Raw genomic sequence first — 55,059 nt, 5'->3', positions numbered from 1 at the left:
GATCCGTCGAGCAGCAGACCGAAGGGCCCGAGGGCGTCGTGGAGCCTGTTCCGGAGGCGGTCGGGTTCCTCGCAGTCGTCCCAGTCCCAGTGCGTCGGGTACAGGTTCCGGCTCATCAGCAGGCTGTCGCGCTGGATCCGCTGCTCCGAGGTGAAGCCGCCCTCCTGCTTCCCCTTGCCGTCGAACTCGCCGACCACGCGCTCGGCCCACAAGAAGTCGACCCGCGCCTCGAGAGCGCCCGCTTCGTTGAAGAGCTCCCGCTGCAGCTCCGGGCGCGGGATCTCGGGCCACTTGAGCATCAGCGCTCGGCTGCGCGACTCGCCGACGGATTCCGACAGCGGCGACGCCTCCTCCAGCGCCGCAAGCAGATTCGCGATCCCCTGACGCCGGCCCAGCCTCGCTATCGCCGCCTCCAGATCCGCCCGCACGACCCCCATCCGCAACGCCGCGTCCAGCGCACAGACCGCCGCCACGAAGTCGCCGGCCAGAGCGAGATCGAGCGCAGTGCGCGCGATCGACGTCACCGTCACCCCGTCGACCACCACGACGTCCTCCGCGTCCAATCGCCGGACGTGCAGTCTGCGGCGCCCCCGCTTCGTTCCGCCGCGCACGCCGTCACACGTGAAGTCGACTGTCTTCCAATCGGAGTTCAGTGTCGCCATCCCGTGCACCGCGGCCGCTGCCGCGTGACTGAGTACCGTCGCGTCGCTCGATCTCTGCGCGGCGGCGATCGCGCTGAGCCGCAACTCCTCCCACGGCGGCAATCGCCCACCGAGGTGGTAGGCGCCGCGCCACACGCGGGTCATTCTGTTCTTCTGCTGCCAGACGCGGATCTGCCGATCGGTCGCACCCAGCGCCAACAGCTCGTCGCGATGCCGGAATTCGACCGGCTCATCGTCAGCCATGTTCACCCCCGTCGGCGCCCCCACGCCGTCCACCTGCATTCTGGCTCATCGACGGGAAACCCCGATGCGGTTCGTCGACTCCCGGATCTGCCGCTATCGGTTCACCTTCTTCATAACGTTGCAACGTTATGAAGAAGCAAGACCGATCTGTGGACCGCGGTCCGCCCCGGGCACGGTCCGCACCGGAGCGGAAGGACACCGTCGGGCTGCCGAGGCGGACCTCGGACCTAGAAGTCCTGGAAGATGTTCTTCCGGCGCGCGAGGATGCGGTACAGCGACTGCTGGATGGTCTCGCGCACGTTGTCGGTGAGCTCGAAGACGACCATGGGATCGTCCGCATCGGCCTCGGTGAAGTGGTCCGTCGCGATCGGCTCGCCGAACTCGATGTGCCACTTCGACGGCAGCGGGACCATGCCCAGCGGTCCGAGCCACGGGAACAGCGGCGTGATCGGCGCGTACGGCAGGCCCAGCAGACGCGCGACGGGCTTGACGTCCGCCAGCATCGGGTAGATCTCCTCGGCGCCCACGATGGACACGGGGATGATCGGTACCTGCGCGCGGATCGCGGCGGTCACGAAACCGCCCCGGCCGAAGCGCTGCAGCTTGTACCGGTCGCGGTAGAGCTTGCCGATGCCCTTGAACCCCTCGGGCCACACCGCCACGAGCTCGCCGCGGGCGAGCAGTGCCTCCGCGTCGGCATTGCAGGCGACGGTGGCGCCCATCTTGCGCGCGACCTCGCCGATGAACGGGTACTCGAACGCCAGGTCCGCCGCCAGCAGCCGCAGATGGCGCTGGTCCGGATGGTTGTCGTGCACTGCGACGGCCGACATCAGCCCGTCCAGCGGGATCACGCCGGAGTGGTTCGCCACCAGCAGCGCACCGCCCTCGCGGGGCAGGTTCTCGGTGCCCGTGGAGTCCACCCGGAACCACTTGTCGTACATCGGGCGCAACGCCGGCAGGAACACGGCGTCGGTGAGGTGCGGATCGAAACCGAAGGGGTCGATGTCGTAGTCGCCGGTGAGGCGCTCACGGACGAAGGCGGCACCGTCGACCACCGATTCCGCGGCGCGCTCGCGCCACCCCGGGCCGGGCTCGGCGGGCTGCGCCGCGGCCAGGTAGTCGGGGTTGAGGGCGTGCACCGTGGCCTCACGGGCCGGGGCCGACGGGGCGGGGGTGCCGGTGAGGGCGGACGGGTGCCGCTGCTGCGCGCGCTCGCGTCCCTCGCTGCGGGCGGTGTCGATGGACACGGGCAACTGCAGCACCTTCGCGTGCTGTGAGCCTGATGGGTTGGTCATTGATCTACCGTCCAGCCGTGCCGTCCTGAAGAGCCGATTCCCGCGAACCGTCGAGCCAGGGCCGTGACCCGCTGCTCGACGCCCACGATCGACTCCACACCGATTGTAGGTTCTGCCGGGCCGTGGCGGGCGACGTCTTCCATCACCTGGCGCGTGGTGAACCGCGGCGCGAAGCCGAGGTCCTGCCGCATGCGCGTCGTGTCGAAGGCGTTGCCGAAGCTGAGGTAGGCGAGCTGCACCTTGTCGGTCGTGTACCGACCCCGGCCGCGGATAGCGGCGACGGCCGGCCCGAAGGCGGGTTTGACCACCGGGAGCGGCATCCGCCCCGACAGGCGAATGGCCTGCGACATGGAGATGGCACCGTCGCCGGCGATGTTGAACGTGCCCGCCCTCCCCGCGACCACGGCGTGCTCCAGCGCGCCCAGCGCGTCGTCCTGGTGCAGCAGCTGCAGCCGGGCGTCGCGCCCGATGATCGAGGGCACCACGGGCCGCTCGAACAGCGAACCGAGCAGGGTCTCGATGTTGGGGCCGAGGATGGGGGCGAGCCGCATCACCGTCAGGTCGATGTCGGTACGACGGCGGGCCATGCTGCGGGCGTAGGCCTCCGCGTCGAGCAGGTCACGCGGGTGGCCACTCGCGGCGGCGCCGCCGACCAGATCCTCGGTGACCAGCGCGGGGTTGCGCGATCCGGAGCCGTACACCTGGGTCGAGGAGCGCATGACGACCCGCTTAACCGTCTCCGACTTCTGGCAGGCCGCGAACACCCGCATCGAGCCGAACACGATCGCGTCCTTCGTGGACGCCGAGGGGAAGTGGTTGTCGGTGACCGAGGTGGAGCAGTGGACCACCGTGTCCACCTCGTTGGTCGCCATGATCTTGCCGAAGACGTGGCTGCGGTAGTCGACGCGGATGAACTCTGCGGGCTCCATCCGCCGGTGCAGCGCCTTGGTCGGCGGCACCGCGTCGACCCCGATCACGCGCTCGATGTCCGGCCGCTGGGCGAGCCGGCGCACGAGGTAGCCGCCCACGAAGGTGGACGCGCCCGTCACCATGACGACGCGCGGCGCACTGACGGCCGACTCACTCATTACTGAAGAGTAACCGGAAACACGAAAGCCCGCCCATGTCCTGGGCGGGCTCTCATGAAAGTGTGACCAGAAGGCCTACTTGCCGAGTTTCCTACGCTGCACCCGGGTGCGGCGGAGCAGCTTGCGGTGCTTCTTCTTCGACATGCGCTTGCGGCGCTTCTTGATCACTGAACCCATGGGTTCCTCACGTCTCTCTATCGAATTGCCATGATCGTGCGCGGTGGCCGGGTACGGAAAGAGCCCCCGCGTCCACGCAGCAGGCTTCTACTTTACCCGGCGCAGTGGCCCAGGCGAAATCCGCCCGGGCCACGATCACCGCTGACGCCCTTCGGCGGGGCCTAGCCCGCGTCGAAGAACGAGGTCTGCAGGTAGTCGTGCACAGCCTTCTCATGCACACGGAAGGACCGACCCACCCGCACCGCGGGGAGCTCCCCGTTGTGCACCAGGCGGTAGACCGTCATCTTCGACACCCGCATGAGGGTGGCGACCTCGGCCACCGTCAGGAACGACGAGCCGGCTGCCTGGGGAGCCTGAGCTCCGGCACCGATCTCGGCGGGCTTGCTGTTCTTGTTTGCAGACGCCATGAATTCCCTAACCTCCGGCACATGTCGCGCCGCCGGCTTCCCCTCCGGCGGACCTGACACGCACGTGCTTCGAGCAGCTTAGCGGTACCAATGGGAATAATGCGACGGGAGTGAGCTAACCGAAGGTTCTAGGTGCTGCGCCCGAGCTCGGCCGATCGCTCAGCACAGGCCCGCGTCGCCGCATAAAACGCAGGTCGGAGACCATTTTTCTCCAGTTCGCGGATCGCTGCCGCCGTGGTACCGCCGGGGGAAGTCACCGCCGCCCGGAGCTCGGTCGGCGACGGAGAAGTCTCAACCATTAGTGCACCTGCGCCCGCGATGGTGTGCGTGGCGAGGGTCGTGGCCTGGTCCCGGGTGAGCCCCAGATCCACGCCGGCGTCGATCATCGCCTCGGCGACGAGGAAGGCGTACGCGGGCCCGGAGCCCGACAGCGCCGTCACCGCGTCGAGCTTCGACTCCGGTACCACCAGCACCTCGCCGACGGCCTCCATCACCGACCGGACGAGCGCCACGTGCCCCTCCGTGGCATCCCGGCCGCCGGAGACGCCGCTCATCGACTTGCCGACGAGCATCGCCGTGTTCGGCATGACCCGCACGACGGGGGTCCCCGCCGGCAGCACCGCTTCGTAGGCCGCGGTGGGCACTCCGGCGGCCACGGAGGCCACGACGGCGCCGTCCCGCAGCCCGGCCGCGATGTCCGGCAGGATCGCCGACACCACGTCGGGCTTGACGGCGATCACGACGAGCCCGGCACCGTCGACCGCCTCTCCGATTCCCGCGACGGCACGGACGCCGTACCGCTCGGACAGCTCGCCGGCGCGGCCCGCGTGGGGCTCGACGACGGTCAGCGATCCGGGCTCGTAGCCCGCGGCGACGAGGCCGCCCAGCAGCGCCTCCCCGATCCGCCCGCCGCCGATCAGCGCGATGTTCTCACTCATGAAAAGTCCTCCTCCAAGGGTCGTGGGGTCGTTCAGGGGTTCGAGACCGGCATCATCGCCAGCTGCCGGGAGGTCGCGACGACCTGCCCGGACTCGTCGACCAGCACGTGATCCTCCTCGAACCAGCGCTGCCCGACGACGGGCGCGGACGCCCGGAAGCGCAGCCAACCCGGGGCCGGCTCGCGGCGCACCGACGCCGTCAGCGTGAGCGTGGGCGCCCACCCGATGCCGCCGAGGTTGGCCACCACGGGCAGCGAGATGTCGGTGGCGAGCAGGGCGAACAGGCCCGACAGCGGCTCCTCGCGCAACCGCACCCAGCCGCGGGTCTCGGCGGGGCCGGTGCGCCCCTCCGCCACGGGCAGCGTCGCCGCGTCGTAGTGGACCTCCGCGACCCGGCCCACCTTGAAGATCTTGGCCGCGGGATGGTCGGCGTCCCAGGCGAGGGCGTCGTCGGACGGGGTCGCCGGCATGTCGTCGAGCGGGTTGGGCTCGCGGTAGCGCTCGTCGCCGCTGTCGCGCTGCGCCAGTGTCACCGCCGCCTGGACGTACACGCGGTCGCCCTGCACCGCCTCGACGTTCACGACCGAGGTGGTGCGACCCCGCTTGCTCACCCGGGTCCGCAGTTCGACGGTGCCCGGGTCGGGCGCTCCGAGGTACTCGGCCGAGACGACCACGGGCACGACGGAGGGGTCGGCACCGTCGCCCCCGTCGCGGTAGGCGGCCTGCGCGGCCGAGGCCGTCACCGCCAGCAGCGCGCCCCCGTGGACCTTCTTGCCGACCGACCAGGTGGGGTCGATCTCGGCGGTGTAACCGCCCGGGGCCGCCGTGACCGACACGAGGTCCGCGAACAATGCCATCCTGCGCTCCTTACCGGGACGCCCCGGAGGTTCCGGGGAGTCAGGCGGCCGGGGCGACGCGCAGGTGCTCCCGCGCGAATTCCAGCGCCTCCGTGAGCATCGCACGTCGCTCGCCGGTCGTTTTCGCCGAGCCGGTCGCGATCTCGAGGATCACGTGCCCGTCGAAGCCGGACGCGGCGAGCCGACGGCACACCTCGGCGGCCGGCTGGGTGCCGTGACCGGGCACGAGGTGCTCGTCGACGGCGGCGCCGAGTCCGTCGGTGAGGTGCAGGTGGCGCAGGCCCTCGCCCATGCGGTCCATGAGCGCGAGCGCGTCGACGCCCGCGGTCGCGGTGTGCGAGAGGTCCAGGGTGTAGTTGGTGTAGCCCACGTCCGTCGGGTCGATCGACGGTGCGAAGGCCGAGACCGCGGTGCCCGGGTTGCCGCGCCGCTTGAGCCGCTCGACGGACTCGCCGCGGCGGAGCACGTCGAACCGCAGCGGAAACATGTTCTCCACGGCGACCGCCACATTGCTGCCGTCCTCGAGCTCGCTCACCAGGTCGACGAAGTTCTCCGCGTAGCGCCGCTGCCACCGGAACGGCGGATGCACGACGACGGTGTCCGCCCCGAGATCCTCCGCGGCCGTGACCGCCCGGCCGAGCTTGACCAGGGGATCGGATCCCCACACCCGCTGGCTGATGAGCAGGCAGGGCGCGTGAACGGACAGCACCGGCATGTCGTAGCGCATCGACAGCCCCGCCACGTTGGCGATGTCCTGACTCGCCGTCTCGTGCCAGACCATGAGCTCGACACCGTCGTAGCCGACCTCGGCGGCGTACCGGAACGCGTCCTCGAGCTTCTCGGGGTGGACCGAGGCGGTCGACAGGCCGACCGCGATCCCGCTCACGTGGCCGAGATCACTCAGCTCGCGCCGAGCGACATGAGCAGCGGCCCGAACGTGATCACCAGGCCCACGAGGAGGGCCAGGCCCAACGTCAGGTAGTCGGTGGTCCTGCGCAGGAAGTGCGTGAAGGTCACGATGCCGATGATCACGATGAAGGCCAGCACGACCGTCAGCGCGATGGTCGCCATACCGCCGCCCCAGTTCCACAGCTTGAAGAAGCCGAAGAACAGGCCGGCGCCGGCGGCGATGCCGAGCACGACCTCCGCCGCGAGCACGAGCCAGCCGCGTCCCGCCCCGGTCGCCTTCTCGGCATCGTCCTCGTCGTCGTCCTCGTGATCCGCGGAGTCCGCGAGGAAGTCGGGGGTGCTCTCGGCGTCGAGCGCGGCGCGGGCCTCGTCGATCTGCGCGACGCTCATCCGTCCGGTGTCCGGGACCGACGGTGCCGCCTCAGCCTCCGCGGGCTCCGGGACGTCGGTCGCGGGGGCCACGTCGACGGTGTCGTCCGTCTCGATCTCCGCGAAGCGGGCCTGCCGCTCGCGGACCTGCGCGGTGTTGAAATCGGCGGTCGCCATGATCGGCGCCTCGGCCTGATCCCAGCGCGACCACGCGAAGTTCTCCTCGACGTGCCCCTCGTCGGTGTGGTGCACGACGTCGACGCCCTCGGCGCCGTCCGCGAGGTCCTGCGCCGCGGGCTCCGCTGGCGCCTCCTCCTCGCGGGCCCGTCCGACGGCCGCGGCCAGGAACGACGAGGTGATCGGCTCCTCCTCGCTCGGCGCGGCCTGGGCCGCGGGCTGGACGGGCTCGGTGGGCTGGACGGGCTCGGCGACCACCTCTGCCGGGGCCGCGGCGGCCCCTTCGACGGCCTGCGCGTCAGCGGCGTACGAGTCGACGGCCTGCGGCGCACCGTCGGACTGCACGGCCTGCGCCGCCTCGGCGACCTGCGGAGCCGGCTGGTCGTCGCGGACGACGGGGATCTCCCCGGTCAGCTCGGCGACGGTGACCGAGTTCTCGCCGCCGCGGTGGCGCCGACGGCGACCGCCCGACGCCGGTGGGGTGCCGCCATCCCTGGCGAGCAGCTCCGCCAACGAAATCCTTCGCTCCTCGCTCATGCACGTCACCGTCCTGTGGTTCGTCGGCCCCGTGGGCCGCGCGTACGCCGGTGTTGTCACAACCGCCACACACGCCAATGTGGTCTCTCGCAGATTCTACTTCTTCACCGCACCGCGACCGTGACGGCGCGCGCGGCGATCTACCATCTTACGCACAGCATTTACTGGACTTTACCGCTGTGTTCCGGCGTGAAACCCGCCTGCGTATCGAGATATCGGAGGATCACGCCCTCGCGCAACGCCCACGGGCAGATGTCCAGCGCCTCGACCTTCAGCGCCCGCATCGCCGCCTCGGCCACCAGCGCGCCGGCCACGATCTGCCCCGCGCGATCGGAACTGAGCCCCTCGAGCTCCTTCCGGTCGGCCGCCGTCATCCGGCTGATGAATCCGATGAGCTGGCGCAGGCTGCTCGCGGTGAGGGTGCGCTTGATCCGCGGTCCGGCGGAGGAGGGCGCGGCCCCCGTCAGGCGGGCGAGCGTGCGCATCGTCTTCGACGTGCCCGCGACCATGTCCGGCACCCCCGCCGCGAGCAGGCGCTCCGCGCCGGGGGCGATCTCGGCGTCGAGCCAGTCGCGCAGCATGCTCACCCGGCGGCGGCCCGGCGGGTCCTCGGGCAGCCACTCGCGGGTGACCCGGCCCGCGCCCAGCGGCAGCGACAGCGCGACATCGGGCTCCTCGTCGACACCGTTGCTCATCTCCAGCGAACCGCCGCCGATGTCGATGTTGAGCACCCGGCCGACGCTCCAGCCGTACCAGCGGCGCACCGCCAACGCGGTCAGGCGCGACTCGTCGGCGCCGGAGAGCACCTCGACGTCGACGCCCGTCTCCGCCTTGACGTGGGAGAGGACGCTGTCGGTGTTGCTGGCGTCGCGCACCGCGGAGGTGGCGAAGGCCATCACCTGCGCGCAGCCCGAACTCGTGGCGATGTTGGTGAACTCGGCGACGGACGAGACCAGTGCGTCCTCGCCGACCTGGCTCAGGCGGCCGCTCGGCTCGATCTTCTCGGCCAGCCGCAGCGTGGCCTTGGTCGAGCTCATCGGAGTCGGATGCGCGCCCCAGTGCGCATCGACCACCAGCAGGTGCACCGTATTGGACCCGATGTCGAGTACTCCCAATCTCACGACGCCAATCTAGACCCGACTACCGTGGGCACCGTGACCGACCTTCCCATGCCCGGCGTGCGGCGGCCCGTTCCGGAAGTACCGCTGGACTTCCCGCGCGAGTGGCTGGAGTTCACCGATCCCGCCGATCCGCAGCACCTGATCGCTGCGGACCTGACGTGGCTGCTCTCCCACTGGACGTGCGTGTTCGGCACCAGCTCGTGCCACGGGATCGAGCCGGGCCGCGAGAACGACGGCTGCTGCAGCCACGGCGCCTTCCTCTCCGACAAGGACGACAAGAAGCGGCTGAAGAAGGCCGTCGCGAAGCTCACGGACACCGATTGGCAGTTCCGGTCGAAGGGCCTGGGCAAGAAGGGATACCTCGAGGACGACGACCTCGACGACGAGCCCGCGATCCGCACGCGCCGGTACGACGGGGCCTGCATCTTCCTCAACCGGCCCGGGTTCGCGGGCGGGGAGGGCTGCGCCCTGCACGCGATGGCGCTGCGCACCGGGGTTGAGCCGCTCACCGTCAAACCCGATGTCTGCTGGCAACTTCCGGTGCGGCGCACCCAGGAGTGGGTCGAGCGGCCGGACGGCGAGCAGATCCTGCGCACCACGATCGGCGAATACGACCGGCGGGGTTGGGGCGCAGGCGGACTCGACCTGCAGTGGTACTGCTCCGGCTCGCCCGAGGCGCACGTCGGAGCCCAGCAGGTCTGGCAGAGCTACGCACCGGAGCTGACCGAGCTGCTCGGCGAGCGCGCCTACGAGACCCTGGCCCGCGAGTGCGCGGCGCGCAAGGATTCCCTCGTCGCCGTGCACCCCGCCACCGCGGCGGCCACGGAACGGCAGAGCTACGACATGAAGTACGTGGAGCTCTAAGCGAGCTCGTCGTCGGCGCTACGCCATCCTTGCCATGGCCAGGCGTGCCTGCACCCCTCCCTGAATCGGTCCACCGACGGCAATTGCACCAGACCCGGAGTGGATGAGGCTCAGGCTGATCCGCTGGCCAGCGGTAAGCGGAACGAGGCCCGAGATGACGCTGACGTTCTCCCACGTCATGGCTATGTCGGTCGCTTCCAGGATTTGCATGCCCTCGGCGTACACCTTGCACATCAGGCCCTCTCCACCGCGCGCTCCCTCCCACGGCATCTGTGCGGTGACGAGATAGACCCCTGTGACCCGAACAGTCAGCCCCGCGCGACTGGCCTGAACGGCACCATCGGGCGCGTTGAGATCCGTCTCAACGGCCCAGGTGGGCATCCACGCGGTGAGTCCCTCGAGTTGGTGGACCCCGCACGTCACCGACGCGGTCGGCCGAAGGTCTCCGTGCGGGCTCGTCGTACCCGGCGCCGTCGGCGCATCGAGCGGCTCAGCAGCGGCCGGCGGACCGCCGTCCTCGAGCTCGGCGATCCTGGCGGTCAGAACCGCTGCGTAGGCCTCGATTCCGGCAAGCATCACTCGATCGCCCGCGAACCGGGTCCGGGCGTCGCTCAGCCAGGCGAGCATCTCCCCGTGGGTGTGCTGCCCACCGAAGCCGACTGCGGCGAGCCCGTCCGCATGCGACTGCCAGCGCATACCGCGCGCAGTCAGGAAGCGGTCCACCGCGGCAAGCGCGATCAGCTCGGACCTCGGCGCCGAACCCCCGGAGCCGTACAGCGCACGCGGCAACGGCTCATCGCCGAAGACATCGATGAAAGCGCGGTCGACGTCGACTTCGACAGCACACTCAGCGACGATCGCATCCCATACAGGGCGCGCGATGAGCGCGAAGACCAGGGGAATGCCGTCGAACGTGGTCCCGGAACCCGAAGTGGGCTCGGCCCCTTCGTAGAGCCCCAGCCAATCAGACATGTTTCGAACCAGGTTGCCGATGACCTGATGAATCGAAGGATCCCAGCCGTCGGGCGGCCAGCCGTCGTCCGTCCAGTACCTCCCGGACTTCGTCGCCTGCGCTATTCCGGCCGCAATGATCTCGGTGTTCCGGCTGTCGTCGGGAGTGATGCCACCGTAATAGTCGTAGCCGCCGATCATCGGCAGCGCCGCCGGTCGGTACACGCCACCCGGCGCGCGACTGAGGATCACCATCGCGGCCTCGGTGTAGGTCAGGCTCACACCCGTAACTGCGCAGTTCACGTCGTAGCACCCCACAGACGGGATGCTACAAGGGAACGGGATCGACAATGCCGCCCCTCCGTCAGCGGGGCGCTAAGCGAGCTCGTCCAGCCCGTGCAGGTTCTTGGCCGTCGGGCTGGTCTCGACGGTTCCGGGGTCCGGGTAGGTGCCCAGCACCCGGTCGGAGGTGCCCGACGTGGTGACCGAGAACCAATAGTGCTCGTTCTTGAAATGGTGCAATCGGTGGCTGCGCCAGACCGCCTTGTACGCCCGGCCGCGCGGCTTGTAGTCGGTGTGCACGAGGTAGTGGGTCCACTCGTAGCCGAGCAGGAAGACCGCTTCTACCAGCATGAAGGTCAGCGTCGCGGGCACCGGGGCGCCGATCAGCGCGCCCACGCCGAGCGGTGCGGCGATGCCGAGGCCGACGATCACCCACGGCAGCACGCGGGTCGGGATGAACACCAGGTCCACGTCGCGGGGCGCCGCGTGGTGCCGCCGGTGGTCGCGCGCGAGCAGCGTGTCCAGCGTGATCGGCCCGACGGTGCGCGGTCGCCAATGCAGGACGAAGACGTGGATCACCCACTCCAGGAACGGGAACAGCGCGGCGAACACCAGCGGGGCCCACAGGTCGACGAGGCCTCCCCCACCGACGAGCACGCGGGCGACGAGGGTGCCGAGGAGGAACGCCAGGATCATCCACGGCGTCGGGTGGCGCAGGAACTCGCGGCCCGCGGCGGCGAGGGTGACACCGCGCCGGGCCGTGCGATCGGTCGATGTCATGACTGCTCCATCCGGTCGAGTAACCCGCCCAGGACGCCGGTGGCGCCGCCGAGAACCGCCGTCGCCGCGGCGCGGGCGGCCGTCGCGTCACCGTCGAGCACTGCCGTGGTGAGTGCGCGGTAGCGGTCCGCGGGTTCGGCGGCCGCGACGGCGTCGGCGACGATGCCGAGCATCGGCTCGTAGACCCGCCGCATGCCGTTGAAGATGAGCGTCATCGCGATCGAATCGGCACCTCGGACGAGGTGCTCCCAGTAGGCGAGGGCCGCGGCCTGCTGCGCCGGTCCGGTCGGGGCGGCCTCGACCGCGGCCAGTGCCGCGGTGAGCGGCTCGGCCAGGGCGTCCGCGGCGCGCGCCGCCGCCTTCTCGGCGATCCACGGCCCGAGGTACTCCCGCACCTCGAGCACGCTGCGCACCACGGACGGGTCGACGACGGCACCGTCGGGCACGGCGACGAGCAGGTGCGGCAGCAGGTCGAGCCCGCCCGTGCGGGTCACGTCGTTGACGATCGCCCCGTCGCCCTGCCGGACCTCGACGTGCCCCGACGTCGCGAGGCGCGCGATCGCCTCCCGGACGACGGGGCGCGAGACGCCGAGAGCCTCCGCCAGCTTGCGCTCGCTGGGCAGCCGCGAGCCGACCGGCGCCGCGCCGCTGACCAGCTGGTTCAGCAGCTGATCGTGCACCTCGTCGGCAACGGACCGCCGGGTCACCGCACTCAGTTCCATGCCGGAACCATAGATCGATCCGGTCCGGTGGTCAAGTGGTCTTACCAGTCAAGCGAGGAACCGTCGCAGAACGCGACGGCGGTCCCGAACTACGGCTCGAGCTTGTAGCCCAGGCCGCGGACGGTGACCAGGTGCTTGGGATTGGCCGGGTCCGCCTCGATCTTGCTGCGCAGGCGCTTGACGTGCACGTCGAGGGTCTTGGTGTCACCCACGTAGTCGGCGCCCCAGACCCGGTCGATGAGCTGCCCGCGGGTGAGCACGCGGCCGCTGTTGCGCAGCAGGTACTCGAGCAGGTCGAACTCCTTGAGCGGCAGGGTCACCGCCTCTCCCCCGACGGTGACGACGTGCCGCTCGACGTCCATCCGTACCGGCCCGCCCTCGAGGACGCCGTCGTCCAGTCCGTCGGCGGCCGCGGTATCGGCCCCGCGCCGCAGCACGGCGCGGATCCGCGCGATGAGCTCGCGGGCGGAGTAGGGCTTGGTGACGTAGTCGTCGGCGCCCAGCTCGAGCCCCACGACCTTGTCGATCTCACTGTCGCGTGCCGTCACCATGATGACCGGCACGGACGAGCGTGCGCGCAACTGCTTGCACACATCGGTGCCGCTCATGCCGGGCAGCATCAGGTCGAGCAGCACGATGTCCGCGCCGGCGGCGTCGAAGTGCCGCAGGGCCTCGGCCCCGTCGCCCACGACCGTGGTCTCGAACCCCTCCTTGCGGAGCAGGAACGCGAGCGGGTCGGCGAGCGACTCCTCGTCCTCGACGATCAGTACGTGTGTCACCGCAGTACATCCTCACTGTGGTCATCGCGCTCCGCAGGTTGCGGTTCCGGGTCGCCCAGCGCCGGCAGTACCAGCGTGAAGGTCGATCCCATGCCCGGTCTGCTCCAGAGCCTAATGGTGCCGCCGTGGTTCGCGGCGACGTGTTTGACAATGGCGAGACCGAGCCCGGTCCCGCCCGTCATCCGGGACCGCGCCTTATCGACGCGGAAGAAGCGCTCGAACACTCGCTCCTGGTCTTCGGGGGCGATGCCGATGCCCCTGTCGGTCACGGCGATCTCCACCGTGGCGGTGCCGCCGGGACCGGTCGCGGGACGCAGGCGCCGGCTGATCGAGACCTGCGTGTTCTGCGGCGAGTAGGCGATCGCGTTGGAGATGAGGTTCGACAGGGCGGTGAGCAACAGCGTGTCGTCGCCGCGGATCTCCAGGCCGGAGGGCTCGTCGACGATCAGCGAGATGTTGCTGGCCTCCGCGGCTACCTGAGCGCGGGCGACGGCCTCGCCGACCACATCGTCGACCTCGACGCCGCCGAGGTCGGGCAGCTTCTCCGCGCCCTGCAGCCGGGAGAGGGCGATCAGCTCGTTGACCATGTTGCCCATGCGGGTCGACTCGACCAGAACGCGGGAGCCGAAGTGCTGCACCGCCTCCGGATCGTCGACGGACTCCAGAAGGGCCTCCGCCAGCAGCCCGATCGCACCGACCGGCGTCTTGAGCTCGTGCGAGACGTTCGCCACGAAGTCGCGGCGGGTGGCCTCCATGCGCTGGTTCTCGGTGTCGTCGTCGGCGTAGAGCACCGCGTACTGCTCGTCGGGCTGGGCGCCGCGGATCAGATCCACGTGGCAGCGCACGGCGATGCTCGCGCGATCGGACCGGCGCGAGATCGTCAGTTCGACGGTGCGGGGCGCCCCGGTCTCGAGCACGCGGGACGCGGCCGCCCACATTCGATCGTCGAGGAGCTGCTCGCGCACGAGGGAGAACTCCTCGGCGCGGGCATTGCACAGGATCACGTCGCGGAACCTGTCCACCACCACCAGCGCGGTGGGCGAGTCCCGGATCACGGCGCGGTGCAACTCGGCCACCGTCATCCGGGTGGGGCCGGTCTCCGCGGGGGCCGCGGCCCGCCGCCGGACCCTGCGCGCGAGCCATCCGATGAGTGCGCCCGCCAAGGCGGACACCACGCACAGGACCACAGTCACGCGGTCAGTGTACCCAGGATTCCGGCTGATCTTTCACATCGGGAACGACTGGTGAACAACCGGTTACCGGTCGGCGGCCACCTCGACAACATCGGCGTACTCGGGGTGCTTCACGACGTACTTCGCCACGTAGGAACACACGGCGCGGGCCTTCTTCCCGGAGTCCCGGACGTCGTCGAGCGCCGCCTTGGTGAGGACCGCCGCGTAGCCGTTCCCGGCGTGCGTCTCGTGCACCACGGTGTGGGTGAGCAGTCGGACGTCGACCTCGTCCACGTAGTCGAGGTAGCCCGCCTGCTCGCCGTCCACGGTCAGTACGTAGCGCTCGCGTTCCGGGGAATGAGTCACAGTCACGTCGGCCATGTGACCCACGTTATCCCGTTGTCCGTAGACCCGCCTGAGGAGAACCTAAGGGGCGGTACCGAAAATCCGGCTACTTGCCGCCCTGGTTGGCGACCGCAGCGGCACCCGCGGCGGCGGCCTCGGGGTCGAGGTAGGTGCCGCCCGGGTTGGCGACGGTGCCGTCCTCGGTGAACGTGTAGGTCAGCGGGATGCCGGTGGGGATGTTCAACGCCGCGATGTCGGCGTCGGAGATGCCGTCGAGATGCTTGACCAGCGCGCGGAGCGAGTTGCCGTGCGCCGCCACGAGCACCGTCTTCCCCTGTGCCACCTGAGGCTCGATGACGGCCTGGTAGTAGGGGATGAAGCGCTTGACCACGTCGAGCAGGCACTCGGTGAGCGGCACCTGCGGCAGGTGCGCGTACCGCGGGTCGGCGGTCTGGCTGTACTTGTTCGCCGGGTCGATCGCGGGCGGCGGGGTGTCGTAGCTGCGGCGCCACAGCATGAACTGCTCGTCGCCGTACTTCTCCTTGGTCTCCGCCTTGTTCAGGCCCTGCAGCGCGCCGTAGTGGCGCTCGTTGAGGCGCCAGTCGCGGACCACGGGGATCCAGTGCCGGTCGGCCGCGTCCAGCGCGATGTTCGCGGTGGTGATCGCGCGGCGCAGTAGCGAGGTGTACAGGATGTCCGGCAGCAGGCCGGCCTCCTTGAGCAGCTCGCCGCCGCGCTTCGCCTCGCCGCGCCCCTTCTCCGTGAGGGCCACATCGACCCAGCCGGTGAACTGGTTGGACGCGTTCCACTCGCTCTCGCCGTGACGGAGCAGGATCAGGGTGCCGTATGTCATGCGGGGAAGTTTAACGCCCGGACGATCGGCGCACGCAGGTCCGCGACGCTCTCCCGCGGCGTGCTCGAGGCCGCCAACGACCGGGCGCCGTACAGCCGGTCGAACAGCAGGCCCTCGAGCAGGCTCACGAGGTCGGCCGCGGCCCGCTCGGGTTCGACGGTGCCCAGCGCCTCGAACAGACCCGCGGCCAGCGGCACGGAGAAGAGACAGGTGGCGAGGCCCGCCGCTAGCCCCTCCGCCGCGGCGTCGGGGGCCAGCGCGTACCGGGCGAGGGCGTCGCGCCGGCGGTCCGTGAGGAGCAGGTGCAGCTGGTGCGCCATCAGATCCGCCGCGGCATCGGGGTCGACGGTGCCCGGCAGGTCGGCGTCGAACGCGGCCCGCGACCGCGCCCTCAGGTGCCCGATCGCGGCGGTGAGCAGGTCCGTGCGAGTGCGGTAGTAGTACGACGTCGAGCCCTTCGGCAGCCCCAGCCGCTTGTCGACGGCGCCGTGCGTGACGGCCCGGTTGCCGCCCTCCGCCGCGAGATCCAGCACCGCCCCACAGATCGCGGTCCGCCGCTCGTCCACGCTTGCCCTCCGTCCACTCGTTCCTCTATAACCATAGAGGACTCTACATCTATAGAGGAGACTGCATGGATGACCTGATCGGCACCGTCGACGACACCGCGCGATGGGTCGCGCACCATCGGGCCATCGAAACCGCGCGCCCCGACGCGCTGTTCCACGACCCGTTCGCCGCGCGGCTCGCGGGCGCCGAGGGCGCGGCGATCGCGGAGGGCGCGGAGCCCGCCGCGGGCGGCGGCGACGGTTGGTACCTCACCGCGCGGACCGTCCTGATCGACGAGGCCGTCGCCGCGGCGATCGCGGACGGCTGCGACACCGTCGTCAATCTTGGGGCTGGCCTCGACGCCCGCCCCTACCGGCTCGACCTGCCGGCCGACCTGGAGTGGATCGAGGTGGACCTGCCCGCGATCCTGGATCACAAGGCGGCGATCCTGGCTGCGGAGGCGCCCCGCTGCCTGCTCCGCCGGGTGCCGCTGGACCTGGCCGGCGACGGCCTCGCGGACCTGCTGGCCGGCCTCACGGACCGGCGGATCCTGGTGCTGTCCGAGGGCCTGGTCATGTACCTCTCCCCCGACGCGGCCGACGGGCTCGCGGACGGCCTAGCCGCGGCCGGCGTCGACCGCTGGTGCCTCGACCTCAGCGCCTCCGGGGTGGGATCTGTGATGACAGAACGGAATCGGGGCATCCTGCGGCACGCGCCGTGGCGCTTCCTGCCCGCGGACGGGGTCGCTCATTTCGAGGAGCGCGGCTGGCGTGCGGAGCGGATCGATCCGCTGTTCCCCGCCGCTGTGGCCCTCGGCCGCCTCGACTCCCCGGAGGCGCGCCGTCTGGCCGCGGGGCCGCAGCCCGATCCCCGCGATCCGGGCGATGTCCCTTGGAGTGGCGTCGTGACGCTCACTCCCGCCGACGAGCCGGACTAGCCCGAGCTGTGCTTCTCCGCGCGCATCCGCTCGACCATGTGCGGGTAGTGCAGCTCGAACGCCGGTCGCTCCGAACGGATCCGGGGAAGCTCGGTGAAGTTGTGCCGCGGCGGCGGGCAGCTGGTGGCCCACTCGAGGCTGTTGCCGAAGCCCCACGGATCGTCGACCGTGACGACCTCGCCGTAGCGGTAGCTGGTGAAGACGTTCCACACGAAGGGCAGCGTCGAGGCGCCCAGGATGAACGCGCCGACCGTCGAGATCTGGTTCAGCGTGGTGAATCCGTCCGTGTCGAGGTAGTCCGCGTAGCGACGCGGCATGCCCTCGGCGCCCAGCCAGTGCTGCACCAGGAAGGTGGTGTGGAAGCCGATGAAGGTGAGCCAGAAGTGCCAACGGGCGAGGCGCTCGTTCAGTAGGCGCCCGGTGGCCTTGGGGAACCAGAAGTAGATGCCCGCGAACGCCGCGAAGACGATGGTGCCGAACAGCGTGTAGTGGAAGTGCGCGACCACGAAGTAGGTGTCGGAGACGTGGAAGTCGAGCGGCGGCGAGGCGAGGAGAACGCCGGTGAGGCCACCGAACAGGAAGGTCACGATGAAGCCGATCGAGAACAGCATCGGCGACTCGAAGGTCATGGTCCCCTTCCACATCGTGCCGATCCAGTTGAAGAACTTCACGCCCGTGGGCACCGCGATGAGGAAGGTCATGAAGCTGAAGAAGGGCAGCAGCACCGCGCCGGTGGCGTACATGTGGTGCGCCCACACCGCCATCGAGATCGCCGCGATCGCGAGCGTCGCCATCACCAGACCGCTGTAGCCGAAGATCGGCTTGCGGCTGAACACCGGGAAGATCTCGGACACGATCCCGAAGAAGGGCAGGGCCAGTACGTACACCTCGGGGTGCCCGAAGAACCAGAACAGGTGCTGCCACAGGACCGCTCCGCCGTTGGCGGGATCGAAGAGGTGGGCGCCGAACTGCCGGTCCACCTCCAGGCCGATCAGCGCGGAGGCCAGCAACGGGAAGATCATCAGCGCGAGCACGCTCACCACGAACATGTTCCACGTGAAGATCGGCATGCGGAACATCGTCATCCCGGGTGCGCGGAGGCAGAGCACGGTGGTGACCATGTTCACCGACGCGAGAATCGTCCCGAGCCCACCGACGGTGAGCCCCATCAGCCACAGGTCGCCGCCGGCACCCGGGCTGTGCACGGCATCGGACAGCGGGGTGTACGCGGTCCAGCCGAAGTCTGCCGCGCCGCCGGGGACCATGAAGCCGGCCGAGGCGGTGAGACCGCCGAACAGGTACAGCCAGTACCCGATGGCGTTGAGCCGGGGGAACGCGACATCGGGCGCGCCGATCTGCAGGGGCACGAGGTAGTTGGCGAAACCGAACGCGATCGGGGTCGCGTACAGCAGCAGCATCACCGTGCCGTGCATGGTGAACAGCTGATTGAACTGCTCGGTGGAGAGGAACTGCAGGCCGGGTTCCGCGAGCTCGCCCCGCATGATCAGGGCCATCAGGCCGCCGACGAAGAAGAACAGCATCGACGTGACGATGTACATGACGCCGATCGTCTTGTGGTCCGTGGTGACCACGAGGTCCCGGATCCAGCCTCCGGTGGGCCTGCCGCGCGCGGGTTCGGGGCGCACGGCGCGCAGCCGCCGCTGGGGTGCCACATCCGTGGCGATCGTCTCGGTTCCACCGTCCATGGATCGATCGTCGGCCGCGAGGTGGCACCCGCGGCAGCGGCGGACGTCCCGACCGGTGTCCCGGCGACTCAGGACCAGGTGCGACCGAAGCCGCGGGCGGTGACCCGTTCGGCGAGGACCTCCACGACCTCGTACTTGCCGTCGTCGATGAAGGGCCGCAGGGACAGTGCGTCCGTCACCGACAGGGCGGACGAGTCCGTCCGCACCCGCGCCGGCCCGCGGACGATGACGCTCCAGGCCTGGTCGCCACCGACCTCGTCGACCTCGAAGGCCACCTCCTGCGCCACGACGGCCGACGCGAGCTTGCTCCCCGGGCCCGTCCGGAACAGGACATTGCCGGCCTCGCTGAGGACGTAGTTCACGGGGAAGATCTCGGCATCGCCCCCGAGCGCGATCACGATGCGCCCGACGTCCTTCCGGCGCAACAGCTCGGTCGCCTGCTCACGATCGAGGACGGTGGTTCCAGCGGTGAAACGTTCCATGACACGCTCCTGGGGTCGGGTGCGGGAGGGTGCCCGCCGCCCCACTCTCATCTCTCCCGGCAGCACCTACCAGGGACCTTCGTCGGGTCACAGGTCCCGGCCCGCCGGAACGGAGGTCCCCCTACTGGGAATCCCGCCAGCGCAGCAGGGCCTCGATGACCGTGTAGTCGAAGGCGGGCGCGGAGAGTTCCGCGGTGAACTCCGTGGCGCCCTCGGCCACGAGCTGCTCGGCGAAGGCGATCGCCTCGTCCGGGCTCGAGCCGCGCGGGATGGCGACGTTGTGCGTGATGGACCTCGGATCGCGGTCGATCTTCGCGCACGCCTCGGCGAGCACCGTGGACTTGTGCCGGTACGTCTCCAGGTCCACGAAGTAGTGCCACACCGAGGCGTACTGCGCCACCAGCGGCAGGGTCTTCTTCTCGCCGCCACCGCCGATGAGGATCGGGATGTCGCGCGTGGGAGCGGGATTGAGCTTGGCCCAGCGCTCGGTGATCCGCGGCAGCGCCGTGCCGAGGTCGTCGAGGCGCGAGCCGGCGGTGCCGAACGGATAGCCGTACTCGTCGTAGTCGCGCTGGAACCAGCCGGAGCCGATGCCCAGGATCAGGCGCCCCTTCGAGATGTGGTCGACGGTGCGCGCCATATCGGCGAGGAGGTCGGGGTTGCGGTAGCTGTTGCAGGTGACCAGCGCGCCGATCTCGATCCGCGAGGTCTGTTCCGCCCAGGCGGCGAGCATCGTCCAGCACTCGAGGTGCGTGCCGTCGGGATCGCCCGAGAGCGGGAAGAAGTGGTCCCAGTTGTAGACGATGTCGACACCCAGGTCCTCGAGCTTGGCGACGGCGTCGCGCAGCTGCTGGTACTCGGTGAAGTGCTGGGGCTGAAGCTGTACTCCGATGCGCATGACGTCGACGCTACTCAGCGCTCCCCGGACCCGCTCGCCGAACCAGGAAGAACCACGACGACCAGCACGAACGCCGCGACGACGGCGACCGATACCGCGACCACCAACCCCGTCCAGCCGAGCGCCGCGAACGCCGCTCCGCTCGATGCGCCAAGCACCGACGAGCCGGCGTAGTAGCAGAACAGATACCCCGACGACGCCTCCGCGCGGTGCTCGGTCGCGAGCCGCCCGACCCACCCGCTCGCGACGCTGTGCGCCGCGAAGAAGCCCGCGGTGAAGATGACCATCCCGGCGAGCACCGCGGGCGTCGAATCCGGCAGCGTGACTGCCAGGCCCGCTCCCATCGTCGCGATGGAGGCCAGCAGCACGCGGCGGCGCCCGACCCGGTCCGCGAGCCGGCCCGCCGCACCGGAGGAGACGGTGCCGGCGAGGTAGATCAGGAAGACCAGCCCCACGACGCCGGGCGCGAGCACGAACGGCGCTGCCAGCAAACGGAATCCGAGGAAGTTGTAGACACTGACGAAGCCGCCCATGAGCAGGAAGGCGAGGACGAACAGCGTCGTGAGCTCCGGTCGGCGAAGGTGGCCGAGCATGCCGCGCACCGTCGTTCCCACCGACACCGACTTCGGCACATGGAACCGCGACGCGGGCAGCGTGCGGATCATCACCACCGTGAGCAACGCCGCCGCCACGGCGAAGACCTCCATCGCGCCGCGCCAGGCCACGACATCGAGCCCCACCGCCGTGACGACGCGACCGAGCAGTCCGCCGATCGTCGTGCCCGCGACGTACCGCCCCATCGCCCCGCCGAGATCGCGCCCGTCCACCTCCTCGGCCAGGTAGGCCATCGCGACGGCGGGGACGCCCGCGAGCGCGATCCCCTGCAGCGCACGCAGGCCCAGCAGGACCGGCAGGGTCGGCGCGAGCGGGATGACCAGGCCCAGCAGCACTGCGGCGACGGCCGACACCGTCATCACCCGGGTCCGGCCGAAGCGCTCGGACAGCGCGCTGACGGGGATGATCGCGAGCGCCAGGAGGCCGGTGGTCGCGGAGACCGCGAGCGCGGAGACCGCCGGTGCGGCACCGAAGACCCGGGTCAGTTCGGGGAGCACGGCCTGCGTCGAGTACATCGAGCCGAAGGTGGTCAGGCCCGCCACGAACAGCGCCAGGGTGGTCCGACGGTACGCGGGCGTCCCGGCCCGCAGCGGCGCGGTCCCGATGCTGTCGACGGTGGCGGTCATGGCGCCCACCCTGCCCCCGTAGCGTCGATGTGTGAAATGCATGGATCTGTTGATCCTGATAGAAATAACGCATGACCGCAGTCGGCAGGCCCGTTCCGAGCACGTCGGACGACCTCGCTCGGTTCATCACACTGGCCGAGACCGAGCACATGACCGACGCCGCGGCGGCGCTGCGGATCACCCAGCCGACGCTCTCGCGCACGCTCGCACGACTGGAGGCGGGCATCGGGGCACCGCTCTTCGACCGGCGGCACGGGCGGCTCGCGCTCAACGCGAGCGGCGAGATCTACCTCGACCACGCGCGGCGCGCGCACGCCGAGCTGGAGGCCGCCCGCGCGCAGATCGCGGACCTGCGCAGCCCGTCGCAGGGCACGATCCGGCTGTCCTTCCTGCACTCCTTCGGCGTCGCGCTGGTGCCGCGGCTCGTCTCCGGCTTCCGACAGCAGGAGCCGCGGGTGAGCTTCGAGCTGTCGCAGTTCGCCGCCGGGACCGTCACCGAGCGGGTGCTCGCCGACGAGGCCGACCTCGCGATCGTCTCTCCGCGGCCCGCCACGAGCGCCGTCGCCTTCGGGCTGCTCGCGGTGCAACGCCTGGCGCTGGCCGTGCCGGCGGGGCACCCGCTGGCCGAGCGCCCGTCCGTGCACCTCTCCGAGGCCGCCGACGCGGACTTCATCACGATGCACCCCGAGTTCGGCCTGCGGCGGATCCTCGAGGAGCGCTGCGCCGCTGCGGGTTTCCGGCCGCAGATCGCCTTCGAGTCCTCCGAGTCCTTCACCGTGGCCGGCCTGGTCGCCGCCGGACTCGGGGTGGCCCTGCTCCCCGTCGACGAGGACCCGCTGTGGCCGCCGGGACTCGTCCTGGTGCCCATGTCCGGCCCCGCGCCGACCCGCGAAGTGGGTCTCATCTGGCGGCCCGAGGTCGCGCTCCCCCGCGCCGTCCGGGCCTTCCGGGACTACGCCCTCGATCAGATGGCGTGAACGGTCACCGTCGGACCGCGACGGCGAAGATCCGGCGGAACGGAAGCACCGTGCCGAAATCCCTTCGCGGGTAAGCGATGTTCAGCTCCGCCTTGTACCGCGCGATGAAGGCCTCGCGCTCGGCACCGGCGAGCCGTTCGAGCACCGGGCGCGCGCCGGTGCCGGAGATCCACTCGAAGACGGCGTCGGGTCCCTGGAGCACGTGCAGGTAGGTGCTCTCCCAGACGTCGACGTCCCACCCCGGACGCTGGAGCACCGCGAGGTATTCGGCGGGGTCGCGAACGTCGACGCGGCGGAAGTCGGTGATTCCGAACTCCGCGGCCACGGTCGCGAGCAGCGTGTGGGAGGGTGCGTCCTGGTTGCCCGGAACCTGGAAGGCGAACGCGTGTGCGGCACCGTCCGCGGCGGCGGGCAGGAGGTCGATGTGGCGATCGATCCACTGGTACATGGCGTTCGAGACGATCACGTCGGGCCGCGCGCCGTCGGGGCGCCACGCGGCGGCGTCCCCGACCGCGAAGGTCGCGCGGGGGTCTGCGACGTCGGCGCGGGCGCGGTCGATCATGTCCGGGCTGGAGTCGATGCCGTGGATGGCCGCCTCCGGCCAGCGGGCACGCAGCGGCGGCAGATCGTTGCCCGGCCCGCACCCGAGGTCGACGACGGTGCGCGCGTCACCGGGGACGCGGGCGATCAGGTCGAGGAACGGGCGCGTGCGCTCGTCGCCGTAACGGAGGTACTGGGATGGATCCCACCGATGGGAAGTCATACAATCATCCAATCAATTGAGTGGAGGGGTGGACTGTGACTGGTACCGCGACGAACGATCCGCACGTGTTGAGCATCGACCACGTGGACCTGGTGCGCACCGGCCGCAACCTCCTCGACGACGTCTCCCTCACCGTACGCCGGGGCGAGCACTGGGTCCTGCTGGGAGCGAACGGCGCAGGTAAGTCGACGCTGCTCGGCCTGTGCGGGGCGGTCACCCACCCGACCCGCGGCACCGTCGACGTCCTCGGCAAACGCCTGGGCCGGGTGGACATGCGCGAGCTGCGCACGCACATCGGGCACGTCAACCCGCGCCACCGGTTGGACGAGCCGCTGACGGTGCGCGACGTGGTCATCACCGGCGTGACGAACACGCCGGTGTTCCCACCGCGCTGGGCTCCGACCGACGCGCAGCGCACCCGCGCCGAGGAACTCGTCGAGACCCTCGGGATGTCGCGCCACATCGAGTCGCGCTGGCCGACACTCTCCCAGGGCGAGCGCGGTCGCGCCCTCATCGCACGAGCACTCATGGGCGACCCGGCGCTGCTGCTGTTGGACGAACCGGCCACCGGGCTCGACCTCGCCGCGCGCGAGCGCCTCCTGACCACGGTCGACGGTGCGCGGCGCGCCCACCCCGAACTCGCCTCGATCCTGGTGACCCACCACCTCGAGGAGATCCCCGTGACCACCACGCACGCCGTGCTGATCCGCGACGGCCGCATCACCGCGGCGGGAGCGGTGGACGACGTGCTGACCACGGAGGCCATCAGCCACGCCTTCGACCACCCGATCGGCATCACCCGCCAGGACGGGCGCTGGACCGCACGGTCCTCACCGGCCGCCGGGCGCCATGACGAGGGCCACGAGGAGTAGGACTCCCACGCCCGTGACCACCGCGGCAAGGGGCACCAGCAACGTGGGCGCGGGTAGCGGCTCGCCGGTACGCATGGCGCGTTCCGCCCGCCCCCAGCGGATCCACACCCCCAGCGGAATCGTCGCCCCCGCACAGATCAGGAGGACCGACGCGGCGACCCTGACCGCCGTGTGCAGCGCCACCGGCAGGGCCTGCAGCGCGACGCCGCCCGCGATCAGGGCGAGCGAGGTACGGATCCAGGCCAGGTAGGTCCGTTCGTTCGCCAGGGTGAACCGTTCATCGGGTTCGGTTCCGTCGCGGTACACCCAGTCCGGCCTCCGCTGCGGGCGCGCGCTCATGCCCGATTCCCGTCGACGGCGGGTGCGGGCCGGCTGACCGTGCGGAACCCGATGTTGCCCGCCGACGAGTCGCGGGTGTTGCAGGTGCGCGCGGAGTTCCGGTAGCGGCGGCAGTACGAGTCGTGACACAGGTAGGACCCGCCCCGCAGCACCCGCACATCCTCGTCACCGTCGTCGGGACCGGTCGGGTCCACGACGAGGCCCGAGGCGAGATCACGGGCGTAGGTGTCCGCCGAGAACACGTCGGCGCACCACTCCCAGACATTGCCCACCGCCTGCCACACCCCGTAGCCGTTCGGCCGATAGCTCCGCACCGGAACCGTCCCCGGCCCACCGTCGTCGGCGGGGCCGTCGGGGAACTCGCCGCGGAAGACGTTGAGCTGTAGAACGTCGTCGGACAGTTCGTCGCCCCACGGGAAGCGCCTGCCCGGGAGGCCGCCACGCGCGGCGGCCTCCCACTGCGCCTCCGTCGGCAAGCATCTGTCCGCCCATTCGCAATAGGCCTGCGCGTCGTTCCACGAGACCTGGACCACGGGGTGCTCGGCCAGACCGTCGACGGTGCTCCGCGGCCCCCTCGGGTGGCACCAGTCGGCGCCCGCGACCGCGCGCCACCATCCGAGACCGGGGGGCGCGCCCAGCACGTCCGCATCATCGGCTTCGACCATGAGGTGGAAGACGGCCGACGACCCCGCGCGCTCTGCATCGGTCCGGTAGCCGGTGGCGGTCACGAAGGCCGCGAAGGCGGCATTGGTGACCGCGGTGGCATCGATCCGGAAGTCGCTGAGCCACACCGGGTGCACCGGCGTCTCGCCGTCCCGGCCGCAGGAATCACGCGCACCGTCGCCCATCGCGAAGGCCTGGGCCGGGATCCGCGCCTGATCCACCACCTCGCTCATCCTTTCGCGTCTGTGCTCGTCTGCCCACGGTCGCGGTACAGGGCGATCACCTCGTCCCACGGCTTGACCCCGTTCACGCTCGCCCAGTCGCTCCATCTGCTCGCCAGCGCCTCCACCAGATCGGGCCGCTGGTCCGAAAGGTCGTGCAGCTCAGTGCGATCGTCCTGCAAGTCGTAGAGCTCCCACGGACCGGGGTACTCCCGCACCAACTTCCACCGGCCGTCCCGGACGGCGGCATTGCCGATGTGTTCCCAGTACTGTGATCGCGGCTGTCGGCCGGCGCCGCGGAGCGCGCCCAACAGGCTGGTCCCCGCCGGCTCCGGCACCGTCACGCCCCGGCGTTGCGCCGCCATCGGGACACCCGTCGCGTCGAGCAGGGTGGGCAGGACGTCCACCAGCTGCGCGGGATCGGAAACGACGGTGCCCGTCGCGAGTCCGCCGTCGGGCCAGTGCGCGAGGAACGGGGTCGCTATCCCGCCCTCGTGCACCCAGCGCTTGTAGAACCGGAACGGTGTGTTCGACAGGTTCGCCCACGGCTGCCCGTAGCTCGCGTAGGTGTCCTCGGCGCCGGGGGTGATGCTCGGGCGGTTGCCGATCCGAACCTCGCGGCCGTCGCGGGTGGTACTCGGAAAGATCTCGGGCCGGGCCCGGATCCCCGCCAGGTACTCCGGGTCGTCGCCGATCTCCTCGGCGGATGCCCCGTTGTCGGAGAGGAAGACGAACAGGGTGTCGTCCCACACCTCGTGCCGTCGCAGCGCCTCCTCGATCCGGCCGACCCCCGCGTCCATCCGTTCGACCATGGCGGCGTAGGTCTGCATCCGGCGGACCTCCCAGTCCCGGTGGTCGGTGTCCTCCCAGGCCGGTTGGGCGGGATCGCGGTCGCTCAGTGCGGTCCCCACCGGGAGCACCCCCTCCGCCGTCATCCGGTCCAGCCGGCGGCGACGCAGCTCGTCCCAGCCGACATCGTAAACACCGTCGTAGGAGGCGATCTCGTCCTCCGCGGCGTGGAGCGGCCAGTGCGGGGCGGTGAACGCCACGTACAGGAAGAACGGCGAACCCGCCTCCCGATCGATGAACGCGACGGCGTCGTCGGCGATGGAGTCGGTGTAGAAGAACCCGGGGTCGATCCTCGCATCGGCGTTCTCCTCCCCGACGGTCAGCGTGCTGGGCGCGTAGTAGCTGCCGCAGCCGGAGATGGTGCCGTAGAAGTGCTGGAACCCGCGGCGCGTGGGCCAGGAATCGTCGGCCTCCCACACCTGCGAGGACAGGTGCCACTTGCCGGAGAGTCCGGTGCGGTAGCCGCCGTCCGCGAAGACCTCCGCCGCGGTCAGGCAACTGTCGTTGAGACTGCCCAGGTAACCGCGCGGGGCGTCGTTGCTCGTCAGCACCCCGATGCCGGTCCGGTGCGGATGCAGGCCGGTCAGGAGCGAGGCGCGCGAGGGACTGCACCGCGCCGTGTTGTAGAAGTTGTTCAGGCGCACGCCGTTCCGGCCGATCCGGTCGAGTCGCGGGGTGCGGATCTCGCCGCCGTAACAGCCCAGGTCGGAGTAGCCGAGGTCGTCGGCGACCACCAGCACCACGTTCGTCATGGCTTCCCCTCCGCCGCGATCCCCTCGCTGACCTCGTCGATGGATCTGCGCGCGGGGTCGTAGCGTCGATTCGCCCAGGCGACTGCGCTGAGCAGGAGGCCGATCGCTCCGCAGATCACCACCACCGCCCGGAATCCGAGCAGTTCCAGCCCGACCGGGACCAGCAGCACGGCCAGGCCGTTGCACAGCCTGTTGATGCCGTGCGCGATCCCGGTGACGGAGCCGCGCACCGCGGTGGGCAGCAGCTCGGCGGGCAGCACGCTGTTGACGCTCGCCACCATCCAGTTGAAGACGCCGTACAGCAGGTACATCGGCACCAGCAGCCAGGTCCCGAACCCGATCGTGATCATCAGGAGGTAGATCACGAAGAGAGCGACCTGGCCGATCGTGTACGCGCGGATGCGACCCAGCCGGTCGATCAGACTGAACGAGAGCACCGATCCGATGAGGGCGCCGACCCAGATGACCGACCCCGACAGCACGGACTGCACCGGCGTCAGATGCCCCAGTTGATCGAAGACATACGGCCCGAGAATGCTGGATCCTCCGCCCACCAGCGAAGCGGGCCCCACGAGCACGATCACCAGAATCGCGACGCGCTTGTACCGGCCGGTGAGGGAGGCCCGCAGCAGCTCGGACGAGCGAGCGGTCTCCGCGACCGAGCGCTGCACGGTGCGTGCGGCGTTCCCGAGCTGCTCCGCGGTCATCGTGACACCGAAGTACCGCAGGGCCCGGGCGGCCTCGTCGGTACGGCCCTTGAGCAGCAGCCACCGGGGCGATTCGGGCAGCGACCACCGCGCCGCGAGGACGATGAGCGCGGGGACGGCCCCACTGACGAGTATCCATCTCCAGGCGTTCTCGCCGGCCACCGTGAGCAGGAGCGCATCGACGAAGATCGCGGCGAGCGCCCCGAGCGACCAGGTGATCTGCGGAAGCGCCCCGCCCCAGCCCCCTCGCGAGCGACTCGGTGAGATCTCGCCGAGGAAGGCGAATCCCGCCGCGATCTCGGCGCCGATGGCGACTCCGAGCAGGATCCGCATGACCGTCAGCTGACCCACGTCCGACACGAACGCCGACAACACCGAGATCACGAGGAAACTCACGAGCGTCCAATTGAACACGGATCGGCGGCCCACCTTGTCGCTGATGTGGCCGAACAGAATCGCCCCGAACATCGATCCGAAATACGTGGAAGCGCCCAGGAATCCGATCTGGCCGGCGCTGAGGTCCCACTCGTGGTGCAGCTGCACGAGGGCGCCGCTGAGCAGGATCAGGTCGTACCCGTCGACGAACATGCCGGCCGCCACGACGAACAGCGCGCGCCTGCGGGCGCGACTGGTGCCGCCCACGTCGAAGCCCTCCAGCATCCCCGCTCCCACGGCCAGGGGGTCCGAGTCTGTCATCAGCACTCCACTCGTTCGGGCAAGCGTCGTAGTATCGGCGATCGGAATTATGATGGGTTGCCCGACTTAATCTACCTCGGTGTGTCTCAGGCCACAATCCCCGTTTCCGAGCAGGCCGCGCGACGATAGGATCGAAAGATGCCCCCGGAGCGCCGCGATCGATTCGAGCTCCGCCGCAACAACTTGAGCGCGGTGCTGCGATCGGTGGCCGATGCCGGACCATTGACGCGCGCAGACCTCGTGACGCGCACCGGCCTCAACCGCGGCACGGTGATCGGCCTGGTCGCCGACCTCGTCTCCCGCGGCCTGGTCGACGAGGTGGGCAGCCGCCAGGGCGACGGCGCGGGCCGCCCCACCGCCCTGCTCGACATCGATCAGGCGCACACCGCGGCGATCACCGCCGAGGTGGGGCCCACCGGCGTGACGCTGGAGGCGAGCACGCTGCGCGGCTCCCCGATCACCGGCGCATCCGCACCGATCACGCAGCGACGAGACCTCGTACCGGCGCGGGTCGTGCGACGGGTGGCGGACGCCACCCGGGTGATGATCGGCGATCTCGAAGCCTCCGGATACGGCTGCGCCGGGATCGTTCTCACCATCCCCGGCGCACTGAACAGCAGCCGCGGTCTCGTCCATTCCGCACCGTCACTCGGATGGGAGAACGTTCACCTGGGCGGGCTGGTCCAGTCGGCGGTCGGCGTGGAATCGGCACCGCTGATGATCGAGCGGCTCGGCCACCTCGCCGCCGAGGCCGAACGCGGGCACGGCCGCGAGAACCTCGTGGTGCTGTTCGCCGACGAGGGCCTGGGCGGCGGCGCGACGGTGTCGGGATCATCGGTCCTGGGCGCGCAGGGGCTCGGCGGCGAGTTCGCGCACATCGTGGTCGATCCGCGCGGCCCGCGGTGTTCGTGCGGCGCACGGGGTTGCCTCGCCGCGTTCGTCAGCATCCGCGCCCTCGCCGAGCGGCACAGCGAGGCACTCGCACCGCCGCCGGATTCGACCCCCCGGCTCCTCGCCGACCTCGTGCACGCCGCCGCGGTCCGCGGCCACCGCGGCATCATCGAGGACCTGCGGAAGCAGTCGGTACACCTGGGCCTCGCGGTGACGACGCTGGTGAACATCTTCGACCCCGATGCCGTGATCCTCGGTGGCTGGCTCGGGGTGCTCGGAGAGTGGCTCACCCCGGGAGTGCAGGCGGTCCTCGACGAACGTCTCGCCGGGCCCCGCCGGAGCGTACCGGTGCATCCGTCGACGGAGCCGTACGGCGCCACCCGGCGCGGCGGCGCGCGGGTCCTGCTGGATCGGCTGGTACACGATCCGACGGTGCTCCCGGCGCGCCGGACGATGTCGTAGTCGGGAGCCCGCCCGCGATCGCCTCCAGCGCACTTGACTTAGAGCGCGCTCGAAGGCTTAGCGTTGCTCACGTGGTCGCACATACAGAAGAACTCGCCGCCATCGTCGGCTCGCGCGGACCGCTGCCCAACACCGCGGCGATCCTCGCCGGGCCGGCGCAGGAGGGGCCGCTCACCGTCGCCGAACTGGCCGAGCTCGTGGGCGTCTCCGGGCACACGCTGCGGTACTACGAACGGATCGGCCTGGTCACCGTCGACCGGGACGGCGCCGGGCACCGCCGGTACGGCCCGGAGGCCATCGCGCGGGTGATCTTCCTGACGCGACTGCGCCTGTCCGGGATGCCGATCGCGGACATCACCGAGTACGTGCACCTCGTCGACGGTGGCGACGCCACCGTCCCGGCCCGGCTCGCGCTGCTCACGGCTCACCGCGCCCGCACCGCGGCGCAGATCGAGGAGCTCAACTACTCGCTCGCGGTGATCGACTACAAGATCGCGACCTACGGCGGCGGCTTGGGAACCTGCGTCCCCGAGGCCGCCGACACCGTCGAACCCCAAGACTCACAGGAGAATTGACATGCTTCCCACTCGCACACTCGGAGACCTGCAGGTCTCGGCCCTCGGCCTCGGCTGCATGGGCATGAGCCACGCCTACGGCTCGGCCGATCCCGACGAGGCCCGCGCGACGCTCGAAGCCGCCCTCGCCGCCGGCGTCACGCTCTACGACACCGCCGACATGTACGGCAACGGCGCCAACGAGGAGTTCCTCGCCCCCTTCGTGCAGGCGCACCGCGACGAGATCGTCCTCGCCACCAAGTTCGGCTTCGTCAACGACGAGAACGCCAGGCCCGTCGGGCTCGACGGCCGTCCCGAGCGCGTGGCCGGGTGCGTCGACGCTTCGCTGCGCCGCCTCGGCATCGACGTGATCGACCTCTACTACCTGCACCGCGTCGATCCGCAGGTGCCCGTGGAGGAGACCGTCGGCGCGATGGCGGAGCAGGTCGCGGCCGGAAAGGTCCGCACGCTGGGCCTGTCCGAGGCGAGCGCCGAGGACATCCGCAGGGCCGCCGCCGTGCACCCCATCGCCGCGCTGCAGTCCGAGTACTCGATCTTCACCCGCGACGTCGAGGACGGCCCGCTGCAGGCCGCCCGCGAGGTGGGCGCCGGCCTGGTGCCGTTCAGCCCGCTCGGCCGGGGCCTGCTCACGGCGGACCGCAAGGCCGTCGCCGCGGCACTGGGCGGCGACGACTTCCGCCGGTCGATCCCCCGCTGGCAGGGCGAGAACCTCGAGGCGAACCTGCGGCTCGTGGACCGGATCGACGCGATCGCCGCCGACCTCACCGCGTCGGGCGCCGGGGCGGACGGGGCGCCGGTGACCGCGGGCCAGGTGGCGCTGGCCTGGGTGCTCGCACAGGGCGACGACATCGTCCCGATCCCCGGCACCGCGCGCCGCAAGCACCTGGCGGACAACCTGGGCTCCGCGGCGGTGCCGCTGAGCGACGGCCAGGTCGCGGAGCTCACCGCGCTCTCCGCCGCGGGCGAGCGCTACCCCGAGCGGACGCTGCACCGCCGCTGAACCGACCGGGCCCGCCCGCACCGCGGTCAGGAGTGTCCGGCGCGCTCCCGGTGCTCCGGCACCGTCCAGCGCACCACCGCGGCGAGCGCCGCGGCGACCACCAACACGCCGCCGGCGGTGAGGAAGGCGGCGTCGTAGCCGTCGCCGAGCATCGGCGCGACGACGAGCGGGCCCAGGATCTGGCCGATCCCGTATCCGGCGGTGAGCACCGCGGCCGACCGGGGAATGCCGATCCGCGCGCCCGCATCCATCGACAGCATCACCGCGCCGATGAAGGTGCCGCCGAACAGCACCGCCGAGATCGCCGCGGCCGCCGGGCCGCGCACGAGGGCGGGCAGCACCGCCGAGACCACCTGCAGCAGCAGGGCGATCACCAGCAACGACTCGGCGGAGCGGGATCGGCGCAGCCGCGCCCAGATCAGGGGCGAGACCGCCGCGGCGAGCCCCACGATCACCCACGCCGCGGGCCCCTCCCAGGGCCGCCCGCCGACGGCCACGGCGGCGACCAGGAAGGTGCCGAGCACGATGTAGCCGAGCCCCTCGAGGAAGTAGCTGATTCCGAGGGCCCACCCGGCCGTGCTGGGCCGGGGCGCGGGCGCACCGTCGGGCCGGGCGACGGGGCCGGGCGCGCCGGGCGGGAGCCGCCACGCGAACAACCCGAACAGGGCCGTCGCCAGCGCGGCCACCCACCACAGTGCGCGCCAGCCGACCACCTCCCCGAGCCCGACGACGAGCACCCCCGATACCGCGATCCCCACGCCCACACCGCAGAAGGCGACGCCCGCCGCCGCGGTCCCGGCGACCGCGCCGGCGCAGTAGACGAACACGACCGCGCTGGCGAGCCCGGCGATCAGCCGCACGGCCGACCACAGCGGCACGCTCACGGCCAGCACCATCGCCACCTCGCTGACGACGAGGGCGAGCAGCGAGGCGCGCAGCAGTCCCCGGCTGCGGGCCAGCCGGGGCCAGATCGCCAGCGCCAGCGCGCCGAGGAAGTAGCCGAGGTAGTTGAACGTGGCGACGACCGCGGTGGAGCCGGGCGAAACGCCGGTCTGCTCCTGCATGAGCGGCAGGATCGGCGTGTAGACGAACCGCCCGAGGCCCATCGCCGCCGCGAGCCCGGCGAGGGCGCCGAAGCCGAGCTGCCGCGTGGTCACTACGCCATTCTAACGAGCGGGGGACTCCTGCTTCGCGGGCAGGAGCGGAGCGAGCGCGAAGGCCGCCGCGGTCGCCACGCCCGGGAGCGGCAGGAGGACCATGCCGATGCCCACCGAGGTCCTAGAGGGGCTGGTTCGCCGGCTTGTTGGCGAGCACGTGGACGTAGTAGTCCTTCAGTCGCAGCCGCGACGCGGCGGCCTCGTCGACGACGACGGTGACGTGCGGGTGGAGCTGGAGCACCGACGCGGGGTTGATCGCCGCGACGGGGCCCTCGACGGTGGCGGCGATCGCCTCGGCCTTGCCCTCGCCCGTGGCGAGCAGCAGCAGGTGCCCCGCCTCGGAGATGGTTCCCAGCCCCTGCGTGAGCACGTGGATGGGCACCTCGTCGATGGAGGCGAAGAACCGCGCGTTGTCCTCGCGGGTTTGCGTCGTGAGGGTCTTGATACGGGTGCGCGAGGCGAGTGACGAGACCGGCTCGTTGAAGCCGATGTGCCCATCGGTGCCGATACCGAGCAGCTGCACGTCGACGCCGCCCGCGGCCCTGATCGCGTCCTCGTAGCGCTTCGCCTCGGCGGCGAGGTCGGCGGCCGTGCCGTCCGGGCCCTCGACCCCGGCGTCCGGGATGTCGATGTGCGAGGTGAACTCCGTGCGGATCACCTCGCGGTAACTCTGGGGGTGCCCCTTCGGCAGTCCGACGTACTCATCGAGGTTGAACGAGACGCAGTCGGCGAAGCTCAGCCCCTCGGCGCGGTGTCGGCGGATGAGCTCGCGATAGGTGGCGAGCGGGGTGGAACCGGTGGCCAGCCCGAGCACCGCGGGGCCGCGGCGCACGCGCTCGGCCACGATATCGGCGGCGGTGACCGCGACATCGGCGGGAGTCGGGCGGATCACGATTTCCATGCGCCCAGTGTAGGAGCCCTGGGCGGCGAATACCCGCAGATCAGCAGAACTGGTAATAACCAACTTCGGGCGTAGGTCACGACGCCCCCGTCGGAGTGACGCTCGACGCACCCGCTTGCCTGAGTTGTAGTATGCAACTACCGTCTGGCGGCATGACAGACATGCTCCGAAAGGGCCGCGCCGGGGCTCCGTCGGACGGCGCCCTCATCGCCGTCCTCTGCCTCGGCGGACTCCTCGCCTCCCTCATGCAATCGCTGGTGGTGCCGCTCATCGGCAGGCTGCCGCACCTACTGAACACCTCCGCCGACGACGCGTCGTGGGTCATCACCTCCACACTGTTGGCCTCGTCCGTCGCGATGCCGATCGCCGGCCGCCTCGGCGACATGTACGGCAAGCGCCTCATCCTGCTCACCAGCCTGCTGAGCCTCATCGCGGGCTCGCTGATCTGCGCCCTCGCGCACACGCTGCCGCTCACCGTGGTGGGCCGCTCGTTCCAGGGTTTCGCGATGGGTCTGGTCCCCGTGGGCATCTCGCTCATGCGCGACGAGCTGCACGCCCGCAAGATCCCCGGGGCCGTCGCGCTCATGTCGGCGATGCTCGGCGTGGGCGGCGCGATCGGTATTCCGTTCGGCGCCTACATCTGCGAGCACTTCGACTACCACACGCTGTTCTGGTTCTCGCTCGCGCTGGGCGTCGTCACGCTCGGCCTGGTGTACGTCGTGGTCCCGGAATCGCCGAACCGGAGCCCCGGCAGGTTCGACGTGGTCGGCGCCGTCGGCCTCAGCACCGGCCTGGTCTGCGTACTGCTCTCGATCACCAAGGGGCAGAGTTGGGGCTGGACCTCGGCCGCCACGGTCGGCTGTGCGGTCTGCGGCCTCGTCGTCCTCGGCGCGTGGGGATGGTGGGAGCTTCGTGCCGACGAATCCCTCGTGGACCTGCGAATCGCGGCGCGGCGCCCGATCCTATTGACCAACCTCGCGTCGATCATGGTGGGGTTCGCGATGTTCGCGCTCATGCTGACGATGCCGCAGCTGCTCCAGATCCCCGGCGCCGCAGGTTACGGACTGGGACTGACGATGCTCAGCGCCGGCCTGTGGATGGTGCCGGGCGGCCTGGTGATGATGGCGCTCTCCCCCGTATCCGCTGTGCTCACCCAGCGGATCGGGGCGCGGCGCACGCTCGCGATCGGCGCCGCGATGTCGGCCGTCGGCTACATCGCACTACTCGGCTTGACCGACTCGACCTGGAAGCTCTCGATCGGCTCGATGATCGTGTTCGGCGGTGTGGGCGTGGCCTATTCGGCGATGCCCGCACTGATCATGAACAACGTCCCGGAGACCGAGTCGGCCGCCGCGAACGGCCTGAACTCGCTCATGCGCTCGATGGGCACCGCGGTCGCCTCCGCCGTGATGGCCACGGTACTGACCCGCACCACCATCACGCTCGGCGCGGGAACCCCGCGCGCCGTCGAACTGCCCGCCGAGTCGGCGTTCACCAGTACGTTCGTAATCGCCGGCGCCGTGGCCGCCGTCGCCGCGGTGGTCGCGCTGGCGATCCCGCGAGCGGGGGCTACGCCCGCTTCGGCCGACGCTTCCGCTCCGGCAACGGATTCGGCTCGAACTCCGGAAACCCTGGAAGCATGTGCTCGAAGGGCTTGAGGTTCCAGAGCGGCTCGCCGCGCGCCATCCGCCAGTCGAACTCGCGGCGGATCGCGGTGGAGAAGCCCAGTTCGAGCAGGGTGTTGAAGTCACCGTCGGCGGCCTCGAGCACCTGACCGAGGACGCGGTCGAGCTCGTCCTCGGTGACCTCGGCGAACCGGCCGGTCAGGTAGATGTCGCCCGCCTTGTCCAGCGTGTAGGAGACCCCGTACAGACGCCGGTTCCGTTGCAGCAGATAGCGGTACACGCCCTCGAAGTTCTCGTCGACGTGCCGGCACACGAAGGCCTCGACCCGCGCACCGTGCTTCCCGAGCGTGAGCAGCGTGGTGGTCTTGAGCTTCTTGACACCGGGCAGCTCGATCACGAAGTGCGCCACGTCGCTGCCGGAGGCCTCGCGACGCGCGAAGTCGAGTTCGCGTTCGTCGAGGGCCGCCTCGACCTGCTCCGGCGTCATCGTCATACCCGCACTCCCGCTCTGCGCCGCCGACGGCGCACCGTCTGCGCCGCCGCGCGCCGCGCATCGATCGCCTTGCCGTAGCTCTCCAGCAGTCCGTCGGCCGTACGCGCCCAGGAGAACTGGCGGGCGTGGGCGGCGGCACCGTCGGAAAGCCGATGTCGCAGTTCGGGGTCCGCGGTGAGCTCGTCGAGGACGGCGCTCCAGACCTGCGGCTCGTGGCCGTCGACGAGGCGACCCGAGACACCGTCGGCGACCGCGACCGGGAGCCCGCCCACCCGCGCGGCCACGACGGGCGTGCCGCACGCCTGCGCCTCGACGGCGACCAGCCCGAAGGACTCGGAATAGCTGGGGACGACGACCACGTCGGACGCGCGGTAGACCTCGGCCAGCCCCGCGGGCGGGCGCGGCGGCCCGAAGGTCACGGAGTCCTCGATGGCGAGCTCGCGGGCGAGGGCGATCAGCGCGTCGGGCCGCTCGAGGCCCGTGCCCGACGGTCCGCCCACCACCAGGACCCGGATCCGGCGCTCCGGGTGCGCGTGGATGAGCGGGGCGGCGGCGCGCAGCAGCAGATCGGGCGCCTTGTGCGGCTGGATGCGGCCGACGAAGGTGAGCACGATCTCGTCGTCGGCGATGCCGAGCTCGCGGCGGGCCGCGGTGCCGTCACCGGGCGTGTAGGTGTTCAGGTCGGCGCCCGGGTACACCACGTCGATGCGACTCTGCGGCACGTCGTGGATCGCGGCGAGCTGGCCCGCCTCGACCTCGGTGTTGACGATCAGCCGGTCCGCCTCGTCGGACACCTGCTGCTCACCGATGATGCGGGCCTGCGGCTCGGCGGTGTCACCGATCGCGAGGGCGTTGTTCTTCACCGCCGCCAGCGTGTGGGCGGTGTGCACCAGCGGGACGCCCCAGCGGTCGCGGGCCAACCAGCCGACCTGGCCGGAGAGCCAGTAGTGCGAGTGGATGAGGTCGAAGTAGCCGGGCTCCTCGCGGGCCTCGGCGCGCTGCACGCCCGCGGCGAAGGCGCACAGCTGCGCGGGCAGGTCCGTCTTGTCCAGGCCCTCGAAGGGCCCGGCGACGATGTTGCGCACCCGGATGCCGGGCGCCGCCTCGACGATCGGTCGGTCGGTCGACGCCGTGGCACGCGTGAAGATCTCCACCTCGATGCCGCGTTTCGCGAGCTCGAGAGAGGTCTGCCAGATGTAGACGTTCATCCCGCCGGCGTCGCCCGTGCCGGGCTGGGCCAGCGGCGACGTGTGCACCGACAGCACCGCGATCCGGCGCGGCACGGGGGCCGCGGACTCACCAGTAGGCACGCCGTCCAGCTTAACCCCGTGCGATCACGGCGCCAGTGCGAGGAGTTCGCGGGCACTGCGGGCCGGGTCCACGACGAACGGGGCGTGCCCGCCACCGTCCCACCAGGACAGGGTTGCGCTCGGCAGGACGCGAGCGTGGTGCTCGGCCGTGGACGGTGCCACCACCTCGTCGTCGCGGCCGTGCTGGATCAGGACGGGGAAGGTCCAGGACGCCAGGTCCGCGTCGTGGTCGACGGTGCGCCGGAACAGCCCGCCGCGGACGGCCGGGGGCGTGGCCAGGGCAGTGCCGAACTGCTGTTGGGCGACGGGGCCGAGCGCGTCCTGGTCGAAGCCGTGCGGCAGCATCCGCAGCTTCGCCAGGGCGGTGATCGCCTTGGCCGGGTGCGCGGACAGGGCGGCCGGGAGTGCGGCGTTCATGGACTCGCCGGTGACGCCGCCGGGGAACGGGCCGGTCTCCTTGGAGCCGCCGATGGACGTGATGGCGCCGATGAGGCCGACGGCCACGACCCCGTCCGTGCCGTGCGTGGCGAGGTGGTCGGCGATGATCAGGCCGCCGTAGGACCAGCCGACGGGGATGACCTGCGTCAGGCCCAGGTCGCGGCGGATCACCGCGAGGTCGTCGGCGAAGCGCTCCGTGGAGTACGGGTGCTCGGAGTCCGGGACCGAGCTGCGGCCGTGGCCGCGGTTGTCCACGGCGACCACGCGATGTCCGGCGGCGGTCAGCTCACCGATGAACGACGCACCCCAGGAGTCCGAGCTCGCCGACCAGCCGTGGACCAGCAGGAACGCCGGCTTCGCCGGGTCGGCACCGTCCGCGAAGTCGGCGTAGAAGATCTCCGTGCCGTCGTACGAGACGGCCAATCCCACAGAACGAGTCACGGCTCCGACACTAGCGGGCACGCTCCGTGGACAGTCTCCGGTCCGGTGCGCCCGCCCATCGACCGCCCATCCCACCCGCGGGAATCAATCGGACTGCGGTCCGGTTGATGGTAGTGTCAGCGTCACCAGCCGATCGAGGAGGACGACATGCCCGCCGTCACCGCAGACACCCTGACCCTGCCGCGCATCGCCGCGGCGGCACCGTCGGACACGCAGCGCCCCGTCCGGAGGATCACCACCGGACCGCGGGGCCACGAGGGCGAGGGATTCCCCGTGGTCCGCGCCTTCGCCGGCGTCCACCCGCGCGACCTCGACCCGTTCATCCACATGGACCAGATGGGCGAGGTCGAGTACGAGCCCGGCGAGCCCAAGGGCACCAATTGGCACCCGCACCGCGGCTTCGAGACCGTCACCTACATGATCGACGGCCTGTTCCAGCACCAGGACAGCCACGGCGGCGGCGGACTCATCTCCGACGGCGCCACCCAGTGGATGACCGCCGGTTCCGGGATCCTGCACATCGAGACGCCACCGGCGGAGCTGGTCGAATCCGGCGGCACCTTCCACGGCGTCCAGCTGTGGGTGAACCTCCCTAAGTCGGAGAAGTTCACGACCCCCGCCTACCAGAACCTCGAGGGCGGCCAGACCGCGCTCGTGACGACCCAGGACGGCGGCGCACTGATCCGGATCGTCGCGGGCGAGGTCGACGGGCACGCCGGCCCCGGCTCCACGCGCACGCCGATCAACTTCGTGCACGCCACCATCGCCCCCGGCGCGCAGGCCTCGCTGCCGTGGAACCGCGACTTCAACGCGCTGGTCTACGTGCTCAGCGGCCGCGGCACCGTCGGTCCGGCCGGGCAACCGATCCACCAGGGCCAGCTCGCACAGCTGGGCCCCGGCGACCGGATCACCGTCGCCGCGGACGAGTCGCAGGACTCGAACCGACCCGCCATGGAGGTCCTGATCCTCGGCGGCCTGCCGATCCGGGAGCCCGTGGCGCAGTACGGACCGTTCGTGATGAACACCAAGGCCGAACTGATCCAGGCGATGGAGGACTACAACGCGGGGGCGTTCGGCCGGATCCCGCCGAACGCGTTGATGCCGCACGTGGCGCGCTGACCCTAGCGGCCGGAGCCGGCGGCGCGCGCCTCGATGACGGGCAGCGCCAGCTCGTACCAATCCAGGTTCTCGCGCTCGAATCGCATGCCGCGCAACAGCGTCAGGTAGGGGCCGGCCAGGTGCGGATCCGCCAGCACCTGCTCGCGCGACCGCTCGCCCAGCCAGCGGCGCTCGATCCGGTCGTAGTACGCCAGCTTGGCGATGGCGCCCTCGCGGCGCTCGCGGATCGTCGCGCCCACGGCGATCGGATCGGCCACGTCGATCGCCTGCACCATGACCATCAGCTCGTCGCGGATCGCCGTCTGTCGCGGTGATCCGGCGGTGAACTCCCGCAGTTCGGCCCGGCCCGCCGAGGTCAGGCGGAACACGCGCTTGTTCGGCCGCTTCTCCTGCTCGACGGTCCGCGCAACGATCACCCCGTCGGCCTCCATCTTGTCCAGCTCGCGGTAGAGCTGCTGCGGCGCGGCCATCCAGAAGGTGGCGCGGGCACCGTCGAACTCCTTCGACAGGTCGTACCCCGACGCCTCGCCCATCACCAGGAGGGTGGATTCGATCGCGTGCCGGAGCGCCATGCCTTCCATTCTAGTCAATTAGTTGTCTACAATCGGACCGCGTACCTACTCAATTTATTTACTAGGAGATGCCATGCGTGAGTTCCGCACCGCGGTCGAGGCCCGCGACGGCGAGGCCTTCGACGGCCTGCTGGCCGACGACGTGACCTTCACCAGCCCCGTGGCGTTCACGCCCTACCAGGGCCGGCACATCACCGCCGCGATCCTGCGGGGCGTGCTCGGCGTGTTCGAGGACTTCCACTACGTCCGGGAGATCAACGACGGTGCCGACCACGCCCTCCTGTTCGAAGCGGTCATTGGCGACACCGTCGTCAACGGGTGCGACTTCATCCACGTGAACGACGCGGGCAAGATCGACGACTTCATGGTGATGGTCCGCCCGCTGTCGGCGGCGAAGGCGCTCGCGGCGGCGATGGGTGCGCGGTTCGAGTCCATCAAGGAGGACGCGGTCGCACGGGCGCGAGCCGAGGCCCGCTAGGCCCAGCCGGTATAGGCCTCGGCGAGGAAGGCCCTGCCGTGTCGCGACGACACGACGGCCTCGAGTTCCCCACGCCGCCGCGCGTTCTCGAACGGCGACGCACCCGGTGCGCGGTGCAGCATCGTCGTCATCCAGTACGAGAAGTGCTGCGCCTTCCACACCCGCTCCAGCGCGCGCTCGGGATACGCGTCCAGGGCCCGGTCGTCGCCGGCGAGCTGCGCCGCGAGCGCCTCCGCGAGGAGCTCGGCGTCGTGCAGGGCGAGGTTGAGGCCCTTCGCACCGGTGGGCGGAACGGTATGGGCGGAATCCCCGGCGAGGAGCAGGCGGCCGTACCGCATCGGCGCGTGCACCGCGGAGCGGAAGGGCAGCACCGTCTTCTCGATGATCGGCCCCTCACGCAGCTCGAAACCGTTCCCTTTCACCCGCTCCCGCAGGGTGGCCCAGATCCGGTCGTCGTCCCAGTCCTCGGGACGCTCCGACGGGTCGCACTGGAAGTACATGCGCTGCACCGTCTCGCTGCGCTGGCTGATCAGCGCGAAGCCGTGGTCGGAGTCCGCGTAGATCAACTCGTCCGCGCTCCGCGGGGCCTGCGTGAGCACCCCGAACCAGGCGAACGGGTACTCATGGCGGCGCCAGTCACGGTCCGACTCGGGGACGAGACGGCGGGATTCGCTGCGCGAGCCGTCCGCGCCCACCACGAAGTCCGCGTGGACCAGCTGCTCGACACCGTCCGCGTCGAGGAACCGAACCCGCGCGCCGTCGTCACCGGGGGTGACCTCCACATCGGACGCGCCGTAGTACACCGCGCCGCCGTCGGCCGCCCGACGGTTCGCCAGATCCTCGAACACCTCCGTCTGCGGGTACAGCCACACGGACTGCCCGACCAAATCGGCGAAGTCGATGCGGTGGCTGCGCCCGCCGAACCGCAGCTCGATCCCCTCGTGCCGATCGCCCTCCCGCAGCACGCGATCGCTGACTCCCGAATCCACCAGCAGCCGAACGCTTCCCGCCTCCAGGATGCCGGCGCGACCGGTGGCGTAGATCTCCGCACGCGCGCGGCGCTCCACGACGACGGAGTCGATGCCCGTGCGCGCGAGCAGGTGCGACACCATGAGGCCCGACGGGCCGCCGCCGACGATGACGACAGGTACGCGAATCACAGTGGGTACTCCTCGATGGTCGGACGAACGGTGAGCCACTGGGTTTCGGTGAACGCCTCCAGGTTCGCCGTCGCACCGCCGAACCTGGAACCGGTACCGGAGGCGCCCACGCCGCCGAAGGGCGCGTTCGATTCGTCGCTGACCGTCTGCTCGTTGATGTGCACCTTGCCCGATGCCACCCGATCGGCCACCTCCATGGCCATCCCGACCTCGCCCAGCACACCCACGGACAGTCCGTAGTCCGACGAGTTCACCAGCGCCACCGCCTCGTCGACGGTCGAGAAGGACAGGACGGGCGCGACGGGTCCGAAGATCTCAGCCGTGACCGCGGGATTCTCGGGAGTCAGGTCCGCGAGCACGGTCGGGCGCACGAATCGGCCGTCCCGCGTGCCGCCCGCGACGATCGTCGCCCCCGCGGCGACGGCCTCGTCGATCACCTCGACGATCCGGTCGGCCTGCCGATCGTCGATGATCGGCCCGAGGGCGACCGGCTGCGTGGCCGGATCACCCACGGAGAGCCCGTCCGCCTTCGCGGCCAACAGGCGGACGTAGTCGTCGTACAGCGACTCGTGGACCAGATGCCGGCCGGTAGCCATGCAGATCTGCCCCTGATGCAGGTACGAGCCGAACGCCCCGGCGGCCACGGCCTTCTCGAGATCGGCACCGGGCAGCACCACCAGCGCGTTGTTGCCGCCGAGCTCCAGGTGCGCCCGCTTGAGGTTGCGCGCGCACGCCTCGCCCACCTTGCGGCCGGCCGCCGTCGACCCGGTGAACGAGACCACGCGCACCTCCGGTGCGTCGACGACGGCCGCGCCGACCTCGGGCCCGCCCGGGAGGAGCGACAACACCCCCGGCGGCAGGCCGGCCTCCTCGAAGATCCGCATCAGGGTCACGCCGCCACACACGGCGGTCCGCGGATCCGGCTTGAGGAGAACGGCGTTCCCGAGGCCCAGCGCCGGAGCGACGGACCTGATCGCGAGGATCAGCGGGAAGTTGAACGGTGCGATCACCGAGACCACACCGGCCGGCCGGCGCCGGGCGAAGGACCAGTGCGGCGCGTTCGAGGTGAGCACCTCGCCCACCGGATGCGAGGGCAGTCCCGCCGATTCGAAGCACTCCCCCGCCGCGAAGTGCGCCTCGAGGGCCGCCTTCGGAGCCGTCGAACCGCCCTCCCGCACGACCCACCGCTCCACCTCGGCGGCGTGCCGCGCCCACAGGTCACCCGCGCGCCGCAACACCGCGGCCCGCTCCTGCGGGGGCCGGGCCGCCCACTCCCGCTGCGCCTGCGCCGCGAGCGCGGCGGCACGGGCCACGTCCTCGGCGGACGCCAGCCCGACGGTGCCCAGCTGCTCCCCGGTCGCGGGCTCGACGACGGCGGCCGTACCGCCCCCGCCATCGACCCAGCCGCCCACGTTGATCCGGCCGGACCAGCGCTCGTCCAACAGCTGCGCGGTCGGTGTCTCGATCGTCGTCATGACTACTCCTCTTCGGATGATTCACCGGCGAACGGTGAGATCGTTTCGATCGGCACTTCGATCAACGTCGGGGTGTCGGCCGCCAGAGCCTGCGCGAACGCCGCACGGAACGCCGTCGCCGTCTCGACGCGATGCGCGCTGACCCCGTATCCCGTTGCGAGCGAAACGAAGTCGATTCCGGGTACGTCCAGTCCGGGAACGTCCGGCGTACCGAGCTTCGCGCTGAATCCGCGGAGTGCGGCGTAGCCGCCGTTGTTCAGGATGACGAACACCACGGGTATCCGGTACTGCGCCGCGGTCCACAGGGCGGTGATCCCGTAGTTGGCCGATCCGTCACCGACGACGGCGATCACGCGCCGCTCGGGTACCGCCAGCTGAACTCCTACCGCGGCCGGCAGCCCGAAGCCCAGCCCGCCCGACGCCGGGAAGTAGTAGCTGCCCGGCTCGCGCATGCGGATCCGGTCCCAGAACACGCCGACCGTCGAGGTGGTCTCGTTGACGTACGCGGCGTCCTGCGGGGCGAGCTCGTCGATCACCGCGAGCACCTCCTCCGGCGCCAGCGGCCCGTCCGCCGACACGGGCGGAACCGGCGGGGAGGGCTGCACGGACCGATCCGCGACCGAGGCGCGGGCGGTTGTCGCATCGGCGAGCGCGGCGACGGCGGGCCCGATGGGCGCCACCACGGCCTCGCCGAAGGGTGCCCGAGCGGCCTCTGCCGGGTCGCAGGTCAGCTGAATGAGCTCGGCGCCCGGAGGGAGGTAGTCGCCGGGCTCGTACTGGTGGTACCGGAACACCGGTGCGCCGATCACGATCACCAGATCATGCCCGGTGAGCAGTTCCGCGATCCCGCGCACCGAGGCCGGAAGCACGCCGCGGAACGCGGGATGCCCGGTGGGGAACGGACACCGCGAGGCGGAGGGCGCCACCCAGACGGGCGCCCCGAGCCGCTCCGCCAGCCGGACCGCATCACCGTTCGCGCGCGCCGAATCCACATCGGGGCCGAGGACGAGGACCGGCCGCTCCGCCGCGTCGAACCGCGCGGCCAGGGCCGCGACCTGCTCGCCCGAGAGAGCGGCTCCACCGCCGACGCGGCGTGCGAGTGCGGCCTCGTCCGCCGCCGTCGCGGGCTCCGCCCAATCGTCGTACGGCACCGATACGTACACCGGCCCGGCCGGATCGAGCGAGGCGATGTGCACGGCCTGCGCCAGGGTCCGCACCACATCCCTCGGCGAACTCGGCTCGGCGCTCCACTTCACCAGTGGCCGAGGCAGATTCGCCGCCTCGACATTGGACAGCATCACCTCCTGCCCGATCGTCTCGCGCACCTGCTGCCCGGCGGTGATCACCAGTGGCGTATGCGCGTACCAGGCGTTCGTGAGCGCGCCCATCGCGTTCCCGCTCCCCGACGCGGCGTGGAGGTTCACCAGCGCGGCACGACCACTCGCCTGGGCGAAGCCGTCGGCCATCGCCGCGACGACCCCCTCGTGGAGGCCGAGCACGTAGCGGAAGCCCTCGGGCAGGCCTGCGAGGAAGGGCAGTTCGTTGGATCCGGGGTTACCGAAGATCGTGGTCAGACCGTGCGCGGCGAACAGCTCGTGTGCGACGTTCTTGACGGTGCGCGTCATGCGGCCTCGCGCCCCTTCGCGATCGCCGCGAGCTCGGCGTCGACGGCATCACCCGCGGGGCGGGGCGCCGCCAGCACGGCCAGGGCGCCGAGCACCGCAGCCGCGGCGAAGAAGTAGAAGCCCCACGGGTAGGCGATCCCCGCCACCACCAGCGTTCCGGTGACCCACGGCCCCGCGATCGCACCGAGCCGGCCGACGGCGGACACCAGCCCCATCGCCGTCCCGACCGTGCGCCGCGGGTAGAGGTAGCCCACCAGGCCGTACACGAGGACCTGGGCGGTGAACACGAAGAACCCGGTGATGAAGATGACCCCGTCGAGCACCACCTGGCTGCCGATCTTGAGACTCAGGATCGCCAGCATCAGGCCGGCGGCGGCGAACCACAGCACGGTGACCCGCTGCGCTCCGCGCCGATCCGCCACTCGCCCACCGATCAACAGGCCCGCGATCGCGCCGAGGTTCAGCACCAGAAGCATGACCAGCGAGGTGGAGATGGGGTAGCCCGCGCCCCGCATCAGCTGGGGGAGCCACGTGTTGAGGCCGTACACCAGCAGCAGCCCGCAGAAGGCCGCGACGAACAGCATCAGCGTGGTCCACAGGTAGGGCGGCCGGAGCACCGCGGAGCGGGCCACGTGCTCGGCGGGCACGACGGCATCGACAGCGGTGACCTGCGCCGTCTCCGGCATCTTCAGCGCGAGCAGGGGAACGAGCAGCAGGCCCAGCGCACCGCCGCCGTAGAACAGCCATTCCCAGTCCTCCCGGACGAGCAGCGCGATGAGCGAGGCCAGGACGGCACCGGCGTGATAGCCGGTCATGGTCAGCGTGCTCGCGTTCGATCGGCCACCCGCCTTCGCCGCCTCCTGCATCGCGGTGATCGCGACCGGCATGCACCCACCCAGGCCCAGGCCGGCGGCGAACCGGAGGAACGCGAACGCCCAGACCGTCGGGGCGACGGGCACCAACAGCGTCATGATCGAGAACAGGAGGACGCACACGACCAGCGGCTTGCGCCGGCCGTAGCGATCCGAGAGGGGGCCGACCACGGCCGCTCCGATGCCCACGCCGACCAGCGACACGGTGGCCACGGTCCGCAGATCCGACGCCGACATCCCCAGGTGTCCCGCGTCGAGCAGCGCCGGAATGGCGGCGCCGAGCGCCACCAGGTCGTACCCCTCGAACACCACCGTGAGCCAACAGAGCAGTGCGCCCCAGACACGAGCCGATCCGCCCGGGGACGAGGTGCCCGGGATGTGCGAAGCAATGGGTGACGTCATCGACCCTCCAGCGGTACTCGGGTGTGGTCCGTGCCACATGGTGAGCATCACTGTAAGCCTCGGTTCACAAATTGACAAACCGTTCGTATCGCGAACACGCACCGTCGCACGTGGCCCGATTCGCGCCACCCACCGGCATCCCCTACTCTCTTGGTAACGATTGTCATTTCAGCCAACAGGAGGGCCCCGTGCGCATCCGTACCCGTCTCGTGCAGTGTGTCGGCACCGTCGCCGTCACCGCCGCCGCGCTCGCCGCCTGCGGCTCCACCCCGTCGGACGGCGGGGGCGAGCCGACGGTCGTCGCCTCGACGGACGTGTACGGCGCGATCGCCAAGGCCGTGGCCGGCACCGATGCGACAGTGACCTCGCTGTTCTCCAATCCGACGGGCGACCCGCACGAGTTCGAGCCCTCCGCGCAGGACACGCTCAAGGTCAAGAAGGCCTCCGTGCTCGTCTACAACGGCGGCCACTACGACGCGTACATGGAGAAGGCCGCCGACGGCGCGTCCGCGGCGAAGATCGACGCGGCCTCGCTCCAGTCGCCCGAGGGCGAGAACGAGCACGTCTTCTACGACCTGCCCACCATGCAGAAGGTCGCCGACGCCCTCGCGAAGGCGCTGGCGGACAAGGACTCCGCGCACCGCGAGGGCTACGAGAACCGCGCCAAGGCCTTCGCGACCAAGCTCGACGCCGTGATCGCCCAGGCGCGAGCGATCGGTCACGCCAACCCCGGCGCCAAGGTCGCCGCGACGGAGCCGGTCGCCGGCTACCTGCTCACGCTCGCCGGCCTCACGGATGTGGCCCCCGCCCGCTACACCGCGGCCATCGAGTCCGGCACCGACCCCGCCCCCGCCGATATCGCCGCCGCGAACGCCCTGGTCAGCGGCAAGCAGGTGCGTGCCGTGGTGCTCAACTCACAGACCGAGAACCCCGTCACCACCGCGCTGGCGAAGACCGCCGACACCTCGGGCATCCCCGTCGTGAAGGTCACCGAATCGCTGCCCGAAGGCGTCGACGACTACGTCGCCTGGCAGGCGGCCAACGTCAAGTACCTGTCCGACGCGCTCGCGCCGCGCCCGTGAGCGCACCGTCGGGCACCCGGATCGAGGGCGACGCACCGTCGGCCCCCGGCCCGGTCATCAGCCTGCGCGACGCGGCGCTGCGCTACCCCGACCGCGTCCTGTGGGACGGACTGGACCTCGACATCGAGCCCGGCGAGTTCATCGCCGTGCTCGGACCGAACGGCGCCGGCAAGACCTCGCTGCTGCGCATCCTCCTCGGGCAGACCCCGCTGTCCAGCGGATCGGTGCAGGTCAACGGGCGGATCGGGTACATCCCGCAGCAGCGCGCCCTCGACGCGTCCGTGCCCCTGCGCGGGCGCGACCTGGTCGGTCTCGGCTTCGACGGTGCCGCCTGGGGCCTCGGCGTGCGCAACCGCAGGGCCCGACGGTCCGCCGTCGACACCGCTCTCGAGCAGGTCGACGCGCTGGCCTTCGCCGACGCCCCGCTGGGCTCGCTGTCCGGTGGCGAGCAGCAGCGACTCCGGGTCGCGCAGGCCCTGGCCTCGGACCCGACGATCCTGCTCTGCGACGAGCCGTTGCTCTCGCTGGACCCGGGCAACCAGCAACTCGCCGTCTCGCTCATCGAGCGGCGCCGGCGCGAGCACGACACCGCGGTGCTGTTCGTGACCCACGAGATCAACCCCGTGCTCCCCTACTGCGACCGCGTGCTCTACCTGGTGGACGGCCGGTTCGAGGTGGGGCCGACGAACGACGTGATGACCTCCGAGCGGCTCTCGCGGCTCTACCGGACACCCGTCGACGTGCTGCACGTGCGCGACCGCCTGGTCGTGGTGGGAGGCGACGAATAGATGGAGCACCTCCGCGAATTCGGGAACCTATCCCTGACCTGGGAGCTGCTGCAGCAGCCCTTCGTGCTGTGGGCACTGCTCGCCGCGGCGCTGCTGGGCGTGCTCGCCGGCGTGCTGGGCCCGCTCATCGTGTCGCGTCAGATGGCCTTCAGCGTGCACGGCACGTCCGAGCTGTCGCTGACCGGCGCCGCGTTCGCCCTGCTCATGGGGTGGAGCGTGGGCGCGGGCGCACTCCTCGGCTCGCTGGTGGCGGGGCTGCTGTTCGGGCTGCTCGGGGTGTACGCCCGCGAGCGCGACTCGGTGATCGGCGTGATCATGGCCTTCGGGCTGGGCCTGTCGGTGCTGTTCCTGGCCCTGCACGACGGTCGGCAGGGTACGGCGTTCGCGCTGCTCACCGGCCAGGTCGTGGCGGTCGGGCTCTCCGGGGTCACGCTCATGGCGATCACCACGGTCGTGGTGCTCGTGATCCTCGCGGTCATCTACCGACCGCTGCTGTTCCTGTCGACCGACCCCGATGTGGCCGCCGCACACGGCGTTCCGGTCAAGACGCTGTCGGTGGTGTTCGCGATGCTCGTGGGCGCCGCCGCCGCGCAGGGCGTGCAGATCGTCGGTGCGCTGCTCGTGATGAGCCTGCTCATCACGCCCGCCGCGGCCGCCGCGCGGGTCACCAGCTCACCCGGTAAGGCGACGGCGCTCTCGCTGATCTTCGCGCTGGTGTCGGCGGTGGGCGGCATAATCCTCTCGCTCGCCCCCGCGCTCCCGGTGTCGGTGTTCGTCACCTCCATCTCGTTCCTGATCTACATGGTCTGCCGGTTGCTCGGGCAGCGCGGGCGACGCGGCACCGTCGCCGCCGTCGAGGAGTCGCACGACTGCCGGCACGCGCTACCGTCGAAGGTGTGAAAGTCGACCTCAACGCCGACTGCGGCGAGTCCTACGGCGCGTGGACGCTCGGTGACGACGCCGCGCTGCTCGAGGTCGTGACCTCGGCCAATGTCGCGTGCGGATTCCACGCCGGCGACCCGACGATCCTCCGCGAGACGTGCTCGCTCGCCGTCGAGCGGGGCGTCGTGATCGGCGCGCAGGTCGGGTACGCGGACCTGCGCGGCTTCGGCCGCCGGTCGTTGGACGTGCCGGCCGCGGACCTGACCGCCGACGTGATCTACCAGATCGGCGCCCTGCAGGCGATCGCGCGGAGCGTGGGCGGCACCGTCCGCTACGTGAAACCGCATGGCGCGCTGTACAACCGGATCGTGACCGATGAGCGGCAGGCCGCGGCCGTCGTCGAGGGTGTGCTCGCCACCGCGCCGGACCTCCCGGTGCTCGGCCTCCCCGGCTCGGCGTTCCTCCGGCTCGGGGAGAGCGCCGGGCTGCGGACGGTGCGCGAGGCCTTCGCGGACCGCGCCTACCTGCCCGACGGTGCGCTCGTCCCCCGCTCGCGGGAGGGCTCCGTCCTGCACGACCCCGACGAGATCGCCGCGCGCGTGCTGCGCATGGTCGCCGACGGCACCGTCGAATCGATCGACGGCACCGAGGTCGAGGTCGCGCCGGACTCCGTCTGCGTCCACGGCGACAATCCCTCCGCCGTCGCCGTCGCGCGGCGCCTGCGGACCGTGCTCGACGGCGCTGGGGTGGCCGTCGCACCGTTCGCGCGCTGAGACCACGCGCCGTACTCGGCGAGCGGACTGAGATGTCGGCCCCAGCGGCGGCGATTCGCGTTCTGCCAGGTCGACAGACCCCGACGCCGCGGGGAGCGACATCTCAGGAAGGACACCAGCGCCCGGCGGCGCGCTCGCAGACGGAATCAGGACCGGGGCTCGAGGTCCCGGCGAAACCCCTCCGCGGGGTGCACCTGGTCAGCCGAGGAACCGGGCCGGCGCGGAGGCTACGAGGTGGACGCAGTGCGCGACCAGCTGCTCGCGCGTGACGTCGAGCCGGCCGGACAGGTACTCGGTGAACAGGGCCGTCAGCGCGCCGACGAGCCCGATCGACGCGAGCCGCCGGGTGGTCGCGTCCACCTGACTCGGCATGGCGCCGGCCACCACGGCGAAGAAGTCGGGCATGCGGCCGAGGCCGCGCTCGGACAGTGCCGCCTCACGGTAGGGCCCGAGCAGGAGCACCCGGCCCGCCTCGGGCTGGTCGATGACCAACTCGACGAACGCGGCCACCACGGCCGTGGCCATGTCCGCCGCGTCCGCCGCGCCGCGCACCGCACTGACCAGCGCATCCTGCGCACGGTCGCTGACATCGTCGAACACCGCCTGCGCGAAACCGTCCCGCGTACCGAAGGCCTCGTAGAAGTAACGCTCGGTGATGCCCGTAGCCCGACACACGGCGCGCACCCCGAGCGCACCCGCCTCGACGCCGCCGAGCAGCGCGATGCCCTCGTCCAGCATCGCCCGGCGCCGGTTCTCCTGCCGTTCCTCGAGCGATGTCATCGGTGCAGACTAGCGCACAATTCGCTACGACATAGCAAAACTGTCAGGTCACGGCAGTGAATAGTGGATCATTGTGCCCGACGCTGCCGCGCGAACTCCGCGAGCACGACGCCGGCAGCGACGGACGCGTTCAGTGACTCCACCGACGACGCGATGGGAATCGACAGGATCGAATCGCAGTTCTCGCGCACCAGCCGCGACAGGCCCTTGCCCTCGGATCCCACCACGACGACCACGCCGGTGTCGGCGCGGTAGTCGTCGAGGTCCACGTCGCCACCCGCGTCCAGGCCGACCACCTGCAGGCCGGCCGCCGCGTAATCGGCCAGCGCGCGGTTGAGGTTCGCCGCCTGCGCGACGGGCAGCCGCGCCGCGGCACCCGCGGACGTGCGCCAGGTGACGGCGGTGACCGCGGCGGACCGTCGGCCCGGGATGAGCACGCCGTGCCCGCCGAACGCGGCCGTGGACCGGATCACGGCGCCCAGGTTGCGGGGATCGGTGATGTTGTCCAGCGCGACGATGAGCGGCGCCTCGCCGCGGTCCTGCGCCCGCGCCAGCAGATCGTCCGGGTGCGCGTAGGTGTACGGCGGGATCTGCAGGGCGATGCCCTGATGCAATCCGTTGTCGCTCAGCCGATCCAGCTCGGCGCGCTGCACCTCGAGGATGGCGATGCCCGTGTCCGCGGCGATCTGCACGGACTCCGTGAGCCGCTCGTCGTTCTGCGAGCCGATCGCCACGTACAGTGCCGTCGCCGGGACGCCCGCGCGCAGGCACTCGACGACGGGGTTGCGGCCGAGGACGTACTCGGGCCCGTCGTCGGCGGCGCGGCCCGCGACCTTGGGCCGACGCTGCGGCGTGGTCGCGGCCTTCGCCGCGGCCCGTGCCTTCTTGTGCGCGGGGTGGTACGGACGGTCTTTCGCGGCGGGGGTCGCCCCACGCCCTTCGAGCCCACGCCGCCGGACGCCGCCCGAGCCCTGGACCTGCCCCTTCTTGGTGCCCGCCTTGCGGACCGCGCCGCGGCGCTGCGAGTTGCCTGCCATCAGTTGCCCGCCTTCTTCAGTGTCCATGCCGAGCCCTCGGCACCGTCGGTGACCTCGATACCCGCGGCGTGCAGCCGATCCCGCGAGGCATCGGCCTCCGCCCAGTTCTTCTCCGCCCGGGCGCTCGCGCGCCGCTCGAGCTCGGCCTGCACGAGCACCCCGAGGGCGTCCATCGCCTGACCGTCGCCGCCGTTCTCCGTGACCCAGTGCGGGTCGAGCGGGTCGACGCCCAGGATCGAGGTCATCGCCCGCACCGCTGCGGCGATCCGCCGCGCCTCGTCGAGCTCCCCCGACTCCAGCGCCGCGTTCCCGGCGCGCACGGCACCGTGCACCTCCGCCAGCGCCGACGGTACGCCCAGGTCGTCGTCCAGCGCGGCCGCGAAACCGTCGGTCCACTCGCCGATCCCGACCTCCCCCGCCCGCTCGACGGTGCGCTGCACGAACGACTCGATCCGCCCGTACGCCGTGACCGCCTCCTGCAGCGCGCCGGCGGAGTACTCCTGCATCGACCGGTAGTGCGCCTGGCCGAGGTAGTACCGCAGCTCGACCGCGCGGACCTGCGTGAGCAGGTTGGGGATGGAGACCACGTTGCCGAGGCTCTTGCTCATCTTCTCGCCGGACATGGTGACCCAGCCGTTGTGCAGCCAGTAGTTCGCGAACGGATCCCCGGCACCGTGGGCCTGCGCGATCTCGTTCTCGTGGTGCGGGAAGATCAGGTCGATCCCGCCGCAGTGGATGTCGAACTGCGCGCCGAGGTAGCTCGTCGCCATCGCCGAGCACTCCAGGTGCCAGCCCGGGCGGCCGTCGCCCCACGGGGACGGCCAGCTCGGCTCGCCCGGCTTCGCGGCCTTCCACAGGGTGAAGTCCAGCGGATCGCGCTTGCCGGTGGCCGCGGACTCGCCCTGGTGCACGTCGTCGACCTTCTGCCGACTGAGCTCGCCGTAGGTCGTCAGGCTGCGGACCGAGAAGTAGACATCGCCCGCGGACGCGTACGCGTGGCCGCGTTCGATCATCCGCTCCATGTAGGTGACCATCTGGGTGATGAAACCCGTGGCCCGCGGCTCCGCGGACGGGGGCAGCACGCCCAGCGCGTCGTAGGCGTTCGTGAACGCCCGCTCGTGCGTCGCGGCCCACTCCCACCAGGGGCGACCCGCCTCGGCGGCCTTGCGCAGGATCTTGTCGTCGATGTCGGTCACGTTGCGCACGAACGCCACGTCGAGGCCCTTGGCGAGGAGCCAGCGGCGCAGCACGTCGAAGGCCACGCCGCTGCGGATGTGACCGATGTGGGGAACGCCCTGGACCGTCGCGCCGCAGAGATAGATGCCCGCCTTGCCCTCGATGAGGGGCACGAAGTCACGGACCTCGCGGGTCAGGGAGTCGTAAAGGCGCAGCGTCACGACCGTTGATTCTACGGGTCGGTCCGGAGCGGCCCCCGCAGGTCAGTCACTTCGTCGTTGCGACACCTAATAGGTAGGATGTCTCGGTGCTCGATCGTCGTTCGTCCGAGGTCAGCCGTGGAACCGCCATGGGCATCGCGGCCTACCTGCTGTGGGGGATGTTCCCGCTCTACTTCGACGCGCTGCGGCCCACCGGGGCGTGGGAGATCCTCGCCCACCGCATCCTGTGGACCCTGCTGCTCTGCGTGATCGTCCTCGCGGTGATGCGGGACTTCGGCTGGATCCGCAGGCTGCGGGGTCAGTACCGACTGATCGCCGGGGTGGGGATCGCGGCGCTGCTCATCGCCACCAACTGGGTCGTCTACATCGCCGCGGTCACCTCGGGACACACGTCCGACGCCGCGCTCGGCTACTTCCTCAACCCACTGGTCACCGTGGCGCTCGGGGTGGTCGTGCTCGGCGAGCGGCTTCGGCCGCTGCAGTGGGTGGCGGTCGGCATCGGCGTCCTCGCGTTCGTCTACCTCGCGGTGGGGGCCGGCAGTTTCCCCGCGACGGCGCTGGCACTGGCGTTCTCGTTCGGCCTGTACGGGTTGGTCAAGAACAAGGTCGGCGCGCACCTGAACGCGCTCCAGGGCCTGTCGCTGGAGACGGCGATCCTCGCGCCGGTCGCCGTGGCGGTACTCGGGGGCATCGCGGCCTGGGGCGGCGGACTCGACTTCGGCAGGCACGGCGGCGTGCACACCACGCTGCTGGTGCTGTCGGGCGTCGCGACGGCCGTCCCACTGCTGCTGTTCGCGGCGGCGGCACGCCGGATCCCGCTGGTCACCGTGGGCCTGATCCAGTTCGTCACGCCCGTCATGCAGTTGCTCTGCGCCGTGCTGTTCCTCGGCGAGCACGTCTCGACGGCCCGGTGGATCGGCTTCGGCATCGTCTGGATCGCGCTGATCCTGCTCACGGTCGACACCGTGGTGACGATGCGGCGGGCGCGGGCCGGAGGGCTCGTCGCGTAGCGGCGCGAGGGTGGCGCGTTTCGCGCGGGCGGCTCAGCCCGCCGGGTAGACCAGGGCCGTCGCCATCGCGGCCACACCCTCGCCGCGGCCGGTGAGGCCGAGGCCGTCGGTCGTGGTGGCGGACACGGAGACCGGCGCGCCGAGCAGTCCGCTCAGCACCTCCTGCGCCTCAGCGCGCCGCGGCCCGACCTTGGGCCGGTTCCCGATCAGCTGCACCGCGGCGTTCCCGACCGTCAATCCCGCGTCGGCGAGCAGCGAGCGCACATGGGTGAGCATCGACGCGCCCGTGATCCCGACATTGTCCGACCGCCCCACCCCGAACACCGTTCCCAGGTCACCGAGGCCCCCGGCCGAGAGCAGCGCGTCGCACAGCGCGTGCACCGCGACATCGCCGTCGGAGTGGCCCGAGCAACCGTCACCGTCGAACTGCAGCCCCAGCATCCAGCACGGACGGCCCGCCTCGAACGGATGGACGTCGGTCCCGATCCCGACCCGCGGCACGATCATGCGAACTCCTCGATGGCCAGGGCCTGCGCGATCCGCAGGTCGAAGGCGGTGGTGATCTTCATCGCCAGGGGATCCCCCGCGACGGTGACGACGCTGCCGCCGGCCCGCTCGACGAGGCCCGCGTCGTCGGTGGCCAGCGCACCGGGCGCGGCGTCGTAAGCCGCGCGCAACGCGCCGGCGGCGAAACCCTGGGGCGTCTGTACGGCGCGCAGGTCCGCCCGGTCGACGGTGCCGAGCACGGCCCCGTCGGCATCGACCCGTTTGACGGTGTCCACGACCGGAAGCACGGGGATGACGGCGGAGGCGCCGGCGCGCACCGCGGCCACCACCCGCGCGATCATCGCGGGCGGGGTCAGCGGCCGGGCCGCGTCGTGCACCAGGACCGTGTCCGCCGCACCCGCGACGGCGAGACCGGCCCGCACGGAGTCGGTGCGCTCGGCGCCGCCCACGACGACCCGCGCCCGCGGGACGAGGGACCGCGCACCGTCGACCAGGTCCTGCGGCACCATGACGACGACCTCGTCGACCGCCCCGGACGCGAAAAGGCCGTCCACTGCCCAGGTGAGCAGTGGACGGCCTCGAAGCTCCACGAACGCCTTGGGAATGTTCAGTCCCAGGCGCGTCCCCTGCCCAGCGGCGGGGACCAGTGCCACGACGGTCAGGACGCGGCCGCCAGCACCTCGTCCAGCAGCAGGGCCGCCTTCTCGTCGTTGGTGGACTCCGCGAGCGCGAGCTCGCCCACCAGGATCTGGCGGGCCTTGGTCAGCATGCGCTTCTCGCCGGCCGACAGCCCGCGATCCTGCTCACGACGCCACAGGTCGCGGACGACCTCGGCCACCTTGTTCACATCGCCCGATGCCAGCTTCTCGAGGTTCGCCTTGTACCGGCGCGACCAGTTCGTGGGCTCCTCGGTGTGGGGCGCGCGCAGGACCTGGAACACCTTGTCCAGACCCTCCTGGCCGACCACGTCACGAACGCCGACGACCTCGGCGTTCTCAGCGGGAACCTTGACCGTCAGATCACCCTGTGCGACCTTGAGCACGAGGTACTCGCGCTCACGTCCACCGATGGTCTTGATCTCGATAGCTTCGATCAGTGCGGCACCGTGATGGGGGTAGACAACGGTGTCTCCGACCTTGAAAATCATCTGATCCTTGCCCCTTTCGATATGACCAGGATAACACGGCGCCGAATCGGGAGGCTCGACAACGTCGCAGGTCAGGACTCATACGGGGCTTGACAAGGGAACCCACGGCTGATCAACGGGCTGATCGTCGCCCCCGGAGCCCGCCCGGCGGCGCGGCCGGATGCGCCTTCTACTACGCTGCGTGGTGACATACTCAGCATCGTCCGCACGCGGGTGTCGCCGCGCACGGGGATGGAAACTGGAGGAACCGTGTCCGCACGCACCGTCTCGACCCGCCGCACCGCCACCGCCGTCGCCGGGGCCCTGCTCGCCACTGGCGCCCTGCTGTCGGTGTCCGCGTGCGGTTCCGGCCAGATCTCGCAGACCGCCAACCAGGTCGCCGCGGTCAACGGCGCCAACCAGACCTTCGTGGATCAGAAGATCACCCTCAGTGACGTCCACGTCCTGGCCCCCGTGTCCGGCGGCCAGGGCCGGCTCGCCTTC

Annotated in this window: 59 protein-coding genes (2 of these 59 running past the window's edge); 16 read left to right on the top strand and 43 right to left on the bottom strand. The window is 70.9% G+C overall.

The window, feature by feature from the left end; all coding sequences use genetic code 11:
- From HF999_RS02300 to HF999_RS02255, 10 genes are all read right to left on the bottom strand, one after another.
- Positions 1-905, bottom strand: the 5' portion of a protein-coding gene (locus HF999_RS02300) for a type IV toxin-antitoxin system AbiEi family antitoxin (RefSeq protein WP_168544322.1). It extends 19 nt beyond the left edge of the window; 905 of the gene's 924 nt are visible here — the first part of the coding sequence; its start codon is at positions 903-905; the stop codon falls past the left edge of the window.
- Positions 906-1,132: 227 nt separating this feature from the next.
- Positions 1,133-2,200 (bottom strand): lysophospholipid acyltransferase family protein, encoded by a 1,068-nt coding sequence (locus HF999_RS02295; protein WP_168544321.1) that lies wholly within the window; start codon positions 2,198-2,200, stop codon positions 1,133-1,135.
- Positions 2,197-3,288 (bottom strand): NAD-dependent epimerase/dehydratase family protein, encoded by a 1,092-nt coding sequence (locus HF999_RS02290; RefSeq protein WP_168544320.1) that lies wholly within the window; start codon positions 3,286-3,288, stop codon positions 2,197-2,199. Before HF999_RS02290 ends, HF999_RS02295 begins: the two co-directional genes overlap by 4 nt.
- Before the next feature lie 75 nt (positions 3,289-3,363).
- On the bottom strand, positions 3,364-3,465 hold the full coding sequence (locus HF999_RS02285) for a 30S ribosomal protein bS22 (RefSeq protein ID WP_003402602.1): 102 nt from the start codon (positions 3,463-3,465) through the stop codon (positions 3,364-3,366).
- 161 nt (positions 3,466-3,626) lie between these two features.
- On the bottom strand, positions 3,627-3,872 hold the full coding sequence (locus tag HF999_RS02280) for a helix-turn-helix domain-containing protein (protein ID WP_068574228.1): 246 nt from the start codon (positions 3,870-3,872) through the stop codon (positions 3,627-3,629).
- 128 nt (positions 3,873-4,000) lie between these two features.
- Positions 4,001-4,810, bottom strand: a complete 810-nt coding sequence (proC, locus tag HF999_RS02275; RefSeq protein WP_168544319.1) for a pyrroline-5-carboxylate reductase — start codon at positions 4,808-4,810, stop codon at positions 4,001-4,003.
- Positions 4,811-4,842: 32 nt separating this feature from the next.
- Complete coding sequence (locus HF999_RS02270; RefSeq protein ID WP_168544318.1) at positions 4,843-5,667, bottom strand: thioesterase family protein; 825 nt, start codon at positions 5,665-5,667, stop codon at positions 4,843-4,845.
- Positions 5,668-5,707: 40 nt separating this feature from the next.
- The gene (locus HF999_RS02265) at positions 5,708-6,553 is read right to left on the bottom strand and encodes a sugar phosphate isomerase/epimerase family protein (protein WP_168544317.1); all 846 of its coding nucleotides are present in this window, start codon (positions 6,551-6,553) and stop codon (positions 5,708-5,710) included.
- A gap of 14 nt (positions 6,554-6,567) precedes the next feature.
- Positions 6,568-7,659, bottom strand: a complete 1,092-nt coding sequence (locus HF999_RS02260; protein ID WP_168544316.1) for an Rv0497 family membrane protein — start codon at positions 7,657-7,659, stop codon at positions 6,568-6,570.
- Positions 7,660-7,820: 161 nt separating this feature from the next.
- Complete coding sequence (locus HF999_RS02255) at positions 7,821-8,780, bottom strand: Ppx/GppA family phosphatase (protein WP_168544315.1); 960 nt, start codon at positions 8,778-8,780, stop codon at positions 7,821-7,823.
- Between the two features lie 48 nt (positions 8,781-8,828).
- On the opposite strand from HF999_RS02255, the gene HF999_RS02250 reads away from it, so the two are divergent.
- On the top strand, positions 8,829-9,644 hold the full coding sequence (locus HF999_RS02250; protein WP_168544422.1) for a DUF3109 family protein: 816 nt from the start codon (positions 8,829-8,831) through the stop codon (positions 9,642-9,644).
- Between the two features lie 18 nt (positions 9,645-9,662).
- On the opposite strand, the gene HF999_RS02245 is transcribed toward HF999_RS02250, so the two are convergent.
- From HF999_RS02245 to HF999_RS02210, 8 genes are all read right to left on the bottom strand, one after another.
- Positions 9,663-10,898 (bottom strand): hypothetical protein, encoded by a 1,236-nt coding sequence (locus tag HF999_RS02245; RefSeq protein WP_512700778.1) that lies wholly within the window; start codon positions 10,896-10,898, stop codon positions 9,663-9,665.
- A 72-nt stretch (positions 10,899-10,970) separates the two neighbouring features.
- The gene (locus tag HF999_RS02240) at positions 10,971-11,657 is read right to left on the bottom strand and encodes a sterol desaturase family protein (protein WP_168544313.1); all 687 of its coding nucleotides are present in this window, start codon (positions 11,655-11,657) and stop codon (positions 10,971-10,973) included.
- Positions 11,654-12,379 (bottom strand): FadR/GntR family transcriptional regulator, encoded by a 726-nt coding sequence (locus tag HF999_RS02235; protein ID WP_168544312.1) that lies wholly within the window; start codon positions 12,377-12,379, stop codon positions 11,654-11,656. Before HF999_RS02235 ends, HF999_RS02240 begins: the two co-directional genes overlap by 4 nt.
- Positions 12,380-12,468: 89 nt before the next feature.
- The gene (locus HF999_RS02230) at positions 12,469-13,158 is read right to left on the bottom strand and encodes a winged helix-turn-helix domain-containing protein (RefSeq protein ID WP_168544311.1); all 690 of its coding nucleotides are present in this window, start codon (positions 13,156-13,158) and stop codon (positions 12,469-12,471) included.
- Positions 13,155-14,351, bottom strand: a complete 1,197-nt coding sequence (locus HF999_RS02225) for a sensor histidine kinase (RefSeq protein ID WP_168544310.1) — start codon at positions 14,349-14,351, stop codon at positions 13,155-13,157. Before HF999_RS02225 ends, HF999_RS02230 begins: the two co-directional genes overlap by 4 nt.
- Positions 14,352-14,414: 63 nt before the next feature.
- Positions 14,415-14,711 (bottom strand): GNAT family N-acetyltransferase, encoded by a 297-nt coding sequence (locus HF999_RS02220; RefSeq protein WP_168544309.1) that lies wholly within the window; start codon positions 14,709-14,711, stop codon positions 14,415-14,417.
- A 70-nt stretch (positions 14,712-14,781) separates the two neighbouring features.
- On the bottom strand, positions 14,782-15,528 hold the full coding sequence (locus HF999_RS02215; RefSeq protein ID WP_168544308.1) for a phosphoglyceromutase: 747 nt from the start codon (positions 15,526-15,528) through the stop codon (positions 14,782-14,784).
- The gene (locus HF999_RS02210) at positions 15,525-16,094 is read right to left on the bottom strand and encodes a TetR/AcrR family transcriptional regulator (protein ID WP_168544307.1); all 570 of its coding nucleotides are present in this window, start codon (positions 16,092-16,094) and stop codon (positions 15,525-15,527) included. The genes HF999_RS02215 and HF999_RS02210 overlap by 4 nt, the downstream gene beginning before the upstream one ends.
- A gap of 65 nt (positions 16,095-16,159) precedes the next feature.
- On the opposite strand from HF999_RS02210, the gene HF999_RS02205 reads away from it, so the two are divergent.
- On the top strand, positions 16,160-17,011 hold the full coding sequence (locus tag HF999_RS02205; RefSeq protein ID WP_168544306.1) for a class I SAM-dependent methyltransferase: 852 nt from the start codon (positions 16,160-16,162) through the stop codon (positions 17,009-17,011).
- Here the strand turns inward: HF999_RS02205 and ctaD are convergent.
- The 4 genes from ctaD to HF999_RS02185 all read right to left on the bottom strand — a co-directional run bounded on the left by ctaD (position 17,008) and on the right by HF999_RS02185 (position 21,338).
- Positions 17,008-18,717 (bottom strand): aa3-type cytochrome oxidase subunit I, encoded by a 1,710-nt coding sequence (gene ctaD / locus HF999_RS02200; RefSeq protein WP_168544305.1) that lies wholly within the window; start codon positions 18,715-18,717, stop codon positions 17,008-17,010. The genes HF999_RS02205 and ctaD overlap by 4 nt on opposite strands.
- 68 nt (positions 18,718-18,785) lie before the next feature.
- Positions 18,786-19,199: a pyridoxamine 5'-phosphate oxidase family protein gene (locus HF999_RS02195; protein WP_168544304.1), complete on the bottom strand. Its 414-nt coding sequence runs from the start codon at positions 19,197-19,199 to the stop codon at positions 18,786-18,788.
- A gap of 121 nt (positions 19,200-19,320) precedes the next feature.
- Positions 19,321-20,097, bottom strand: a complete 777-nt coding sequence (locus HF999_RS02190) for an LLM class F420-dependent oxidoreductase (RefSeq protein ID WP_168544303.1) — start codon at positions 20,095-20,097, stop codon at positions 19,321-19,323.
- Between the two features lie 14 nt (positions 20,098-20,111).
- Positions 20,112-21,338 carry an MFS transporter gene (locus HF999_RS02185; RefSeq protein WP_168544302.1) on the bottom strand — a complete coding sequence of 409 codons (1,227 nt, stop codon included), beginning with the start codon at positions 21,336-21,338 and terminating at the stop codon, positions 20,112-20,114.
- A gap of 71 nt (positions 21,339-21,409) precedes the next feature.
- On the opposite strand from HF999_RS02185, the gene HF999_RS02180 reads away from it, so the two are divergent.
- Positions 21,410-22,315, top strand: a complete 906-nt coding sequence (locus HF999_RS02180) for a LysR family transcriptional regulator (protein ID WP_168544301.1) — start codon at positions 21,410-21,412, stop codon at positions 22,313-22,315.
- A gap of 4 nt (positions 22,316-22,319) precedes the next feature.
- On the opposite strand, the gene HF999_RS02175 is transcribed toward HF999_RS02180, so the two are convergent.
- On the bottom strand, positions 22,320-23,078 hold the full coding sequence (locus HF999_RS02175) for a methyltransferase domain-containing protein (protein ID WP_168544300.1): 759 nt from the start codon (positions 23,076-23,078) through the stop codon (positions 22,320-22,322).
- 65 nt (positions 23,079-23,143) lie between these two features.
- Here HF999_RS02175 and HF999_RS02170 point away from each other — a divergent pair, with 65 nt between their 5' ends.
- Entirely contained in the window at positions 23,144-23,950 is an 807-nt protein-coding gene (locus tag HF999_RS02170) for an ABC transporter ATP-binding protein (RefSeq protein WP_168544299.1), read from the top strand.
- Here the strand turns inward: HF999_RS02170 and HF999_RS02165 are convergent.
- The 4 genes from HF999_RS02165 to HF999_RS02150 are packed head-to-tail and all read right to left on the bottom strand — an operon-like array spanning position 23,909 to position 28,177.
- Positions 23,909-24,289: a YidH family protein gene (locus tag HF999_RS02165; RefSeq protein WP_168544298.1), complete on the bottom strand. Its 381-nt coding sequence runs from the start codon at positions 24,287-24,289 to the stop codon at positions 23,909-23,911. The two genes, HF999_RS02170 and HF999_RS02165, sit on opposite strands and share 42 nt — an antisense overlap.
- Positions 24,286-25,281, bottom strand: a complete 996-nt coding sequence (locus HF999_RS02160) for a formylglycine-generating enzyme family protein (protein WP_446697297.1) — start codon at positions 25,279-25,281, stop codon at positions 24,286-24,288. The genes HF999_RS02165 and HF999_RS02160 overlap by 4 nt, the downstream gene beginning before the upstream one ends.
- Positions 25,182-26,774, bottom strand: a complete 1,593-nt coding sequence (locus HF999_RS02155) for an arylsulfatase (protein WP_168544296.1) — start codon at positions 26,772-26,774, stop codon at positions 25,182-25,184. The genes HF999_RS02160 and HF999_RS02155 overlap by 100 nt, the downstream gene beginning before the upstream one ends.
- Complete coding sequence (locus HF999_RS02150; protein WP_168544295.1) at positions 26,771-28,177, bottom strand: MFS transporter; 1,407 nt, start codon at positions 28,175-28,177, stop codon at positions 26,771-26,773. The genes HF999_RS02155 and HF999_RS02150 overlap by 4 nt, the downstream gene beginning before the upstream one ends.
- A 138-nt stretch (positions 28,178-28,315) precedes the next feature.
- Here HF999_RS02150 and HF999_RS02145 point away from each other — a divergent pair, with 138 nt between their 5' ends.
- The 3 genes from HF999_RS02145 to HF999_RS02135 all read left to right on the top strand — a co-directional run bounded on the left by HF999_RS02145 (position 28,316) and on the right by HF999_RS02135 (position 31,105).
- Positions 28,316-29,530 carry an ROK family transcriptional regulator gene (locus HF999_RS02145; RefSeq protein WP_168544294.1) on the top strand — a complete coding sequence of 405 codons (1,215 nt, stop codon included), beginning with the start codon at positions 28,316-28,318 and terminating at the stop codon, positions 29,528-29,530.
- A 71-nt stretch (positions 29,531-29,601) separates the two neighbouring features.
- Positions 29,602-30,105, top strand: a complete 504-nt coding sequence (locus tag HF999_RS02140; RefSeq protein ID WP_168544293.1) for a MerR family transcriptional regulator — start codon at positions 29,602-29,604, stop codon at positions 30,103-30,105.
- A 1-nt stretch (position 30,106) separates the two neighbouring features.
- A complete protein-coding gene (locus tag HF999_RS02135; protein ID WP_168544292.1) occupies positions 30,107-31,105 on the top strand; it encodes an aldo/keto reductase in 999 nt (332 codons plus the stop codon).
- A gap of 26 nt (positions 31,106-31,131) precedes the next feature.
- Here HF999_RS02135 and HF999_RS02130 read toward each other — a convergent pair whose 3' ends face one another.
- Both HF999_RS02130 and nagB read right to left on the bottom strand, forming a co-directional pair.
- Positions 31,132-32,262: a YbfB/YjiJ family MFS transporter gene (locus tag HF999_RS02130; protein WP_168544291.1), complete on the bottom strand. Its 1,131-nt coding sequence runs from the start codon at positions 32,260-32,262 to the stop codon at positions 31,132-31,134.
- A 121-nt stretch (positions 32,263-32,383) separates the two neighbouring features.
- Positions 32,384-33,163 carry a glucosamine-6-phosphate deaminase gene (nagB, locus tag HF999_RS02125; RefSeq protein ID WP_168544290.1) on the bottom strand — a complete coding sequence of 260 codons (780 nt, stop codon included), beginning with the start codon at positions 33,161-33,163 and terminating at the stop codon, positions 32,384-32,386.
- A 152-nt stretch (positions 33,164-33,315) separates the two neighbouring features.
- Between nagB and HF999_RS02120 the strand changes: the two genes are divergently transcribed.
- Positions 33,316-34,821: an MFS transporter gene (locus HF999_RS02120; protein WP_246207089.1), complete on the top strand. Its 1,506-nt coding sequence runs from the start codon at positions 33,316-33,318 to the stop codon at positions 34,819-34,821.
- Here HF999_RS02120 and HF999_RS02115 read toward each other — a convergent pair.
- Genes HF999_RS02115 through HF999_RS02105 form a run of 3 tightly spaced genes read right to left on the bottom strand, consistent with a single transcriptional unit; the run spans position 34,733 to position 37,470 of the window.
- Positions 34,733-35,275 carry a type III secretion system chaperone family protein gene (locus tag HF999_RS02115; protein ID WP_376766468.1) on the bottom strand — a complete coding sequence of 181 codons (543 nt, stop codon included), beginning with the start codon at positions 35,273-35,275 and terminating at the stop codon, positions 34,733-34,735. The genes HF999_RS02120 and HF999_RS02115 overlap by 89 nt on opposite strands.
- Positions 35,276-35,277: 2 nt before the next feature.
- Entirely contained in the window at positions 35,278-36,591 is a 1,314-nt protein-coding gene (mshA, locus tag HF999_RS02110) for a D-inositol-3-phosphate glycosyltransferase (RefSeq protein WP_168544287.1), read from the bottom strand.
- 24 nt (positions 36,592-36,615) lie between these two features.
- Positions 36,616-37,470, bottom strand: coding sequence for an alpha/beta fold hydrolase (locus HF999_RS02105; protein ID WP_168544286.1), 855 nt, complete (start codon positions 37,468-37,470; stop codon positions 36,616-36,618).
- Positions 37,471-37,617: 147 nt separating this feature from the next.
- On the opposite strand from HF999_RS02105, the gene HF999_RS02100 reads away from it, so the two are divergent.
- The gene (locus HF999_RS02100) at positions 37,618-38,589 is read left to right on the top strand and encodes a pirin family protein (protein WP_168544285.1); all 972 of its coding nucleotides are present in this window, start codon (positions 37,618-37,620) and stop codon (positions 38,587-38,589) included.
- Between the two features lie 2 nt (positions 38,590-38,591).
- Here the strand turns inward: HF999_RS02100 and HF999_RS02095 are convergent, their stop codons facing one another.
- Entirely contained in the window at positions 38,592-39,161 is a 570-nt protein-coding gene (locus tag HF999_RS02095; RefSeq protein ID WP_168544284.1) for a PadR family transcriptional regulator, read from the bottom strand.
- Between the two features lie 73 nt (positions 39,162-39,234).
- On the opposite strand from HF999_RS02095, the gene HF999_RS02090 reads away from it, so the two are divergent.
- Positions 39,235-39,639 (top strand): nuclear transport factor 2 family protein, encoded by a 405-nt coding sequence (locus HF999_RS02090; RefSeq protein ID WP_168544283.1) that lies wholly within the window; start codon positions 39,235-39,237, stop codon positions 39,637-39,639.
- Here the strand turns inward: HF999_RS02090 and HF999_RS02085 are convergent.
- Genes HF999_RS02085 through HF999_RS02070 form a run of 4 tightly spaced genes read right to left on the bottom strand, consistent with a single transcriptional unit; the run spans position 39,636 to position 45,173 of the window.
- A complete protein-coding gene (locus HF999_RS02085) occupies positions 39,636-40,751 on the bottom strand; it encodes a 4-hydroxybenzoate 3-monooxygenase (protein ID WP_210733391.1) in 1,116 nt (371 codons plus the stop codon). The genes HF999_RS02090 and HF999_RS02085 overlap by 4 nt on opposite strands.
- Positions 40,752-40,795: 44 nt before the next feature.
- Complete coding sequence (locus HF999_RS02080) at positions 40,796-42,274, bottom strand: benzaldehyde dehydrogenase (protein ID WP_210733370.1); 1,479 nt, start codon at positions 42,272-42,274, stop codon at positions 40,796-40,798.
- 2 nt (positions 42,275-42,276) lie between these two features.
- Positions 42,277-43,899 (bottom strand): benzoylformate decarboxylase, encoded by a 1,623-nt coding sequence (gene mdlC / locus HF999_RS02075; protein WP_168544282.1) that lies wholly within the window; start codon positions 43,897-43,899, stop codon positions 42,277-42,279.
- Positions 43,896-45,173 carry an MFS transporter gene (locus HF999_RS02070; RefSeq protein ID WP_168544281.1) on the bottom strand — a complete coding sequence of 426 codons (1,278 nt, stop codon included), beginning with the start codon at positions 45,171-45,173 and terminating at the stop codon, positions 43,896-43,898. Before HF999_RS02070 ends, mdlC begins: the two co-directional genes overlap by 4 nt.
- A 188-nt stretch (positions 45,174-45,361) precedes the next feature.
- Here HF999_RS02070 and HF999_RS02065 point away from each other — a divergent pair, with 188 nt between their 5' ends.
- From HF999_RS02065 to HF999_RS02050, 4 genes are read left to right on the top strand one after another with little or no spacing between them, the layout of a single operon-like run.
- Positions 45,362-46,255 (top strand): metal ABC transporter solute-binding protein, Zn/Mn family, encoded by an 894-nt coding sequence (locus HF999_RS02065; protein ID WP_168544280.1) that lies wholly within the window; start codon positions 45,362-45,364, stop codon positions 46,253-46,255.
- On the top strand, positions 46,252-47,043 hold the full coding sequence (locus HF999_RS02060) for a metal ABC transporter ATP-binding protein (RefSeq protein ID WP_168544279.1): 792 nt from the start codon (positions 46,252-46,254) through the stop codon (positions 47,041-47,043). The genes HF999_RS02065 and HF999_RS02060 overlap by 4 nt, the downstream gene beginning before the upstream one ends.
- Positions 47,044-47,943, top strand: a complete 900-nt coding sequence (locus HF999_RS02055; RefSeq protein ID WP_168544278.1) for a metal ABC transporter permease — start codon at positions 47,044-47,046, stop codon at positions 47,941-47,943.
- Complete coding sequence (locus HF999_RS02050) at positions 47,940-48,698, top strand: LamB/YcsF family protein (protein WP_168544277.1); 759 nt, start codon at positions 47,940-47,942, stop codon at positions 48,696-48,698. The genes HF999_RS02055 and HF999_RS02050 overlap by 4 nt, the downstream gene beginning before the upstream one ends.
- 198 nt (positions 48,699-48,896) lie before the next feature.
- Here HF999_RS02050 and HF999_RS02045 read toward each other — a convergent pair whose 3' ends face one another.
- From HF999_RS02045 to cysS, 3 genes are all read right to left on the bottom strand, one after another.
- The gene (locus HF999_RS02045; protein WP_168544276.1) at positions 48,897-49,478 is read right to left on the bottom strand and encodes a TetR/AcrR family transcriptional regulator; all 582 of its coding nucleotides are present in this window, start codon (positions 49,476-49,478) and stop codon (positions 48,897-48,899) included.
- Between the two features lie 68 nt (positions 49,479-49,546).
- The gene (rlmB, locus tag HF999_RS02040; RefSeq protein ID WP_168544275.1) at positions 49,547-50,515 is read right to left on the bottom strand and encodes a 23S rRNA (guanosine(2251)-2'-O)-methyltransferase RlmB; all 969 of its coding nucleotides are present in this window, start codon (positions 50,513-50,515) and stop codon (positions 49,547-49,549) included.
- Positions 50,515-51,912 carry a cysteine--tRNA ligase gene (cysS, locus tag HF999_RS02035; protein WP_168544274.1) on the bottom strand — a complete coding sequence of 466 codons (1,398 nt, stop codon included), beginning with the start codon at positions 51,910-51,912 and terminating at the stop codon, positions 50,515-50,517. Before cysS ends, rlmB begins: the two co-directional genes overlap by 1 nt.
- 86 nt (positions 51,913-51,998) lie before the next feature.
- Here cysS and rarD point away from each other — a divergent pair, with 86 nt between their 5' ends.
- Complete coding sequence (gene rarD, locus HF999_RS02030) at positions 51,999-52,922, top strand: EamA family transporter RarD (protein WP_312853986.1); 924 nt, start codon at positions 51,999-52,001, stop codon at positions 52,920-52,922.
- 33 nt (positions 52,923-52,955) lie between these two features.
- On the opposite strand, the gene ispF is transcribed toward rarD, so the two are convergent.
- From ispF to HF999_RS02015, 3 genes are read right to left on the bottom strand one after another with little or no spacing between them, the layout of a single operon-like run.
- Complete coding sequence (gene ispF / locus HF999_RS02025) at positions 52,956-53,429, bottom strand: 2-C-methyl-D-erythritol 2,4-cyclodiphosphate synthase (protein WP_168544273.1); 474 nt, start codon at positions 53,427-53,429, stop codon at positions 52,956-52,958.
- Positions 53,426-54,091 (bottom strand): 2-C-methyl-D-erythritol 4-phosphate cytidylyltransferase, encoded by a 666-nt coding sequence (gene ispD / locus HF999_RS02020; RefSeq protein WP_168544419.1) that lies wholly within the window; start codon positions 54,089-54,091, stop codon positions 53,426-53,428. Before ispD ends, ispF begins: the two co-directional genes overlap by 4 nt.
- Positions 54,088-54,576 (bottom strand): CarD family transcriptional regulator, encoded by a 489-nt coding sequence (locus HF999_RS02015; protein ID WP_068745528.1) that lies wholly within the window; start codon positions 54,574-54,576, stop codon positions 54,088-54,090. The genes ispD and HF999_RS02015 overlap by 4 nt, the downstream gene beginning before the upstream one ends.
- 249 nt (positions 54,577-54,825) lie before the next feature.
- Between HF999_RS02015 and HF999_RS02010 the strand changes: the two genes are divergently transcribed.
- On the top strand, positions 54,826-55,059 hold the beginning of the coding sequence (locus tag HF999_RS02010; RefSeq protein ID WP_168544272.1) for a copper chaperone PCu(A)C domain-containing protein. It continues 360 nt past the right edge of the window; only the first 234 of its 594 coding nucleotides appear in the window; its start codon is at positions 54,826-54,828; its stop codon lies beyond the right edge, outside the window.

This window comes from Tsukamurella spumae, assembly GCF_012396015.1.
GTDB lineage: Bacteria > Actinomycetota > Actinomycetes > Mycobacteriales > Mycobacteriaceae > Tsukamurella > Tsukamurella spumae.
Note: the sequence above shows the minus strand (reverse complement) of the source record. Positions and strands in the feature narration are given on the sequence as shown.

What these genes read in the sequence shown, in the direction of transcription:
- HF999_RS02295 (WP_168544321.1), bottom strand. Translation starts at nt 2,200, where the DNA reads ATGACCAACCCATCAGGCTCACAGCACGCGAAGGTGCTGCAGTTGCCC.
- HF999_RS02290 (WP_168544320.1), bottom strand. Translation starts at nt 3,288, where the DNA reads ATGAGTGAGTCGGCCGTCAGTGCGCCGCGCGTCGTCATGGTGACGGGC.
- HF999_RS02285 (WP_003402602.1), bottom strand. Translation starts at nt 3,465, where the DNA reads ATGGGTTCAGTGATCAAGAAGCGCCGCAAGCGCATGTCGAAGAAGAAG.
- HF999_RS02280 (WP_068574228.1), bottom strand. Translation starts at nt 3,872, where the DNA reads ATGGCGTCTGCAAACAAGAACAGCAAGCCCGCCGAGATCGGTGCCGGA.
- proC (WP_168544319.1), bottom strand. Translation starts at nt 4,810, where the DNA reads ATGAGTGAGAACATCGCGCTGATCGGCGGCGGGCGGATCGGGGAGGCG.
- HF999_RS02270 (WP_168544318.1), bottom strand. Translation starts at nt 5,667, where the DNA reads ATGGCATTGTTCGCGGACCTCGTGTCGGTCACGGCGGCCCCGGGCGGT.
- HF999_RS02260 (WP_168544316.1), bottom strand. Translation starts at nt 7,659, where the DNA reads ATGAGCGAGGAGCGAAGGATTTCGTTGGCGGAGCTGCTCGCCAGGGAT.
- HF999_RS02250 (WP_168544422.1), top strand. Translation starts at nt 8,829, where the DNA reads ATGCCCGGCGTGCGGCGGCCCGTTCCGGAAGTACCGCTGGACTTCCCG.
- HF999_RS02240 (WP_168544313.1), bottom strand. Translation starts at nt 11,657, where the DNA reads ATGACATCGACCGATCGCACGGCCCGGCGCGGTGTCACCCTCGCCGCC.
- HF999_RS02235 (WP_168544312.1), bottom strand. Translation starts at nt 12,379, where the DNA reads ATGGAACTGAGTGCGGTGACCCGGCGGTCCGTTGCCGACGAGGTGCAC.
- HF999_RS02220 (WP_168544309.1), bottom strand. Translation starts at nt 14,711, where the DNA reads ATGGCCGACGTGACTGTGACTCATTCCCCGGAACGCGAGCGCTACGTA.
- HF999_RS02215 (WP_168544308.1), bottom strand. Translation starts at nt 15,528, where the DNA reads ATGACATACGGCACCCTGATCCTGCTCCGTCACGGCGAGAGCGAGTGG.
- HF999_RS02205 (WP_168544306.1), top strand. Translation starts at nt 16,160, where the DNA reads ATGGATGACCTGATCGGCACCGTCGACGACACCGCGCGATGGGTCGCG.
- ctaD (WP_168544305.1), bottom strand. Translation starts at nt 18,717, where the DNA reads ATGGACGGTGGAACCGAGACGATCGCCACGGATGTGGCACCCCAGCGG.
- HF999_RS02195 (WP_168544304.1), bottom strand. Translation starts at nt 19,199, where the DNA reads ATGGAACGTTTCACCGCTGGAACCACCGTCCTCGATCGTGAGCAGGCG.
- HF999_RS02190 (WP_168544303.1), bottom strand. Translation starts at nt 20,097, where the DNA reads ATGCGCATCGGAGTACAGCTTCAGCCCCAGCACTTCACCGAGTACCAG.
- HF999_RS02185 (WP_168544302.1), bottom strand. Translation starts at nt 21,338, where the DNA reads ATGACCGCCACCGTCGACAGCATCGGGACCGCGCCGCTGCGGGCCGGG.
- HF999_RS02180 (WP_168544301.1), top strand. Translation starts at nt 21,410, where the DNA reads ATGACCGCAGTCGGCAGGCCCGTTCCGAGCACGTCGGACGACCTCGCT.
- HF999_RS02175 (WP_168544300.1), bottom strand. Translation starts at nt 23,078, where the DNA reads ATGACTTCCCATCGGTGGGATCCATCCCAGTACCTCCGTTACGGCGAC.
- HF999_RS02165 (WP_168544298.1), bottom strand. Translation starts at nt 24,289, where the DNA reads ATGAGCGCGCGCCCGCAGCGGAGGCCGGACTGGGTGTACCGCGACGGA.
- HF999_RS02160 (WP_446697297.1), bottom strand. Translation starts at nt 25,281, where the DNA reads ATGGAGCGACTGGGCGAGCGTGAACGGGGTCAAGCCGTGGGACGAGGT.
- HF999_RS02155 (WP_168544296.1), bottom strand. Translation starts at nt 26,774, where the DNA reads ATGACGAACGTGGTGCTGGTGGTCGCCGACGACCTCGGCTACTCCGAC.
- HF999_RS02150 (WP_168544295.1), bottom strand. Translation starts at nt 28,177, where the DNA reads ATGACAGACTCGGACCCCCTGGCCGTGGGAGCGGGGATGCTGGAGGGC.
- HF999_RS02145 (WP_168544294.1), top strand. Translation starts at nt 28,316, where the DNA reads ATGCCCCCGGAGCGCCGCGATCGATTCGAGCTCCGCCGCAACAACTTG.
- HF999_RS02135 (WP_168544292.1), top strand. Translation starts at nt 30,107, where the DNA reads ATGCTTCCCACTCGCACACTCGGAGACCTGCAGGTCTCGGCCCTCGGC.
- nagB (WP_168544290.1), bottom strand. Translation starts at nt 33,163, where the DNA reads ATGGAAATCGTGATCCGCCCGACTCCCGCCGATGTCGCGGTCACCGCC.
- HF999_RS02120 (WP_246207089.1), top strand. Translation starts at nt 33,316, where the DNA reads ATGACAGACATGCTCCGAAAGGGCCGCGCCGGGGCTCCGTCGGACGGC.
- HF999_RS02115 (WP_376766468.1), bottom strand. Translation starts at nt 35,275, where the DNA reads ATGACGCCGGAGCAGGTCGAGGCGGCCCTCGACGAACGCGAACTCGAC.
- HF999_RS02100 (WP_168544285.1), top strand. Translation starts at nt 37,618, where the DNA reads ATGCCCGCCGTCACCGCAGACACCCTGACCCTGCCGCGCATCGCCGCG.
- HF999_RS02095 (WP_168544284.1), bottom strand. Translation starts at nt 39,161, where the DNA reads ATGGCGCTCCGGCACGCGATCGAATCCACCCTCCTGGTGATGGGCGAG.
- HF999_RS02090 (WP_168544283.1), top strand. Translation starts at nt 39,235, where the DNA reads ATGCGTGAGTTCCGCACCGCGGTCGAGGCCCGCGACGGCGAGGCCTTC.
- HF999_RS02085 (WP_210733391.1), bottom strand. Translation starts at nt 40,751, where the DNA reads ATGGTGTCGCACCTGCTCGCGCGCACGGGCATCGACTCCGTCGTCGTG.
- HF999_RS02080 (WP_210733370.1), bottom strand. Translation starts at nt 42,274, where the DNA reads ATGACGACGATCGAGACACCGACCGCGCAGCTGTTGGACGAGCGCTGG.
- mdlC (WP_168544282.1), bottom strand. Translation starts at nt 43,899, where the DNA reads ATGACGCGCACCGTCAAGAACGTCGCACACGAGCTGTTCGCCGCGCAC.
- HF999_RS02070 (WP_168544281.1), bottom strand. Translation starts at nt 45,173, where the DNA reads ATGACGTCACCCATTGCTTCGCACATCCCGGGCACCTCGTCCCCGGGC.
- HF999_RS02055 (WP_168544278.1), top strand. Translation starts at nt 47,044, where the DNA reads ATGGAGCACCTCCGCGAATTCGGGAACCTATCCCTGACCTGGGAGCTG.
- HF999_RS02045 (WP_168544276.1), bottom strand. Translation starts at nt 49,478, where the DNA reads ATGACATCGCTCGAGGAACGGCAGGAGAACCGGCGCCGGGCGATGCTG.
- rlmB (WP_168544275.1), bottom strand. Translation starts at nt 50,515, where the DNA reads ATGGCAGGCAACTCGCAGCGCCGCGGCGCGGTCCGCAAGGCGGGCACC.
- ispF (WP_168544273.1), bottom strand. Translation starts at nt 53,429, where the DNA reads ATGATCGTGCCGCGGGTCGGGATCGGGACCGACGTCCATCCGTTCGAG.
- HF999_RS02015 (WP_068745528.1), bottom strand. Translation starts at nt 54,576, where the DNA reads ATGATTTTCAAGGTCGGAGACACCGTTGTCTACCCCCATCACGGTGCC.